General features: G+C 66.5%; 50 protein-coding genes (2 of these 50 only partly in view). 23 read left to right on the top strand and 27 right to left on the bottom strand.

Features of this window, described 5'->3' with window-relative positions; all coding sequences use genetic code 11:
* A protein-coding gene (locus AL3_RS13565; protein ID WP_066301911.1) for an antitoxin Xre/MbcA/ParS toxin-binding domain-containing protein crosses the window boundary here: on the bottom strand, positions 1–91 show its start. The gene continues 359 nt to the left of window position 1, outside the view; the window shows 91 of its 450 coding nt (coding positions 1–91); its start codon is at positions 89–91; its stop codon lies beyond the left edge, outside the window.
* A 139-nt stretch (positions 92–230) separates the two neighbouring features.
* Here AL3_RS13565 and AL3_RS13560 point away from each other — a divergent pair, with 139 nt between their 5' ends.
* The 5 genes from AL3_RS13560 (at position 231) to AL3_RS13540 (ending at position 6,320) form a co-directional block, all read left to right on the top strand.
* Complete coding sequence (locus tag AL3_RS13560; protein ID WP_066301910.1) at positions 231–833, top strand: TetR/AcrR family transcriptional regulator; 603 nt, start codon at positions 231–233, stop codon at positions 831–833.
* 258 nt (positions 834–1,091) lie between these two features.
* On the top strand, positions 1,092–2,615 hold the full coding sequence (locus AL3_RS13555) for an ABC transporter substrate-binding protein (protein ID WP_066301908.1): 1,524 nt from the start codon (positions 1,092–1,094) through the stop codon (positions 2,613–2,615).
* 65 nt (positions 2,616–2,680) lie between these two features.
* Entirely contained in the window at positions 2,681–3,622 is a 942-nt protein-coding gene (locus AL3_RS13550; RefSeq protein ID WP_066301905.1) for an ABC transporter permease, read from the top strand.
* A complete protein-coding gene (locus AL3_RS13545) occupies positions 3,619–5,445 on the top strand; it encodes a dipeptide/oligopeptide/nickel ABC transporter permease/ATP-binding protein (protein WP_083521736.1) in 1,827 nt (608 codons plus the stop codon). Before AL3_RS13550 ends, AL3_RS13545 begins: the two co-directional genes overlap by 4 nt.
* Positions 5,442–6,320, top strand: a complete 879-nt coding sequence (locus tag AL3_RS13540) for an ABC transporter ATP-binding protein (RefSeq protein WP_066301903.1) — start codon at positions 5,442–5,444, stop codon at positions 6,318–6,320. Before AL3_RS13545 ends, AL3_RS13540 begins: the two co-directional genes overlap by 4 nt.
* A gap of 147 nt (positions 6,321–6,467) precedes the next feature.
* Here the strand turns inward: AL3_RS13540 and AL3_RS13535 are convergent, their stop codons facing one another.
* The 4 genes from AL3_RS13535 to AL3_RS13520 form a co-directional block, all read right to left on the bottom strand.
* Positions 6,468–7,694, bottom strand: a complete 1,227-nt coding sequence (locus AL3_RS13535; protein ID WP_246168694.1) for a multidrug effflux MFS transporter — start codon at positions 7,692–7,694, stop codon at positions 6,468–6,470.
* Positions 7,695–7,752: 58 nt separating this feature from the next.
* Positions 7,753–8,739, bottom strand: coding sequence for an alpha/beta hydrolase (locus AL3_RS13530; RefSeq protein ID WP_066301901.1), 987 nt, complete (start codon positions 8,737–8,739; stop codon positions 7,753–7,755).
* Positions 8,740–8,777: 38 nt separating this feature from the next.
* Positions 8,778–9,785: an alpha/beta hydrolase gene (locus AL3_RS13525; RefSeq protein ID WP_066301896.1), complete on the bottom strand. Its 1,008-nt coding sequence runs from the start codon at positions 9,783–9,785 to the stop codon at positions 8,778–8,780.
* Between the two features lie 64 nt (positions 9,786–9,849).
* Positions 9,850–10,584, bottom strand: a complete 735-nt coding sequence (locus AL3_RS13520; protein WP_066301893.1) for an SDR family NAD(P)-dependent oxidoreductase — start codon at positions 10,582–10,584, stop codon at positions 9,850–9,852.
* 205 nt (positions 10,585–10,789) lie between these two features.
* Between AL3_RS13520 and AL3_RS13515 the strand changes: the two genes are divergently transcribed.
* On the top strand, positions 10,790–11,794 hold the full coding sequence (locus AL3_RS13515; protein ID WP_083521735.1) for a methyltransferase: 1,005 nt from the start codon (positions 10,790–10,792) through the stop codon (positions 11,792–11,794).
* A 33-nt stretch (positions 11,795–11,827) separates the two neighbouring features.
* A complete protein-coding gene (locus tag AL3_RS13510) occupies positions 11,828–12,577 on the top strand; it encodes an alpha/beta fold hydrolase (protein ID WP_246168693.1) in 750 nt (249 codons plus the stop codon).
* A 27-nt stretch (positions 12,578–12,604) separates the two neighbouring features.
* On the opposite strand, the gene AL3_RS13505 is transcribed toward AL3_RS13510, so the two are convergent.
* The 5 genes from AL3_RS13505 to AL3_RS13485 form a co-directional block, all read right to left on the bottom strand.
* Positions 12,605–13,678, bottom strand: coding sequence for a phosphotriesterase family protein (locus AL3_RS13505; protein ID WP_066301891.1), 1,074 nt, complete (start codon positions 13,676–13,678; stop codon positions 12,605–12,607).
* On the bottom strand, positions 13,675–14,745 hold the full coding sequence (locus AL3_RS13500; protein WP_066301888.1) for a phosphotriesterase family protein: 1,071 nt from the start codon (positions 14,743–14,745) through the stop codon (positions 13,675–13,677). The genes AL3_RS13505 and AL3_RS13500 overlap by 4 nt, the downstream gene beginning before the upstream one ends.
* A gap of 3 nt (positions 14,746–14,748) precedes the next feature.
* Entirely contained in the window at positions 14,749–15,573 is an 825-nt protein-coding gene (locus tag AL3_RS13495; protein ID WP_066301885.1) for a molybdenum cofactor biosynthesis F family protein, read from the bottom strand.
* Positions 15,574–15,597: 24 nt separating this feature from the next.
* Complete coding sequence (locus AL3_RS13490; RefSeq protein WP_066302032.1) at positions 15,598–16,551, bottom strand: aldo/keto reductase; 954 nt, start codon at positions 16,549–16,551, stop codon at positions 15,598–15,600.
* A 67-nt stretch (positions 16,552–16,618) separates the two neighbouring features.
* Positions 16,619–18,025, bottom strand: a complete 1,407-nt coding sequence (locus AL3_RS13485) for an amidohydrolase (RefSeq protein ID WP_066301882.1) — start codon at positions 18,023–18,025, stop codon at positions 16,619–16,621.
* A gap of 92 nt (positions 18,026–18,117) precedes the next feature.
* On the opposite strand from AL3_RS13485, the gene AL3_RS13480 reads away from it, so the two are divergent.
* The 3 genes from AL3_RS13480 to AL3_RS13470 are packed head-to-tail and all read left to right on the top strand — an operon-like array spanning position 18,118 to position 21,959.
* Positions 18,118–19,227: a zinc-binding dehydrogenase gene (locus tag AL3_RS13480; RefSeq protein WP_066301880.1), complete on the top strand. Its 1,110-nt coding sequence runs from the start codon at positions 18,118–18,120 to the stop codon at positions 19,225–19,227.
* A 17-nt stretch (positions 19,228–19,244) separates the two neighbouring features.
* Positions 19,245–20,222, top strand: coding sequence for an aldo/keto reductase (locus AL3_RS13475; protein ID WP_066301877.1), 978 nt, complete (start codon positions 19,245–19,247; stop codon positions 20,220–20,222).
* Positions 20,223–20,270: 48 nt separating this feature from the next.
* Positions 20,271–21,959 (top strand): amidohydrolase, encoded by a 1,689-nt coding sequence (locus AL3_RS13470; RefSeq protein WP_066301875.1) that lies wholly within the window; start codon positions 20,271–20,273, stop codon positions 21,957–21,959.
* 52 nt (positions 21,960–22,011) lie between these two features.
* Here the strand turns inward: AL3_RS13470 and AL3_RS13465 are convergent, their stop codons facing one another.
* Positions 22,012–22,740 carry a hypothetical protein gene (locus AL3_RS13465; protein ID WP_157075268.1) on the bottom strand — a complete coding sequence of 243 codons (729 nt, stop codon included), beginning with the start codon at positions 22,738–22,740 and terminating at the stop codon, positions 22,012–22,014.
* A gap of 251 nt (positions 22,741–22,991) precedes the next feature.
* Between AL3_RS13465 and AL3_RS13460 the strand changes: the two genes are divergently transcribed.
* A complete protein-coding gene (locus tag AL3_RS13460; RefSeq protein ID WP_066301872.1) occupies positions 22,992–23,261 on the top strand; it encodes a hypothetical protein in 270 nt (89 codons plus the stop codon).
* A gap of 20 nt (positions 23,262–23,281) precedes the next feature.
* Here AL3_RS13460 and nhaA read toward each other — a convergent pair whose 3' ends face one another.
* From nhaA to AL3_RS19060, 5 genes are all read right to left on the bottom strand, one after another.
* Complete coding sequence (gene nhaA, locus AL3_RS13455) at positions 23,282–25,108, bottom strand: Na+/H+ antiporter NhaA (protein ID WP_066301870.1); 1,827 nt, start codon at positions 25,106–25,108, stop codon at positions 23,282–23,284.
* Positions 25,109–25,147: 39 nt separating this feature from the next.
* Complete coding sequence (locus AL3_RS13450; RefSeq protein WP_169795755.1) at positions 25,148–25,531, bottom strand: RNA-binding S4 domain-containing protein; 384 nt, start codon at positions 25,529–25,531, stop codon at positions 25,148–25,150.
* A 13-nt stretch (positions 25,532–25,544) separates the two neighbouring features.
* Positions 25,545–26,435 (bottom strand): HNH endonuclease, encoded by an 891-nt coding sequence (locus tag AL3_RS13445; RefSeq protein ID WP_066301867.1) that lies wholly within the window; start codon positions 26,433–26,435, stop codon positions 25,545–25,547.
* 47 nt (positions 26,436–26,482) lie between these two features.
* Positions 26,483–26,773, bottom strand: coding sequence for a DUF1540 domain-containing protein (locus AL3_RS13440; RefSeq protein WP_066301866.1), 291 nt, complete (start codon positions 26,771–26,773; stop codon positions 26,483–26,485).
* Between the two features lie 117 nt (positions 26,774–26,890).
* Complete coding sequence (locus AL3_RS19060; protein WP_151724047.1) at positions 26,891–27,748, bottom strand: hypothetical protein; 858 nt, start codon at positions 27,746–27,748, stop codon at positions 26,891–26,893.
* Positions 27,749–27,836: 88 nt separating this feature from the next.
* On the opposite strand from AL3_RS19060, the gene zapE reads away from it, so the two are divergent.
* Entirely contained in the window at positions 27,837–28,901 is a 1,065-nt protein-coding gene (gene zapE / locus AL3_RS13430) for a cell division protein ZapE (RefSeq protein WP_066301861.1), read from the top strand.
* Positions 28,902–28,920: 19 nt separating this feature from the next.
* On the opposite strand, the gene AL3_RS13425 is transcribed toward zapE, so the two are convergent.
* From AL3_RS13425 to AL3_RS13415, 3 genes are read right to left on the bottom strand one after another with little or no spacing between them, the layout of a single operon-like run.
* On the bottom strand, positions 28,921–30,462 hold the full coding sequence (locus AL3_RS13425) for a tripartite tricarboxylate transporter permease (protein ID WP_066301856.1): 1,542 nt from the start codon (positions 30,460–30,462) through the stop codon (positions 28,921–28,923).
* Positions 30,462–31,091 carry a tripartite tricarboxylate transporter TctB family protein gene (locus AL3_RS13420; protein WP_083521732.1) on the bottom strand — a complete coding sequence of 210 codons (630 nt, stop codon included), beginning with the start codon at positions 31,089–31,091 and terminating at the stop codon, positions 30,462–30,464. The genes AL3_RS13425 and AL3_RS13420 overlap by 1 nt, the downstream gene beginning before the upstream one ends.
* Positions 31,088–32,068 carry a Bug family tripartite tricarboxylate transporter substrate binding protein gene (locus AL3_RS13415; protein ID WP_066302030.1) on the bottom strand — a complete coding sequence of 327 codons (981 nt, stop codon included), beginning with the start codon at positions 32,066–32,068 and terminating at the stop codon, positions 31,088–31,090. Before AL3_RS13415 ends, AL3_RS13420 begins: the two co-directional genes overlap by 4 nt.
* Before the next feature lie 250 nt (positions 32,069–32,318).
* Here AL3_RS13415 and tcuA point away from each other — a divergent pair, with 250 nt between their 5' ends.
* Positions 32,319–33,794: an FAD-dependent tricarballylate dehydrogenase TcuA gene (gene tcuA / locus AL3_RS13410; protein WP_066301849.1), complete on the top strand. Its 1,476-nt coding sequence runs from the start codon at positions 32,319–32,321 to the stop codon at positions 33,792–33,794.
* Positions 33,795–33,848: 54 nt separating this feature from the next.
* Complete coding sequence (locus AL3_RS13405; protein ID WP_083521731.1) at positions 33,849–34,532, top strand: GntR family transcriptional regulator; 684 nt, start codon at positions 33,849–33,851, stop codon at positions 34,530–34,532.
* A gap of 13 nt (positions 34,533–34,545) precedes the next feature.
* On the opposite strand, the gene AL3_RS13400 is transcribed toward AL3_RS13405, so the two are convergent.
* Together AL3_RS13400 and AL3_RS13395 are read right to left on the bottom strand one after the other, a co-directional pair.
* Complete coding sequence (locus AL3_RS13400; protein WP_151724046.1) at positions 34,546–35,490, bottom strand: hypothetical protein; 945 nt, start codon at positions 35,488–35,490, stop codon at positions 34,546–34,548.
* On the bottom strand, positions 35,487–35,858 hold the full coding sequence (locus tag AL3_RS13395; RefSeq protein ID WP_066301838.1) for a DoxX family protein: 372 nt from the start codon (positions 35,856–35,858) through the stop codon (positions 35,487–35,489). The genes AL3_RS13400 and AL3_RS13395 overlap by 4 nt, the downstream gene beginning before the upstream one ends.
* A 292-nt stretch (positions 35,859–36,150) precedes the next feature.
* Here AL3_RS13395 and AL3_RS13390 point away from each other — a divergent pair, with 292 nt between their 5' ends.
* Entirely contained in the window at positions 36,151–40,185 is a 4,035-nt protein-coding gene (locus AL3_RS13390; protein WP_066301835.1) for a lamin tail domain-containing metallophosphoesterase family protein, read from the top strand.
* Between the two features lie 168 nt (positions 40,186–40,353).
* Here AL3_RS13390 and AL3_RS13385 read toward each other — a convergent pair whose 3' ends face one another.
* Entirely contained in the window at positions 40,354–41,397 is a 1,044-nt protein-coding gene (locus AL3_RS13385) for a LacI family DNA-binding transcriptional regulator (RefSeq protein ID WP_066302024.1), read from the bottom strand.
* Positions 41,398–41,402: 5 nt separating this feature from the next.
* Positions 41,403–43,127, bottom strand: coding sequence for a glycoside hydrolase family 13 protein (locus AL3_RS13380; protein ID WP_174522147.1), 1,725 nt, complete (start codon positions 43,125–43,127; stop codon positions 41,403–41,405).
* Between the two features lie 280 nt (positions 43,128–43,407).
* On the opposite strand from AL3_RS13380, the gene AL3_RS13375 reads away from it, so the two are divergent.
* The 3 genes from AL3_RS13375 to AL3_RS13365 all read left to right on the top strand — a co-directional run bounded on the left by AL3_RS13375 (position 43,408) and on the right by AL3_RS13365 (position 47,311).
* The gene (locus tag AL3_RS13375; RefSeq protein WP_066301830.1) at positions 43,408–44,694 is read left to right on the top strand and encodes a sugar ABC transporter substrate-binding protein; all 1,287 of its coding nucleotides are present in this window, start codon (positions 43,408–43,410) and stop codon (positions 44,692–44,694) included.
* A gap of 77 nt (positions 44,695–44,771) precedes the next feature.
* Positions 44,772–46,379 carry an ABC transporter permease subunit gene (locus AL3_RS13370; protein ID WP_066302021.1) on the top strand — a complete coding sequence of 536 codons (1,608 nt, stop codon included), beginning with the start codon at positions 44,772–44,774 and terminating at the stop codon, positions 46,377–46,379.
* The gene (locus tag AL3_RS13365; protein WP_066301827.1) at positions 46,376–47,311 is read left to right on the top strand and encodes a sugar ABC transporter permease; all 936 of its coding nucleotides are present in this window, start codon (positions 46,376–46,378) and stop codon (positions 47,309–47,311) included. Before AL3_RS13370 ends, AL3_RS13365 begins: the two co-directional genes overlap by 4 nt.
* A gap of 24 nt (positions 47,312–47,335) precedes the next feature.
* Here AL3_RS13365 and AL3_RS13360 read toward each other — a convergent pair whose 3' ends face one another.
* On the bottom strand, positions 47,336–48,313 hold the full coding sequence (locus AL3_RS13360; RefSeq protein WP_066302018.1) for an aldo/keto reductase: 978 nt from the start codon (positions 48,311–48,313) through the stop codon (positions 47,336–47,338).
* A 205-nt stretch (positions 48,314–48,518) separates the two neighbouring features.
* On the opposite strand from AL3_RS13360, the gene AL3_RS13355 reads away from it, so the two are divergent.
* Positions 48,519–49,487 (top strand): CHAD domain-containing protein, encoded by a 969-nt coding sequence (locus tag AL3_RS13355; RefSeq protein WP_083521729.1) that lies wholly within the window; start codon positions 48,519–48,521, stop codon positions 49,485–49,487.
* Between the two features lie 134 nt (positions 49,488–49,621).
* The gene (locus AL3_RS13350) at positions 49,622–51,187 is read left to right on the top strand and encodes an MFS transporter (RefSeq protein WP_066301822.1); all 1,566 of its coding nucleotides are present in this window, start codon (positions 49,622–49,624) and stop codon (positions 51,185–51,187) included.
* Here the strand turns inward: AL3_RS13350 and AL3_RS13345 are convergent.
* Positions 51,184–52,227 carry an LLM class flavin-dependent oxidoreductase gene (locus AL3_RS13345; RefSeq protein ID WP_066301820.1) on the bottom strand — a complete coding sequence of 348 codons (1,044 nt, stop codon included), beginning with the start codon at positions 52,225–52,227 and terminating at the stop codon, positions 51,184–51,186. The two genes, AL3_RS13350 and AL3_RS13345, sit on opposite strands and share 4 nt — an antisense overlap.
* A gap of 247 nt (positions 52,228–52,474) precedes the next feature.
* On the opposite strand from AL3_RS13345, the gene AL3_RS13340 reads away from it, so the two are divergent.
* Positions 52,475–53,548 (top strand): lipid II:glycine glycyltransferase FemX, encoded by a 1,074-nt coding sequence (locus tag AL3_RS13340; RefSeq protein ID WP_066301818.1) that lies wholly within the window; start codon positions 52,475–52,477, stop codon positions 53,546–53,548.
* A 35-nt stretch (positions 53,549–53,583) separates the two neighbouring features.
* Positions 53,584–55,392 (top strand): threonine/serine exporter family protein, encoded by a 1,809-nt coding sequence (locus tag AL3_RS13335; protein ID WP_370665428.1) that lies wholly within the window; start codon positions 53,584–53,586, stop codon positions 55,390–55,392.
* Positions 55,393–55,443: 51 nt separating this feature from the next.
* On the opposite strand, the gene AL3_RS13330 is transcribed toward AL3_RS13335, so the two are convergent.
* Both AL3_RS13330 and AL3_RS13325 read right to left on the bottom strand, forming a co-directional pair.
* A complete protein-coding gene (locus tag AL3_RS13330) occupies positions 55,444–56,286 on the bottom strand; it encodes a siderophore-interacting protein (protein WP_066301813.1) in 843 nt (280 codons plus the stop codon).
* Between the two features lie 29 nt (positions 56,287–56,315).
* Positions 56,316–57,128, bottom strand: coding sequence for a uracil-DNA glycosylase (locus tag AL3_RS13325; protein WP_370665427.1), 813 nt, complete (start codon positions 57,126–57,128; stop codon positions 56,316–56,318).
* A gap of 172 nt (positions 57,129–57,300) precedes the next feature.
* On the opposite strand from AL3_RS13325, the gene AL3_RS13320 reads away from it, so the two are divergent.
* Positions 57,301–57,428, top strand: the 5' end (the start) of a protein-coding gene (locus tag AL3_RS13320) for a DUF3263 domain-containing protein (protein ID WP_066302012.1). Its footprint extends 181 nt past the window's final position; the window shows 128 of its 309 coding nt (coding positions 1–128); its start codon is at positions 57,301–57,303; its stop codon lies beyond the right edge, outside the window.

Below are 57,428 nucleotides of genomic sequence, written 5' to 3'. Positions count from 1 at the left end.
CGAACTCCCGGCCAATAGACCGCCACCGGTCATCCGCGGGGAGCTGGCGTCCTCCGCGGGGACGGGGTTTTTTCGGTCCCTGTGCAGTCATGGGGGTTACCGTACGCGCCCGGCCGCGGAGAGGGCAGACCCGGAGCGGAGATCACCGCATCCGGGATCGTCTTTGTCTGTAGACGCGTGGCATAAACTGAGGGGCACCAGCCTCCGGAGACCAGGTAAGGAAGTCCCTCATGCCCAAGGTGATTGACCGCGATCAGCGCCGCCAGGACATTCTCGATGTCACCTGGAACCTCATCGTCAAGGGCGGACTGGAAGCAGCCACCATGCGGGAAATTGCCAAGGAGGCAGGCTTCGCCAACGGAGCTCTCAAGCGGTATTTCGACAGCAAAGACGTGATTGTGGAGGCCACCTACCAGCGGGCCCTGAAGATCATGGAGTCCCATGTGGCTGCGGCGCTCGGCGACAAGACCGGGCTGGACGCGCTGCGGCAGTTCACGCTGGCAGCCATGCCCCTGGATGAGGAGCGGATTACCGCCGGCCGGGTCCTGCTGGCGTTCTGGGAACTGTCCCTGTCGAAGGAAGCGCTGTTCGAGGTGTACCAGGCGCACCTGATGCGGTGGCGGAATTCCCTGCGTGAGTACATCCGCCAGGGCCGCGAGGACGGCGACATTGTGTCCCCCGAATCCGACGAACAGCTGGTTGACGAACTGGTTCTGCTCAACGCTGGTGCAAACATCATGAGCCTTGTGGGGCCGGACTTTTCCACGGTTGAACTGCAGCACCGGCACCTTGATTCCTTCTTTGACCGCATCACGCGGTCCCCGGCCGCCTAGCCTCCCAAGGCCCGCACAGCCCGCCTTTCACCCCGGCTGAGGGCGGTTTTCTGCTGCCCGTTTAGCCCCTGCCAGCACCCCGAAAACAGTGCTTGATTTTCTAGTCAACAACTGTAGACTTACCCCACAACGAGTCGCAAAGTGATCCACAGCACACGGACACTGCGGCCGTGGGGCCCCGTTCGGACAATGGACCATGCGGGCTGGTCGACGGGCCGGCCTGCAGGCGTCACTCCACTGGCAATGAGAGAAGAACGCATGAAAAAGGCAACGACAGCAGCACTCCTGACTGTCTCAGCACTCGCGCTGTCCGCTTGCTCCAGCGGTGGCGACAACAACGGCAATGCCGAAGCGGCTGGCGGCAACGTACCCCTGAATATCGGCGAGTTTGCCGACGTCACGTCCTGGGACCCGTCCCTCGCCGACATCGGCTTCGACGGCCCGTACCTGTCCGCTGTCTATGATCCCCTGCTGGGCGTGGACACGGACGGAAACCCCACCCCCGCCCTCGCCACTGAATGGGAGGTCTCCGAGGATTTCCTGACCGTCACAATGGAGCTGCGAACGGATGCGGTCTTCAGCGACGGGGAGCCCTTCAATGCAGACGCTGCAGTGGCGAGCCTTGAATACCTCAAAGAAGGTGCGCGCTCCCAGGAGGCCTACCTGTCGGTTGATTCTTTCGAAGCTGTCGATGAAGACACCATCGAAATCAACCTCGCCGAGCGGGATGACACCCTGCTGTACTTCATGGGACTCGGCCGCAGCTACATGATGTCTCCCAAGGCCATTGAATCCGGCACACTTGCCGAGGCACCCGTCGGATCCGGCCCTTACACCATGGCATCGTCCAGTGTCGCCGGCGCCGAATACCACTTCGACAAGGTCGCCGATCACTGGGCTGCCGATCAGTTCAAGTTCGAACCGCTGGCGATTTATCCGATCCAGGATGCCACGGCACGCAATAACGCCATGCTTTCCGGGCAGGTTAATCTCAATTACGCCGACCAGGCCGCCCTCGACCAGGCAGAAGCGAACAGCTGGAACGTAGCCAAGAAGGTCTCCGGATGGGTGGGCCTGCAGTTCACCGACCGGGCCGGAGACTCCTTCGAACCGCTGGGTGACGAGCGGGTCCGCCAGGCCCTGAACTACGCGTTCAACGGCGCTGAAATCCTCGGCACCCTTGGCAGTGGCGCCGGCGAACCGACCAACCAGGTCTTCCCGTTCGGTATGCCCGGCCACGTCGCGGAGATCGATGAGCAGTACGCCGTGAACCTGGACAAGGCCAAAAAACTGCTGGCCGACGCCGGCTACGCGGACGGCTTCGACATCACCATGCCGATGTCGCAGGTCTTCCAGGTCTGGCAGCCCTCGGTCGACCAGGTCTTCGGAGAGCTGGGTATCAAGGTGACTTGGGAAGACATGCAGTACATGGACTACCAGACCAAGGCCGCCACCTACCCGATGTTCGTCTCCTTCCTGTCGATGGATTCCCACCCCGTGGCCAACGTCCTTCGCCAGATCTCCACCCCGCAGTGGTACAACCCGAACCCGCAGATGGACAAGTTCCCCGAGGTTCAGGCCCAGGTGGAGAAGGTCCTGACGGCGGCGCCGGCGGACCAGCTGGCAGAGGTCGAGACGCTCAACCGGCTGGTGACCGACAAGGCCTGGTTCTCCGTCTTCTACCAGGCAAACAACAGCTATGTCAGTGCGGAAAACATTGAGGTGACCCCGGTTACCGGAATGATGTTCCCGACGCTGCGCCAGATCAGCGTCAAGGGCTAGAACCCCTTGGTGGCGGGAGGGCCGCTGCGGCCGCCCTCCCGCCGCCGTACTTTGAAGGACACTACATGCTCAGATTTACACTCAAGCGGCTTGCCTCGGGCATCATCCTGCTCGTGGTGGTGGCTACCGGAACCTTCTTCCTGGCCCACCTCGCCATCGGCGACCCGACGGCCGGGCTGCTCGGCAACTCGGCCACCCCCGCCCAGCAGGCCGCACTGGCCGAGAAGATCGGCATCGACCGCCCGGTGCTGGTGCAGTTCGCCGACTGGGCCCGGCACGCCGTCCTCGGAGACTTCGGCGACTCCTGGCGCAACTTCCAGCCGGTGACGGCCCAGATCGCCACGAAACTGCCGGTGACCCTGTCCGTGGTTGCCGCCGCGATTCTGCTTTCAGCAGTTTTCGGCGGCCTGCTGGGGGTCCTGGCGGGACTCAACCCCGGAACCATCATCGACAAGCTGGTCAAAGCGGCAGCGGTTGTCCTGTTCGCACTGCCCGGCTTCTGGGTCAGCCTGGTGCTGGTGATCTGGTTCGGAGTGAACCTGAAGTGGTTCCCCGCCGTCGGCTACGTCCAGCCCACGATGTCCATCGAGGGCTGGCTGCGGTCGATCACGCTGCCCGCGGTGTCCCTGGCCCTCGGCGCGGTCGTGATGATTGCGGAGCAGCTGCGCAACGCCTTTATCTCGGTCAACGGACAGGACTTCGTCCGAACCCTGCGCAGCCGGGGGCTCTCCCAGACACGCGTGGTGGTCCACCTGCTGCGCAACGCTGCGCCGGCGTCGATCACCATCCTGGCCCTGATGTTCGTTGCACTGCTCAGCGGAGCCATCGTCGTCGAGCAGGTCTTTGCCCTGCCCGGCATCGGGGCCATGACCAATGGTTCCTCCCAGAACGGCGACATTCCCATCCTGCTTGGCATCACCGTTATCTCCGTGGCCTTCGTGGTGATCGTCAACTTCCTGCTCGACGTCGTCCTCGGCTGGATCAACCCGAAAGCGCGCGTGAAATGACAGCTCCCATCGTTAACCCGCTGGATGCCCGCGGACCCCGCCGGGGCTCCCTGTTCGCCCGGTTCATCCGCCGTCCGTCGGGCGCGGCCTCCGCCGCCGTCTTCGCCGTCATTGTCCTGGTCGCGGTTTTTGCCCCCTGGCTGGCGCCGCATGATCCCAACTTCGTAGACCTGTCGATCGCCAAGGCGCCGCCGGGTCCGGAACACTGGCTGGGCGGTGACGCCAACGGCCGCGACATTCTCAGCCGGCTGATCTACGGAGCCCGGCTCACGCTGATCGGAGCCGCGATCTCGATCCTGGTGTCCCTGGGCATCGGTGTTCCGGCCGGACTGGCTGCGGGCTACTTCGGCGGGACCTTCGACCGGATTGCCACCTGGATCAGTGACGCGCTGCAGGCAGTGCCCGGCATGATCATCCTGCTCATCGTCGCCGCCGCCACCCGGAACGACTTCAACCTCATCATGGTTACGGTGGGCGTATTTATGGCGCCGGGCTATTTCCGGCTCACCAGGTCCACCACGATGACGGTCCGGAACGAACCGTATATCGACGCCGCCCTGGTTGCCGGGCTGTCCAACGGCCGGATCATTGCCCGGCACGTGGTCCAGGCCGTGTACGCACCGATCATCATCCAGACGGCCCTGACGGCCGGGATGGCGATGGGGATGCAGGCCGGCCTGCAGTTCCTGGGCATCGGGGGAGCCAAGGACCCGGGCTGGGGCGCCATGATGAACGAGGGCTTCCGTGTAATGCTGACCGATCCGCTGCTGCTGCTGTGGCCCTCACTCGCCCTGGGTATTTCCATTGCCGCGCTGGCGGTTATGGGCTCGACCCTTGGCGACGTCGTGAGCGTGCGCACTCCGGTGGCAAAGCGCGTCCGGCGTCCGCGCCGCGCCAACGCACCCGCTGCGGAAGCAGCGCCGTCACCGGCGTCGGCCGCAGCCGCAGTGTCCCTGGAGAACCTCAGGGTGAGCTACCCGGGTGCGGAAACCGACATTGAAGTAGTCCACGGGATTTCCGTGCAGGTAGCGCCCGGGGAGGTCCTCGGTATTGTCGGGGAATCCGGTTCCGGAAAGTCCCAGACGGTCTTCTCCATCCTGGACCTGCTGCCGGCCGGCGGCGCCGCCACCATGGACGCGCTGTGGATCGGCGGAGCGGACATCAGTTCCAAGAGCCGCAAGGAACGGCACAGGCTGCTGGGCGGTGTGCTGGGCTATATTCCGCAGGAACCCATGACCAACCTGGACCCGTCCTACACCATTGGTTATCAGCTGATGGAACCGCTGCGCACCGTGCACAGGCTCAGCCGGGCGGACGCCCGGCAGCGGGCGGTGCTGATGCTGGAAAAGGTCGGCATCGCGGATCCTGCGCGGGTTATGCGGTCCTACCCCCACCAGCTCTCCGGCGGTATGGCCCAGCGGGTCCTGATCGCCGGCGCCATCGCGGCCAAGCCCTCGGTGCTGGTGGCGGACGAGCCGACGACGGCGTTGGACGTCACCGTCCAGGCCGAAGTGCTGGAACTGCTGCGTGAACTGCAGCAGGAGTACGGGATGGCACTGATCATCGTGACGCACAACTTTGGGGTTGTTGCGGACATCTGCGACCGCGTTGTGGTGATGAAAGACGGCCGGATCGTGGAAGCGGGAGACGTTTCGACAATCTTCAGTGCCCCGGAAAGTGACTACACCCGCGAACTCATCGCCGCCTCCCTGGACGATGCGGCCACCCGCAGCGAGCTCGACGATGACTACCGCCTGACGGACCCGGCAACCAGACTGGATCCGGACGGCACCCCTGACCAGCGAAAGGCGGCACGCGCATGACCCCGAAGCCCGACCCAGCGGCGGACGCAGCCGGCCCGCTGCTGTCCGTCGACAACCTGGCCATCGACTATTCCCTGTCCGGGCGCAGAAACTTCCGTGCGCTGGATGACGTTTCACTGGAGATCAAGCCCGGTGAATGCCTTGGCCTGGTGGGTGAATCCGGGTCCGGAAAATCCACGCTGGGCAAGGCGGTCCTGGGGCTGGTCCCGGTCACGGACGGCCGGATCTCCTTCGACGGACGCGACATCACGCACCTTCGGAGGCCGGAACGGCGCAAGCTGTCCTCAAGCATCCAGGTGGTGTTCCAGGACCCGTACGGATCCCTCGACCCGAGCATGACGATCGGGCAGATCCTGGCTGAGCCGCTCACGAGTTCCGGGTTGGAGCGCCGCGGCGCGGATGCCGCGGTGAAGGAGATGCTGGACCGGGTCAAACTGCCCGCCGGCGTGGTCGACCGGTATCCGCGCGAGTTTTCCGGCGGGCAGCGCCAGCGCATTGCGATCGCGCGCGCACTGGTCCGGAAACCGCGCCTGATTATTTGTGATGAACCGGTCAGCGCGCTGGACCTGACCACCCAGGCGTCCATACTTGACCTGTTCATTGAACTGCAGCGCGATACCGGTGTTTCCTACCTGTTCATCACCCATGACCTCGGTGTTGTGCGCCGCGTCTGCCACCGGGTCGCGGTGATGTACCGGGGCAAGCTGGTTGAGACCGGCAGCGGACACCAGGTCACCACGGATCCGCAGCATCCCTATACGCGGCGGCTGCTGATGGCCTCGCCCATCGCCAACCCGGAGGCCCAGCGACGACGCCGGCAGGAGTGGCTTGCGCTCCGGAAGGAGCCGGAGGCGCTGGCTGTGGCCGGAAACTGAAAGCCACCAGTCAGCGGAAGGAAAAGCACCGGGAACCTCAGGTTCCCGGTGCTTTTCGGTTTAACATTCCCTCAGACAAACATTCCCTCAGACAAACGTCCGCTCAGACCATCGTCGGCTGGGGCGGCGGCGGGTCCTGCCCGGGGCCTACCCGGAGACGGAGCTCCGCAGGAGGGGACGAACCCACAGGAACGCCAGCAGAGCCGCGCAGGCGACGGCGCCGGCAATCATCGCACCCATGGCCGCCGCCGTCGCACCGCTGAGCGCGGCAAGCGGCGCTATGACCGGACCCACCACAAAGGATGCCGTCCCAAAGAGCGCAGCGGCCGTACCGGCCCGCTCGCGGTGGCGGTCCATCGCCAGTGTGGTCGTATTCGGCGAAACCATGCCACTGGTCATGAGGTAGCCGGCAAGGAATATCAGCAGGAGACCCGGAGGCGCGGCGAGCACCGCGCCGGTGAACAGGGCGGCGGCTGCCAGCAGGGTGAGCCCGTACCCCAGCAGATACATTCTGGCCGGACCGAGCCGCGCCACCAGGAACCTGCTGATCTGCGCGCCGGCCATGCTGGACAGCGCATTTGCGGCAAACACGAAGCTGAACAGCTGTGGAGTCAGCCCGAATTCGTTCTGCAGCACAAAGCTGGACATCGACAGGTAGGTGAAGAAGCCGACGCCGCCAGCGGCCGACGTCACAAGCAGCAGGACAAACAACCGGTCATGGAACAGCAGGCCGAACTGCCGCACGGTCACCCGGATGCCCTCTGTGGTGCGCCGGTGTGCGGGGTGTGTCTCCTGCAGCGAGACGGCAGCCAGGAGCAGAATGAGGGCTCCGATCAGCGCCAGGATCCCGAACATTCCGCGCCAGTCCATCACCCGGGCCAGCTGGCCGCCGAGGACGGGAGCGATGATCGGGGCGGAGGAGCCGACGAGGGCGAGCAGCGACAGCATCCGGGACAGTTCAATGCCGCTGAACAGGTCGCGGGCCACGGCCAGGGCGATGACGACGCCGGCGGCCCCGGCGAGGCCCTGCAGGAACCGTGCCAGCAGGAGCAGCTCGATGGTTGGTGCAAAGGCGCAGGCAAGCGAGAAGACGGTAAACAGCGCGATGCCCGCCAGAAGCGGACGCCGGCGCCCCAACCGGTCACTCAGCGGTCCGGCGATGAGCTGGCCGGCACCCAGCCCGATCATGCATACGGACATGGTGGTTTGGGCCAGGGTGTCGGTCGTCTGCAGTGACTCAGCCAGATGGGGCAGCGCCGGCATGTACAGGTCCATGGAGAGCGGGCCGAAAGCTTCAAGGGCGCCCAGGACCAGGACGATTCGGCGTTTGCTCATGCCGTGGGCCGGGACAGTAGTGACGGAAGGGGAAGACATGGGTTCCTGTTTCTGACGGCCTGGCCGAGGACCCGGACGGGCGGCGGAAAGGGGGAGGCTAAGCGGACGGGCCGAGGCGCAGGGTCCGGCAAAGCCAGCTCTCCCGCGCCTCCTGAGCCGCGAGGGACACTCTCGCTGCCGGGGATGAGCCGGAGAAACCGTGATAGGCACCGGACCAGACGTGCAGCTCGGCCGTGCCGCCGGCTGCCCAGAGCCGGGTGGCGTACGCCGTCGCTTCGTCGCGGAAGACCTCAGCGGCTCCGACCTCGATAAACGCCGGAGGCAGGCCCGACAGGTCCTCCGCCCGCGCCGCGGCGCTGTACGGATGTACGTCCGCAGTGCCCCGCGCCTGGCCGAGAACAGCGGTCCAGGCAGCTTCGTTGTTGCCGCGGTCCCAGATGCCCACCCCGCTGTACTGCCGGCTGGAGACTGTTCCGTTGCGGTCGTCGAGCATTGGGGTGTTCAGCAGCTGCCCGGCCAGCCGCGGACCGCCCCGGTCACGGGCCATCAGCGCCACCGAGGCACTGAGCCCGCCGCCCGCGCTGGCACCCGAGACAATAATCCGTTCCGGATCGACCCCCAGTCCGGGGGCATGGGCAGCCAGCCAGGCCAACGCCGCGTAGCAGTCCTCAGCCGCGGCCGGGCCGGGATGCTCCGGCGCCAGCCGGTATTCCACCGCCACGCCGACAACACCGTGCCGGTGGGCCAGGTCAATGAGTTCGCCGGTGCCGAAGAACCTGGTGCCCAGCACCATCCCGCCGCCATGGATACCCAGGACCGCCGGTGCCGGCCCGCTTCGGGCGGCCGCCGGGCGGATGACTGTCACCTCAATGTCCGGCGCCCCGGCCGGTCCGGGTATCAGCAGGTCCGTCCCGGTCACGGGCAGGGAGCCAATCTGCTCTGCCAGCGGCGGGATCAGACCGGCGACGTGCCGGCGGCTGGGGAGGATGGTGTCTGCCCGCAGGGGATAGGGCTCGAACAGGGACTGGAAGGCGGCCAGACCGGCCACCAGCTCCGGATCGTACGGGACCGGGGTTGTAGACACTGCTGCCTCCTTGAACGTGGGCCGGTTGTCCGGGTCCGCTATTCGGGCTGGGGAAAGAGGAGCCGCTGGAGCCAGGAATCACGGGAAGCCAGTGCCGCCCGGGTCAGTTCACTCTCCGGCGCGTAGATATCGAAGCCGTGGAATCCGCCTGACCAGACATGCAGCTCAGCTTCCCCTCCGGTGGCCCAGATGCGGGTGGCGTATTCGACGTCCTCGTCGCGGAAGGGTTCTGCGGAGCCGACTTCGATGAATGCCGGGGGCAGTCCGGCCAGATCGGCGGCGCGGGTGGGGGCGGCAAAAGCGGGTGCCTCGGGGCTGAACGCCAGGTCCGGGCCGAGGACGCACTCCCAGGCGAGCAGGTTGGCTTCCCGCGTCCAGGTTCCCAATCCGGCGTACTGCCGGCTTGAGATGCTGGTGTTGGTGTTATCGATCATGGGGCAGAGCAGCAGCTGGCCGGCGATGGCCGGGCCGCGGCGGTCGCGGGCCATCAGGGTCAATGCAGCCGAGAACCCGCCGCCGGCGCTGCCTCCCATCACAACGATCCGGTCCGGGTCGATGCCGAGTTCCGCCGCGTTTTCGGACATCCAGACGAGTCCGGCATAGCAGTCTTCGACGCCGGCGGGGTAGGGGTCCTCCGGGGCCAGACGGTACTCAACGTTGACTGCGACCACACCGTGCTTCTCCACGAGCTCCACCAGACGGCCGGTCTCCCAGTCCCGGTGTCCTACGACCATTCCGCCGCCATGGATGTTGAACAGGCCGGGAACAGCCTGCCCGCCGGGTGCTGGAGTGCTGGGGCGCAGGACCGTGATCTCGAGGTCGGGAGCACCGGAGGGGCCCGGGATGATGCGTTCAATGGCTTCGACCGGGCGGCTGCCGATGACTTCTGTGGGACTGGGGAACATTCCCTGGCTGCCGCCGCGGGATGCTGCGATGGTTTCCCTGGACATGGGCGGCTGCGGGCTGGCAGCCATGGCTTGGATAACCGGTGCGAGTTCGGGTGCGAACGGGACCGGGGTGATTCCAACGGCAGGGGCCTGCGGCATCGGATCTTGCCTTTCTCTACGTCTTTGTTTTTTCGGAGGACGGCTGGCTGTGGACGGTGGTGGCTCAGGTGAGCAGCTGGCCGCCGTCGACAGGCAGGCTGATCCCGGTGATGTGCCCGGCGCCGGCCAGGAACAGGACCGCGGCAGCGACGTCGGAGGTGGATGCCAGTGCGTTCAGGGGGATCCGGGATTCCCAGGCGCGGCGCGCCTCGGATCCTTCCGGCAGGCCGGCGCTCAGCATCGGGGTGAGGACCGGGCCCGGAGCCACCGCATTGACCCGGATTCCGTGGGCGGCCAGTTCGATTGCCGCCCAGCGGGTCAGCGAATCCACGGCGGCCTTGCTGGACTCATATCCGCCCATGCCGGGTGTTGGCTGGCGGGCGCCGATGGAGGAAATGTTGACGATGCTGCCCTGCCGTCCCGCGGCTATCATCTGCCGGGCGACCGTCTGCGTCACCAGGTAGGTCCCCAGGACGTTGACCCGCAGGATCGACTCGTAGTCCGTGACACTGAGTTCAGTCAGGGCCCCGTGGACAGACAGCAGGCCGGCGTTGTTGACGAGGACATCGAAGCCGCCGCAGGCACGGGCCGCTTCATCGAGCGCGGCCGGGGCAGAAGCGGTATCCGTGATGTCGACGGCGAGGGCGGTGCCGCCGAGGGACCGCGCCGCTTCGGCTGCTGCCTCCCCATCCCGGTCGGCGATGACAACATGGTCGCCCAGGGCTGCGAATGCTTCGGAAACCGTGCGGCCGATGCCGCCTGCCCCGCCTGTCACGAGGATATTTCGGGCCTTGCTCATCTGCGGTTATTCCCCCTTCCAGCGCGGCCGCGTGCAGCGCATGGGGTTTAGAGTATACGCACGTAGACGCAAAAACCAGCACCCTCACTTCCCGGCTGGATCTCTGGACATCAGGAGTCTACGACCGTAGACTCCTGCCACGGCCGCGCCCGTTTCCGGGCCTTCAGAACCAGGCGGCACCGCATTAACGAAAGGTCTAGGACCCGTGACATCTGCAACCCACCCGGCCGCACGGACGGCCACCCCGGAAGCAATCGTGGACATCGCCATCGGCTTTATGGGAGCGAAACAGCTCTTCGCCGCCAGCCGCATTGGTCTCTTCACCGCCATTGCCGACGGCGCGTCAACGGTCGAGGAACTCGCCAGCACAACAGGCGTGCCTCACCGCCAGGTACGCGTCCTGGCCGACAGCATGGCTGCGCAGGGCCTGCTCGGGCGCGCCGGGGGCCACTACAGCCTGACCCCCGACGCCGCCGCCTACCTCACCGGCGGACACGCCGAGCTGGACCTGGCACCGTTCCTCGCGTTCCTGGGTTCCACCAGCTACGACCAGTGGCGGGGCTACGACAAGACTGTTGACACGGATGCTGCCGGAACCCTGGAACTCGACGAGGCCGGCTGGGCTGACTTCATGCAGGGTGTGATGACCTACAACGCCCTGCACGCAGAGATGCTGGCGCGCCACTTCGACTTCACCGGTTTTGGATCGGCCCTCGACCTGGGCGGTCTGAGCCCGGACTTCGCCATCAAGGCGATGCAGGCCAACCCCGACCTCAAGACCCGCTTTGTGGTGGCACCGGACTTCGCCGACGGTGTCCGCCAGGCAGTCGAAGCAGCCGGCCTGAGCGGACGTGCCGTTGTTGAAGGCGCGGAGACCGAGGATGCCCAGCCCGGCGGCGCGCATGACCTCGTGATGGTCAACCATGTTGCCCACCGCTTCGGTGCCGCGGAGAACGCGCGCATCCTGGCAAATGCACGGGCGGCAGCCGCCCCCGGCGCAACCCTGCTGATGCTCGATTTCTACCTTGACGATGACCCGGTCCAGCGCCGGATCGATGCACTGCACGCCGGGGAGTACTACAACATCGACGGGACCGTGGTGTATCCCGAATCAGTGGTCCGGGAATGGCTGGAAGCAGCCGGCTGGGCCTTCCGGGAGATGATTTCCCTTCCCGGCAGCCCCCGGGTGATTGTGGCTGATGCAGTTTGACGCCGGCGGATGTTCTCAGCGAAAGGCCAGGCCGTGACTGCTGATTCCCCCGTGGCTTCCCTGCCCTGCCGGGTGCTTACCCCGGAAAACGGAGCCGGCGGGGTTCCGGTGCTGCTGCTGCACACCTTTTCCTCCAACGGTGCGGACGACTGGCCGGATGCCGGGCTTCCGGCGGCGCTGACCGCTGCCGGCCGGCCGGTCTATATCCCGGACCTGCCCGGGCACGGCGCAAGCGCGCGGCCCGGGACGGCGGACTCGCTCAGCACCAGCAGCCAGAGCGCGGCCCTGGCAGCTGTGATCGCCGGTATGCCCGGCGACAGTGTGGACATCGTGGGCTATTCGCTGGGCGCACGGCTCGCGTGGAGCCTGGCCCGGATCAGCCCGCGGCGCGTGGGGCACCTGGTGCTCGGCGGCCTCAGCCCGTTCGAGCCTTTCGGTGCCCTGGACATGGGCAGCCTGACGGCACTGGTCCGTGACGGTGCCGCGCCGCAGGATCCCCTGACCGCGATGATCGGCGGGATGATCACTGCGCCGGGACGCGACCCCGAATCGCTGCTGGCTGTGATCGAAGGGCTCCGGGCCGAGCCGTTCCAGCCGGACGCCGGGGCTCCGGAGGCCCCCGTGCTGTTCGTTCGGGGCAGCGGGGACCAGATCGCTGCGGGTATGGAAACTCTGGCTGAGGCAGTCAAGGGTGCCCGCATGCTGACCGTGCCCGGCGACCATCTGCAGGTGCTCCACGGCAGTGCGTTCCAACAGGCGGCCCTGGACTTCATCAACAGCTGATGTCCGTTCGCCGGACCGTTCCCTCTGTCAGGGGCGCGGTTCGGCGAACGTCAGCGCCCGCCGTGGATTGTCGACCATAAAAGCCCGCAGAACGGCGTCGTCGATGCCCAGGGCGCCGAGGGCCGGAAGGAAATGCTCGGAGATGTAGCTGTACCCGTGGCCCCCGTAGCGCTTGAGCTGGATCTTGGTGCAGACGTCCTGGCCGAGCACGATCTGCCCGGCGTATCCATCCTCGACGAGCGCCGCGATGCCCTGCCCCACCTTGTAGTCGGTGGTCGGCCACAGCGTGCCCCAGGGGCTTCCGGTGGTTCCGAGGAAATCGAACTCCGCGAACACACCCCGGCTCAGGAGCCGCCGCGCAAACGGCAGATCTTCCCCCAGGGCTCCGCTGTGGCCCATCACAACCTGGGAGAGGTCCGCTCCTTCGTCTTCCAGGATGTCCAGGACCTGGAATTTCTCTTCCCCGAAACCTCCGAAATGGAAGGTAATGGGTGCGCCCGTCAGCCGGCTGGCCCGCCCGCTGGCCCTGATGCTTTTGAGTTCATTGGGGGAGAGCGGGTTGCCTTCCACTCCCACCTCGCCGATGATTCCTGCCCGGATGCCCGTGCCGCCGGCCCCGCACACGATGTCCCGCACGATGACTTCGGTGAGGTCCTCGACGCTGCGGGAATCCATGTCCACCGGGTGGAAGGCTTCCGTGTACCAGCCCGCCCCCATCACGATGTGCAGGCCGCTGGCGCGCGAAACCCGCAGCAGGGATTTGGGGTCCCGGCCCAGGCCGAGGTTGGACACCTCCACCATGCTCCCGCCTCCGGCGTACTTGAACGCAAGGATTTCCTCCAGCATCTCATCGAAGTCGCCCAGGAGGTCATTGTCGTTGTTGACGGCGCCCCGCCGGGTTTCAGCAAGGTTGGCCAGGGTCAGGGGCCGCGCTGCCCCGGCGGAGTCTTCGCCGGGGCGCAGGGCATGCCCCGGCCGGCGGATGTTGAGGAAGATGTGTTCATGCATCAGCGTTTCGCCCAGGACAGCGGGATCGACCGGACCGGCGACGGTCAGGGCCCTGCCGGCCAGGTTCGGAATGCTCAGGTCATGGAGGCTCATGCCGGCTCCTGGGAAGAGAAGGTAAGGAACCGCTGCGGGTTCCCGGTGGTCAGGAGCCGCAGCTCCGCCTCGCCGGCACCGAGCCCGGCAAGGTAGCCCGTGAACTGCTCCAGGAGAAAGCCGTACCCGTTACCGCCATACGCCTTAAGCCCGGTGTTGCGTGAGATGGAATGGGATACCAGGAGTCGTTCGGCATACCCGCGGCGTGCCAGTTCAAGGATGGCGGCAGCTACGTCGTGATCCGCGGTCCGGGTCTGGACCGAGGGGATCCTGCCCAGCTCGTCAAACTGAAGGCAGACACCGTAGCCAAGAACCTGCTCGGCGTCGTTGATGTCCAGTGCCAACCCTCCGCAGCGGCCGAGGCCCATGCGCCACGGAGGCACGCCCTCAGCGACCAGCAGCTTCAGCGCTGCATTCCGTTTCGCGGGATCTGCCGACCGGTCCAGGACCAGGGGTGCGCCGGTCTCACAGGCTGCGGCAGCCGCGGCGAGGAGGAGAACCCGTTCTTCAGGCACAGCAGGATCCAGCGGACCCAGCGGCCCGATCAGTCCCGCCTGGACGCCGTCAACTCCGTCGCTGAGCTCCCTGATAATTTCCGCAGCCAGGCTCCCGGCACTGCGGCCGGAGATTTCCGGGCTCCAATCCGGATGGTGCCAGCCGGCGGCCATCACGATGTTCACGCCAGTGCTCCGGGACAGCTGCGCCAGTGCAGAGGCGTTCCGCCGGTGGGAGCGCGTGGTGGCGTCCACGATGCTGCGGCCCCCTGCCCTGGTGAAACCAAGCAGCTCAGCTTCCGCCACCCCCATGTCGCCGAGGGACTCGTTGTCCCGGTTCGCGGCCCCAAGCGCGGCGGCGCCGAGCATGCCGATGCACAGCGGGGTCTCGTAGAACCTGCGGTCCGCCGCGGCAACAGGCTGCCGCCGGCCGGCAGCCTGCCAGCCGGCGGGAGTGTCAGACGGCGGTGCGAAGCTGGCGGCGAGGTGTTCGCGGACCAGCGTCTGGCCGAGCGTCCCGGGCTCGACCGGACCCAGGACGGTGACGGCCGAACCGCTGTGGATCAGCGCCACGGGCTACCAGCTACGCGCGGGATCGAAGGCTGCCGGGTGGGTTGTCCGGCTGAGCAGCCGCCCGTGGGCACCAAAGGTGAAATGCACCGGTTGGCTGCCGTCCTGGTGAAGCCCGAACAGGCTGCCGTGGGAGCGGAGCGCCGCGGCGTCCCGGTGGTCCGCCACCGTGACTGCCGCACACGGCACCACTTTCTCCCGCCACGCGAAGACGAAGATGCCTGGGCGCAGCTGATAGGTGGTTTGCTGATCGGTGTCCGCGAGGCCGCGCTCCGGCCCGGACAGGCACTGCCAGGTGTACCAGCGCGGGCTCAGATAGAGATGTTCGTAGGCATGTTCAGTGCTGTACTCCCACAGGACGCGGCCTCCGACCAGAGCCGTGGAAGGAGCCGGTTCGCTGCCTTCCACCTCAGCGCCGTCGATGGTTCCGGTGATGAACTGCTGGCCCACGGCCGTTTGGGCCGGGGAAGCTGTGCCGATGGTCGAGATGACAGAGAGAGCACGGCCGCTGTCCAGGTCCAGGAAGAGTGAAACCGCTTCCCCGGGCGACGAGACATGCTGGAACTGTGCGTAAAAGAGCCCAGGGGCAACCTCGAAGGCCTCATAGGGATCTTCGCCTTCCTGCACGGCATGCCCGGGAGGCTGGAAGCTCCAGGCGACGGACTCCGTGCCGAATTTGTGCGCGATCCGGGTTCCGTCGGCCATGGTCAGGTTGATCCAGCGTCCGGCGAGGGTACCGGACAGCGGCGCCTTGTTCGCATCGAATCCCGGGGCCAGGCCGTCCAGGGGCAGCCAGGTCGAGGTATCTGCGGGGTTCTGGGTTGTTCGCATGCTGAAGATCTCCTTAGTGCCGGCCTAGAGCCAGCTGCCGTCTGCCTGTACTTTGTCCCGATCAACCCACAGATGCTGAACGGCCTCTCGGAGGGCGCTGCCGTGCCGGTGGTAGAGCTCGAGCGCGGCCAGATTGTCCTCCAGCTGTTCGCGGCGGCTTACCCCGAACAGCACATTGGCAACGGCGGGGTTGGCGAGGCAAAAAGCGAGTGCCAGCTGCGGGGCCGAGGTGTTGAAGCTGCCGGCTATCTCCGCCAGCTCTGCTGCTGCCTCCCTGATTTCGCCGCGGATACCACCCGGGTCGGCGCCGATCTTCCGCTCGGGGTGCAGCTTTCCGGCCAGAATCCCGCCTTCGAGGATGTCCGAGGCCTGCATAGCGAAGCTGCCGGAGTCGAAGAGCTCCTGGTAAAAGGGCCCCTCGGCCATCGTTCGGCGGACCACGCTGTATTTGAGCTGCGCGAAGCAGGGTGCCGGCAGGCCTTCCGCACGGGCGAAGTCAATCGCCTGGTGGAGGTCGGCGGCAATCCAATTGTTGACCCCCCAGGCGTCAAACCGGCCGGCCCGGACCTGCTCGGCAACCTCGGTGACAATGGCCCGGACGTCTGGCCGTTCCATATAGTCGCCGACGACGACGAGGTCCGCCTTATCAACGCCGACCCGGTCCAGCGACTCGTTGAGCTGGGCCGCGAACCCCGCGGCGGGGTATTCCCAGAGCCAGAGCTTGCCGCAGAGCAGGTAGTCCTCCCGGGCAATGGCGGCTTCCCGGATGGCCTTACCGAAGATCAGATCGGTTGTGGACTGTTCCGCGTGCGGCCCCATGTTGTAGTGGGCGACGTCGAAGAAATTGACGCCTGCGTCCACGGAGCGCCGCAGGATTCCGACGGCGTCGTCAAACTCCATCCGGTCCCAGGTATTCCAGGAGCCCAGGCCATAGACCGGGACCAGCGGACCATCCGCTCCAAGTTTCCTTTGCGGCATTTTCGTTTCTGCGGACAAGATAGTTCCTCCTTGGGCTACCGGTGAATTTTGAGTCTACGGCCGTATACTAAAAATGCGCAACGGTTGAATCCGGCTCTCCGGCCGCGGACTCCCGGTCATAGACAATGCGGCCGTCGACCACGGTCAGGTCAACCCGGACCCCGGGAAGGTCGCCGGGGGAGACTTCCAGCGGGTTATGCTCCAGGACGCAGAGGTCTGCGGCCTTGCCGGGCTCCAGGGTGCCCTTCCAAGCCTCGGCTTTGTCCTGCCAGGCCGCATGGGAGGTGTAGGACTTCAGGAGTCCGGTCATCAGTTCCCGGTTCCCCATTCCGTGGCCGGTTCCGATCCATTCCCCCGCCGCGGCGATTCCCTGCCGCCAGTCAGGGGACAGGACGGGTGCGTCCGAACTCAGGCAGAGTTTCGCCGGCCCGCCCATGGCGGACAGGATGGGCCAGGAGGAGGCAGCAATCTGGTCGGATAGAACTCCGGCCAGCATTGGGGCGGTGGCCACGGCGATGCCGGGCTGGATGTTGATGCCCATGCCGAGCGAGCCCAGCCGTGCCAGTGCCGCCCCGCTGATCAGGTCTCCGTGGATGACATAGTGCCTGGCTGCCCGGGCGCTTTCCGGGCCGGCGGATTCGACCGCCTCCAGGAAGGTTTCAATGGACCGGTCGCCCGTGGCGTGCACACCGATCTGGTGACCGGCGGCGTGGGCACTGAGGATCATCCGGCGAAGATTGCCCTCCCGGGCAGCGGTGTCGGTTCCATCGACCAGGAGATCCCCGGAGGACCCGTCCGGATAGCAGTGGTGCGTCCAGGCGTTGTGCATCGGAGGAATTCCGTCCGCAAAAATCTTGACCCCGGCGAGATGCAGCCATTTCTGGTCCCCCTTGTAGGGCCGGAAGCCGCGAAGTCCGCGCTCGAATGACTCAATGTCGCTTGCTCCGTCCAGCTCGCCGAAGAGGTTCAGGACCGTGACCCGTGCGGTCAGATCGCCGGCGTCGGCCAGTTCCCGGTAGGCGTCGAGGACGCCGCTGCCGAAGCAGCCGGTGGGTCCGTTGTCCTCGCCGGGGCCGAGCCCCGGTTCGGTGTAGCTGGTGATACCCAGGGAGGCCAGCAGCCTGCCGGTGCGCAGGATGGCATTCCGGCGGTCTTCGCCGGTTTCGAGCCTGGCGGCCGGACTCTGGAAGCCGGCCCCGCCGATGATGGTGTCCGGCCAGAGGGCACCGAGCCAGGCCCCGTGCAGGTGCGAATCGTTAATGCCCGGGATAACGGCCCTCCCGTTCAGTTCAATGACCTGGGTATTGTTCCCCGCAAAACGCATCGCGTCCTGGCTGGAGCCGACGAAGACGATCTCGTTGGCGCTCACGGCTATGGCTTCGGCTTCGGAATTCCTGCCGTCCATCGTGATGACGGATCCACCGCGAAGGATGAGGTCCGCAGGGATTCCGGGTCCGGCCGGGGTCTGGCCCATTTTTGCCTCCAAGGCACTGGTGATTTCAGTCAACGTATGTAGACTAACTTCAAATTACGTGACCCACGCCATACCTTGGAGGAAAAAGGACCATGTCGCTTCCCGCAACAACCCGTGCTGCCGTCCTGACGGCTCACGGTTCCGCCTTGGCGGTTCAGGACATTCCGCTGCCGGACAAACTGGAACCAGGCGCCGCGCTGGTTGAAATTACGTGCACCACGCTGTGCGGCACGGACGTCCATCTTTGGGCCGGGGGAATGACTTTTCCAGGCATGCTGCCCATGGTCCTGGGACACGAGATGGTCGGAACCATCGTGGCTGTGGGTGACGGCGCAGCGGATACCCTGGGTCGTCCATTGTCCGCCGGCGACCGCATTGGCTGGTCGGAGTCCACCTGCGGGAACTGCTTTGGTTGCACGGTACTGCGCGAGCCGGTTGCCTGCAGCGACCGCGGTTATGGCTTTCGCCAGCGGGCAGATACCTGGCCGTACGCTACCGGCGGCCTGGTTGAGCACTGCTATGTCACGCCCGGCGCGGCCAAGCTTCTCCTGCCCGGCGACGTCAAGGACACCTGGGCGGCGATGGCCGGCTGCGCCGCCAAGACGGTGCTGCGGTCCTTTGACCGGGTCGGCGGGATCCGGCCCGCCTCAACGGTAGTGGTGCAGGGTGCCGGAGCGCTCGGGATCTTCGCCACGGCAGTCGCCCGGATTGCCGGCGCAGGAAAGGTCATCACCGTTGGAGCCCCCGATGAGCGGCTGCGGATGGCCGGGCGGTTTGGAGCCGACGCCACTGTGAGTGTTGCCCTCGGCTCTGACGCCTGTGTCCAGGAAGTCCTGCAGCTGACAGACGGGAAGGGAGCAGATCATGTCTTCGATTTCGCCGGTGCACCCTCCGTTGGCAAGGAAGCTGTCGCCATGGCAGCCCAGCGCGGCACGGTTGCGGTGGTGGGCAGCACCGGACCGGCGGACAACGAGGTGCCGCTGGGCATGGTGATGGGGAAGGAACTGAGCGTGGTTGGTTCGCTGAACGGCGATATTTCCGACTACTACCGGGCCATCCAGTTCTTCTCCACCTTCGCCGGCCGTATGCCCTGGGACGAGCTTTTCAGCGAACCGGTGGGCCTGCAGGGCGCCTCGGCAGCCCTGGCAGCCATGTCGGAACTCAACCAGATCAAGGCCGTCGTCGATCCGCGGCTGCCCTAGCGAGTGAGGAAACAACAATGACCATTTCATCTTCAACAACCCTCCTGCCAAAACGCCGGATCGGCACTAAGGGGCCGATGGCCTCAGTGCTTTCACTGGGCTCCTGGCATATTTACGACCGCATGGATTTTTCCGATTCGGTCGCCATGGTCCGTGAAGCCGCAGACCACGGCCTGAACATGTTCGACGTCGGTGTCTACGGCTTTCCGGGACACCAGCCGCCGGTCTTTACCGACGTCCTCTTTTCAGCCATCATCCGGGCGGCAGGTGTGGAGCGGGACCAGTATCTGCTCTCCTCCAAGCTTTGGCTGGAGGGATACCCGGAGCAGAGCCTGCGGGCGCAGCTGGAGAATGCCCTGTTCCGTGCCGGCACGGACCATGCGGACATCGCCGTGCTGGGGGACCTGCGGAAGGACGGCATCGACCTGCGCCGGCTGGTCCTGGATCTCGCGGAGCTCGAGGAATCCGGCCTGCTGGGGTGCTGGGGGGTTAACAACTGGTCCGCCGGCAACATCCAGGCGCTTTTGGACATCGCAGCGGAGGAAGGTGTCAACGGTCCCCAGATGGCGCAGCTGAAGTACAGCCTCTCCCGCCGTTCCATCGCCGACGGTGAACCGTTTGCGGCGCTCTTCCGGCAGGGCCTGACCATGCAGGCATCCGATGTGATGGAAGGCGGCATCCTGGCGGGCAAGCTGAACCCGGGGCGGGAAGTCGGCAGGGACCCGGGCAGCATCCGGGATCGGATTATTGACAGCTTTCCCGGCATCAAGGCGCTCAGCAGTGACCTCGGCACCACCCCGGCCCAGCTGTGCATCGCCTTCACCCTGACCCACCCCGCCAACGCCACCACCCTGTTCGGTGCGAGCAGCGTTGAACAGCTGCGCTCCAACCTTGCCGCAGTAGAGCTGGTGGAGCGGGTAGGTTCAGATGAACTGCGCCGCCTCGCCGAGCCGTTCTGGGCAGACAAAGGCGTGGTTTCGCCCGAAGGTCCCTGACCCGGACGGCGAAACCCGAACCGTTGAGGAATGCAAAGGGGAAGACACATGGTTTCACAGCAGGCTGATCTGCTCTTGGTCAACGGCGTCATCGACACCCTTGACGCCCGCATGCCACGGACACATGCCCTGGCGGTCAGCGGGGGGAAGGTCCTGGCGGCGGGGGAGGAGGCCCTGGACTCCCGGGGGCCGTCCACCGCGGTGCTGGACCTGGCAGGCGGATATGTGATGCCGGGTCTCCTGGACGTGCACAACCACCACCTGCTGGCCGGCCAGATGGACCTTTTCGAGCTCGATGTTCCTCCGACACTCGATCTCGACTCACTGCTGGCTGCCGTCGCGGAGTACGCGGCCGGTTTGGGACCGGACGAGTGGCTGCTTGGCGGCAGCTGGGGTGCCGGGCTGATGCAGGCCATCAGCACCCCCGAGGCCCTTGCCCGTTTTGATGCGGCAACGGGCGGACGCCCGGCGCTGCTGAAGGATGACAGCAAACACAACCGGTGGGCCAACTCGCCGGCACTGAAGCTGGCCGGAATTGATGCCCACACACCGGACCCGGACGGCGGGCAGATCCTGCGCAGCGCGGACGGACGGGCCACCGGGGTGCTGGTCGAAGCTGCCGGCGTACTGGCGGAAAAGACCCTGGCGCGGCTGCAGCCCGTCTCCACCGGGGACCTGGCCCGGGCAGCGGCCCGCGGCATTGAGATCCTGCATTCCTACGGCATCACCGGATTCCAGGACGCGGCCACCTCCCTGCAGCTGATGCAGGCGCTCAAGGAACTTGATGACGCCGGCACCCTGCAGGCCTGGGTGGTGACGTCCATGCAGGCGAACGATTTCATCTTCGGAACAGAGCCCCTGGGAGAGGGGATCATTGCTCACCGCGGGGACCTGCGCAGCCTCCACCACCGGCCGGATTTCATCAAGATCTTCCTTGACGGTGTTCCGCCGGCCGGAACAGCTGCCTTCATCGAGCCCTACCTGCCGTCCGCTGGTTTCCCCGCCTGCCACTGCGGGGAAACCACACTCGACGCGGACGCCCTTGAAATCTGGCTGCTGGGAACCGCTGCGCGCGGCATATCAGCGAAAATCCACTGCACCGGAGATGCCTCCGTGCGGTTGGTGCTGGATACCGTCGCGAAGGTCCGGGCCGCAGGCTGGGACAAGCCGAAGTACCACATTGCGCACGGCCAGTTCGTGCATCCGGAGGATATCGCCCGCTTTGCCGAGCTCAACGTCACGGCCGATATCTCGCCGTCGTTGTGGTTCCCCGGGGTGATTTCCGAAGCCATCGCCACGGTGCTGCCAGCCGAACGGGCTTCGCGGATGCAACCCAACCGTTCGCTGCTGGACGCCGGCGCCCGGATCGCCGGCGGATCCGACTGGCCGGTGAGTGTTTCCCCGAACGTTTGGGAGGGCGTCTACGGGCTGGTGACCCGGCAGAATCCCCTGGGCGGGTTCCCCGGTGCCTTGTGGCCCGAACAGGCGATCACGCTCGAAGAAGCCATCCGCGTCTACACCACCGCCTGCGCCGAGGCGATGGGAATTGAGGACGTGGCTGGATCGCTGGCGCCGGGTAAATCGGCAGACTTCGTCCTGCTGTCCGCGGATCCGTACACCATCCCCATCGACGAGGTCCGGAACATCACGGCGCAACAAACCTGGTTCGCCGGCAGCCTCGTCTTCGACACGGCAGCACAGACAGCGAGGCAGCCCGCCGGAGAACCGGCCGCCTGAGAACCGGCACCGCCTGAGAACCGGCCGCGCGGGGTTTCCGGCCGCGGCTGGTTCAGGAGCGGACGGGAGCAGTGCCCAGCATCCGGGCGTTGCGCGCACGGGCGTCCAGGTCCGCTGCTGCCGGGGCGGGCAGGTCGATGATCCCGCGCAGCGATCCGCGCAGGCTGCGGTAGGCGCCGTCGACCTCCGACGGCGAAGCCGCACCGTCGAGGATAAGGTTCAGGGCCGTCCGGGCGGTCGCGAGCCGGCTCCGTTCCTGGTCCGTCAGCTTGGACTGGCCGCAGCGGCGGGCATAGTTCTCCGCCGTCCGCAGCGCTACGTCGAAGCGGTCCACGGCCAGGTGCAGGCGGGCCGGATCGGAACCGCGCTCGGCTTCGCGGATACCCTGCATGGCCACGAGGACCTCCCGGATCACGGGATCGGAGTAGTCGGTCATCACCGGATAATCGATCAGCAGGGCAACATCGGTTTCATACCGGGACCAAGCCACCAGTGAGGCATCCCGCCGGCGGCAGGCCGCGTCCCAGGAACCGGTCCGGGCCTGGGCCTCAACGCGGGTTCTGCGCCGGCGCCCGAGGGCCTTGGACGTTTTTTGGGCCGCAATCAGCAATCCGGTGAGCGCACCGATCCCCAGCGGGGGCACAGCGAACGCGAGGGCGAACGTATATGCCGGCGGCACTGCGCCCCAGATGGCCCAGGCTGCGAAACTGATCAGTGCATAGACCCCCAGGACCACCATCCCCGCCGTAAACGCGAAAAGAACCAGCGCGGCGGCAGCCACTTTCCGGGCAATTCTCTTCAGCATCACCACAGGATAGCCGCCCAAGCTGGATCACGGCAGGGAGTTTCCTGTCCCGGCGGGGCCAATGGCGGGGAGCATACTGTTCCGTCCCGGAAGTTTCGGGGATTCCAGAAAAGGACACGCCGCGATTTGTGCCAAGATTGCGGATTTCCACAGCGAACCTTGAGCAGCGCGTAGCTATGGTCAGGTGCATGGGGACATATAACGTACTTTCACGGAAGACCCGGACAGTGGACTCTCTCGTTTCACCGTCCGGGATGGTCACCTCCGGAAGCCGGTGGCTGCCGGCCTGCGAACCGCAGCCGCGGCCGGTGCTGCCGCGGCTTGAACCGGGACAGGTGTACATCACCCGGCGGGGCACCGCGTACCACCCCGGCTGGTGCCAGGTGGTGCAGCGGACCTGGGAATTCAACAAGCCCGCCCTGCAGATCTGCGCCGGCAGGGACGTCGGCGGCCGGCGGCTGTGCAGGTCCTGCGAGGGAGACTCGAAGCAGCCCTGAACCGGGGGCAGGGCGGGAACTCAGGCAGTGTCCGTGCGGGTCGCGTTGAGTGCGCGGATGAGCGCGGCGGCGTCGTAAGGGCCGCGGTGCCGGACGCCGTTCACGAAGAACGTGGGGGTCGAATGCAGATCCATGGCCTCGGCGTCCAGGGCATCGTCCCGCACCCGGTTTACGACGTCGGCTGACCGCAGATCCGACTCGAACCGGTCCGGATCCAGCCCAAGGTTCTCCGCCAGGGACAGCAGGTCCGCCGGCTCCAGATGGTCCTGGTCCTCGAAGAGCCTGGACGCATACGGTCCGAAGCGGCCCTGCAGGGAGGCGGCTTCCGCCGCCTCCGCGGCCTGCACGGCATGGGGGTGGACCCGGGTGAGGGGCAGATGCCGCCACACCCAGCGAAGCTCCGCGCCGAAGTGCTCACGGACCTCGTCAACGACGCCGGTGGCCCGGCTGCAGAACGGGCACTCGAAGTCTCCGTACTCCACCAGAGTCAGCGGCGCTTCGGGATTGCCGAAAACGTGATCCCGGCCGGGGTCCACCGGCCTGGCCAGGTGCTTGCCGACCGGCTCGAGCGGAGCCCGTGCCTCCAGCACCTTGAAGATCACCGTGCCCAGCCCAAAGGCCAGCACCGACCCGGTCAGTACGCCGACGCGTGCCTCGTTCTGGGCGGCGTCGTCGTTGATGGCCAGACTGATGATGAACAGTGAGATGGTGAACCCGATGCCGGACAGGGCGGCGCCGCCGGCGATCCGGCCGAGCGTCAGGCCGGGCCCGAACTCGCCCAGCCCCAGCCGCCGCAGCAGCGCGGATACACCGAAGATGCCGGTGAACTTGCCCAGGGCCAGGCCGACTGCCACACCCCACGTGAGCGGGGACCTGGCTGCCGCTGACAGGGTGGCGCCGTCGAGCTCCACGCCGGCGTTGGCCAGTGCGAACAGCGGCAGGATCAGGTAGGAAACCCAGGGGCTGAGGGCGCTCTGGAGCCGGTCGTTGATGGAAATGGATTCCCGCAGGCTGCCGGCCGCTGCCCGCGCGTACTCCGAGTTGGGCGATTGCCGGAACGTCTGCGCCAGTTCCAGCGCCCGCTCCACCTCGTGCCGGCGCGGAGCGAAAACGGGAACAAAGAGGGCGACGGCGACACCCGCCAGGGTGGGGTGGACCCCGGCGTAGTAGAACGCCAGCCACGTCGCGGCGGCGAGCACGGCGTAGGCGGCACCCCGGCCGCGGGGCAGGTACCGGGAGGCAGCCACCGCGGCCAGCCCGGCGAACCCCGCCAGGAGCGGCATAAGCTGCAGGTGATCGGTGTAGACCAGGGCAATAATGCTCAGCGCAGCGACGTCATCCACCACGGCAAGGGTCAGCAGGAAGATCCGCAGCCGTCCGGGAAACTTCGGTCCCACGATTGCCAGCGCTCCGAGCAGGAAGGCGGTGTCCGTGGAGATCACAACACCCCAGGCGTGGGCGTACTCCGTCCGCCCGGCAATCAGCAGGAAAACCAGGGCGGGCAGGGCGATTCCCGCTGCGGCGCCGGCCACCGGCACAACGGCACGGGAGCGGTTGGTCAGCTCCCCGAGGGCAAACTCGCGCCGCACCTCCAGACCGACGGTAAAGAAAAAGACCGCCATCAGGAGGTCATTTACAACCTCCTGCAGGGTCAGCTCCAGGTCCCAGCTGCCGATCCGCAGCTCGACCGTGGTTTCCCAGAACTCTGCGTAACTGAGGGACACGGCGGAATTGGCCCAGAGCAGCGCCAGCACGGTAAAGAGCAGGAGCAGGGACGCAGCCCGTTTTTCCTGGCCCAAGGCACCCAATCGGCTGAGCAGCCCGGAAGCGCCTTGGCTGCTTGGCATGGGCTGGTCCTTCCTCCGGGCCGGATCCTGCGTCAGAGACTAGCGCTCACGCCGGAGGCGTTCCATCTCCCTGCGGTCTTTCTTGGTCGGGCGCCCGGTGCCGCGGTCCCGCTGCGGCAGGCCAAGAGCCGGGGCCGGGGGACGCTCCGGGGTGTGGTCGGTGAAGCAGTGGGAGGCGGCTTCGGCACCAACACGCTTGGAGATCAGGGCCCGGACCTCCAGGATCCGTTCGAACCCGGGCTGCCGGACACGGATGCTGTCCCCGGGCTGTACCGGCTGCGCGGCTTTCGCCGCGTGGCCATTGAGTTTGACATGCCCGGCACGGCACGCGGCAGTAGCGGCGGAACGGGTTTTGTAGGCGCGGATGGCCCACAGCCAGGCGTCGATCCGCACGCTTTTCGGGGTGCTCATTGGAATGCTCATGATGGTCCCGAGTTTAGTCCGGGCGCGGCGTCCGGACTCCGAGCAGCCGGGCCGCGTCCTTCTGGGCCTGCATTGCCTCCGGGGAGAGGATCATGCCGTTCACAGCCGCTGAGGGAACCTGATGGTGCTGCGCTTCGATCAGCCGGCGGAGCTCCGCGGGAGTGTAGGGATTGGGGGTGCCGGCATGCGCCATGGCATGGCAGTTGGGGCACAGGGGTACGAGGTCGGTTGCCGGATCCAGTTCGTAGTCCTCCAGCACCAGCTGCGGCGGCACAATGTGATGGACCTGCATGAGGTCCGCACCCTCACAGCCAAAAGCGGCAGCAAAATCGAAGCCGCAGGCCGAACACACCGGACCATGGTGGACCAGGCAGATCCGGACAGCGTCGGGGTCGTTCTCGTAGCGGCTCGCCAGGGACCAGCGCAGTGCCTGCTGGGGCAGTGTTCCCGGCACAGGGGAGATGGCCGGCCCTGGAACGCCGGCCACCTGCCGGGCCCACGCGGCGCGCAGCGCACTCCCTGCGCCGCGGTCCAGCACGGTGACGCCGGCGTCGTTACCGAAGTCCGCCGTGGTCAAGCCGGGTACCAGCTCGGCCAGGGGCACCTGCTCTCCAAGCGGCAGCAGCAGGTCAATATCAACGTCAGCCACGGTGAAGAGGGTGCCTTCGTCCGGGTCAGCGAGCTGGTACGGATAGGAGACGACGACGCCGTGGCCCGCCACGGCGGCTATCTCACCGGGGAGCACGAACCAGGCGTCAGAGCCGGGTTCAACTCCGGGGTTTCCCGAAATGTCCCAGACAGCCCGGAAAAAACCGGCGTCCTCAGCGCCGCCGGCCGCCTCGGAATAATCCGGCTGCCAGGCTTCCGGCCATACTGGATCCCAGCCCAGCAGAACAGCGGTCACCGGCAGTTCCGGGAAGAGTGTGGTCTCAAGGGTGTCTCAGTGCCGTCTCAACGCGGCTGGTAGGTGAGACAGTCAGCGAGCTCAGCCCCCGGGCCGACGCGCACGTCATGCGCATCGCACATCAGATGGTCATTGAAACGGCATTCGCCCCGCTGGCAGGCACCGACGGTCGCAAGGACCTTGGGAAGCCCGCCGGTGGCGGAAGTATCGATGAACGTCGCGCAGCTGGCGTGTTCCGGGGCTCCGCCGACGGTAATCGCGAATGCCGTGCAGCCGTCGTGGTTGAAGTCGCAGTTGTGGACAGAGCAGTCGGAAACGGGTGCAACGTGGTCAGTCATGGTTCCTCCTGTGCGGGATGCCGGAGTGCTTCTTGCCTGAAGTCCGAACGTACCACCGTTGGCAGCGAATAATTAGCACGAATTTTCGGGCCCTAATTCAGGCCGGACCCCGGTGAATTACCGGCGCAGGAGTGACACCGTGGCCAGCACCACCATGACGGTGAGCACCAGGCGCAGCAGGAACGAGGCTTCCGGGAAACCTGGCCGCAGCATGGCTGGCAGCCGTCCGTTGCGGGCCGGCCAGGAGCGGGCGTCGCAGCGGATCACCGTGATGGTAAAGATGATGGCACCGCCAACCCCGCAGACCGTGGTCAGCATGCCCACCAGCTGGCTTTCGGCGCTCAGGCCGCCGGAGACCAGCACCCCCACTGCCAGGCCGAGGGCGCTGCCCCGGCCCACGAAGTCCAGGTAGCGGCCCATGGCCGGGAGGAAGACTCCCAGGAACCGGCGGGCTGCGGGACCGCGCAGCAGGGTAGCGGCTGCCGTGGAGCGCAGCGGCCGCACGGCGGCCAGGTCAGCGAGGGTGTCCGCCTCCCGGACCGCGGATTCCAGGTCCGCCAGGGCCCGGCTGACCAGTGCCTCCTGCCCGGGAAGCAGATCGGGGCGTTTGAGCAGTGCCGCAAGGGACTCGGCGGCCTGGCGGCGCTGCCCGGCGCCGGGTCGTGACTGCCGTGACTGCTCAACCCGGCGGAGCCAGCCGCTGCTGTCCGTTCGCCGCAGAATCAGCCGTGGATCGGCCACCGAGCGGACCATCTGCCGGGTATAGGCGGCGGCGCCCTGCCGGCCGGCGGGATCCCCGCTGCGCAGTTCCGCGGCGCGTGCAGAGACCAGTTCAAGGTAGCGGTCCTGCAGTGCCGGCAGCCCCGTGTTGTCCCAGCAGGCCCTGGCTACCGTGAACACGCCAAAAACGGCGGACACCAGAGCCGTTGCCTGGGCAACTGTCCAAAAATCCAGGCCTTCGAATAACGCAGGCACCCTGCCCCCAAGCTCGTAGTACGTTCGCTGGAAATCTTGCCACAGGGGCGCATTTGGACCCGCCCCGGCGGCTGGGTATAACCGGTATATGACCTTTGTGCAGCAGGACCACACCACAGCGGAGCTGGTCCGGGAGGCAGCGGCACAGGGGTTGGAACTCGACGCGGGGCAGCTGGCCGTGCTGCCGGCGCTCGCGCGCGCGGCGGAGGCCGCGCTCCAGCCGCCGGCGGGATCTGCAGGCAGCGGTTCGATGTATCTGTGGGGTCCGCCGGGACGCGGAAAGACCTGGCTCCTGGACACATTTTTCCGGGCGGTGCCGATCCGGCAGAAACGCCGCCTGCACTTCCACGATTTCTTCCGCGAACTCCACGCCCGGACCTTCGCGGGGTACGGCACGAAGGGTTTCCGCCAGCAATCGGCCTTCGCCGACGGCCTGGACTCGCTCCTGGGGGATGCCCGGCTGCTCTGCTTTGACGAGTTCCATGTGAACGGGCCGGCAGACGCTGCTTTTGTCACCCGCTTCCTGGAGCAGGTCCTGGACCGCGGGATCGTCCTGGTGGCAACCTCCAACTACGCGCCTCAGGAGCTGCTTCCGGACCCGATGTTCCACCATCTCTTCGAGCCCGGCATCGAACTCATCCGCAGCAACCTGCACGTGGCCGCCCTGGATGGCTCGGTGGACTACCGTTCCCTGCCCGGTGCGCGCCGGCTCCGGTCCGGGTTCGCCGCCGGATACCACCTGCGCCACGCCGGGGCGGGCCTGCTGGCAGCTGCCGGCCTGCACCCTCCGGCACCGGAAGAATCCCGGGTCCTGAAACCCGGGAGCGTACCCCTCACCGCGGACCGGGCCGCTAACGGCGAGATCTGGTTCCGGTTCGCCGAGCTGTGCGAATCCCGGTCCGCGGCCTCCGATTATCTTGCGCTCGCCGGTGAATACCGGCACTGGGTCATATCCGAGGTTCCCGGAACGGCAGGTCCGGGCCCGAACGCCTGGCAGCGTTTCGGCAACCTGGTGGACGTTCTGTATGACTCCGGCTGCCGCCTCGATGTGATCGGCTTCAGTGACTACGACGGCGCGTTCCCCGGCCTGGCACACGAGGTTGACCTGGCGCGCGTCCGCAGCCGCTTTGGCGTGCTGGCAGTCCTGGAGTAGCTCCCGCCGCCACCTGCCGCTAGGTGCGGACCAGTTCCTGCGGCTCCTGGCTGCCTGCCTTCCGTGACCGGCGGTGGCGCAGGTGCTGGATGCCGGAAACTAGCAGGGCACCGGCAAGGACCAGGTAGAGCGTGACGGTGATCGGGCTGCCGACCAGGATCCCCAGGTTCCCCTCCGAGACTGCCAGCGCCCGGCGGAGTTCGGTTTCGGCCATGGGCCCGAGGATGACGGCGATCAGGACCGGTGCCAGCGGGATGCTGTACCGGCGCATCAGGAAGCCCAGCAGCCCGATGGCGATCAGCAGCCACAGGTCAAGGACCGAGGAACTGACGGCGTACACACCAAGCATGGAAAACACCGTGATGCCGGCATACAGGTAGTGCCGGGGAATGTTCAGCAGCTTCGCCCACACCGAAGCGAACGGCAGATTGATGATCAGCAGGATCACCAGGCCGATAAACAGGGAGGCCAGCAGGGCCCACACCAGGTCCCCGCTGCGGTCGAAAAGCAGCGGCCCGGGCTGCATGCCGTATTGCTGGAAGGCTGCCAGCATGATGGCAGCGGTGGCCGACGTCGGCAGGCCGAGCGCCAGCAGCGCGCCCATGGCGGTTCCCGCCGTCGCATTCGCGGCTGCCTCGGGTGCCGCGAGGCCCTTGATGGAGCCGGTGGTGCCGAACTCCGGGTCCTTCCGGCGGGCAGCGAGTTTCTTTTCGGTGCCGTAGGCCAGGAAGGTGGGAACCTCGGCGCCGCCGGCGGGAATCAGGCCAAAGGGTGCACCGAACGCGGTGCCGCGCAGCCAGGCCGGCAGGGCCCGGCGGATATCCCGCAGATTGATGCGCGCCTTGCCGCTGGTTTTGATCTGCGTCGCTGCCGGATCCCGGTGGATGCGGGAGGCCACATGGAATACTTCGCCGAGGGCCAGGAGTCCCACAGTGATCACGATGATGGAGATACCGTCGAACAGCTGCGGCAGATCCAGCGTGAAGCGTGCCGTGCCGGAGGGGCCGTCAATGCCCACCAGGGCCAGGGCCAAGCCGATGCCCAGCGCCGCGAGGCCGCGGACCACGGATTCGGAGACGACGGCGGAGATGGCGAGGAAGGCGAAGACCGCCAGCGCGAAATACTCCGCCGGACCGAAAACGGTGGCCAGCTTGACCAGAGTGGGCGCGAAGAAGACCACCAACGTGGTGGCTATGAGACCGCCGATGAAGGCCCCGATCGCCGCCGTCGCCAGTGCCTTGGCAGCGTGGCCGTTTTTTGCCATCCGGTGGCCCTCGAACGTTGAGGCAATGGCCGAGGAGTTGCCGGGAGTGTTGAGCAGGATTCCTGCCGTTGAGTCGCCGAAGAGCCCGCCGAAGTAAATTCCGGCAAACATAATGAATGCCGCCGTCGGCTCCAGTGAGAAGGTCACGGGCAGCAGCAGCGCAACGGCCATGGCGGAGCCCAGGCCGGGCAGGACCCCGACGGCGGTGCCGAGGATAGCGCCGATCAGGACCCAGAGCAGGTTGATGGGGGTCAGGGCGGCTCCGAAGCCGTCCAGGAGAAGGGATAGCTGGTCCATCAGAGAAGTCCTCCCAGGAAACCGGCGGGCAGATTCAGCCCGAGGCCGGCGTTAAAGGCGAGTTGGATGGCGGAGGCAAACAGCAGGGAGACACCGGCGTCGAAACCGGGACGCTTGCTGCCCAGCGCCCGGCAGATGATCCAGAAGAGGAACGCGGCGCTGAGGATCCAGCCCAGGATGTTCAGGGCGGCGGTGAACACCACCACACCGCCCACCACCATTCCCACGGTCTTCCAGTCCGAGTAGGTCCGCCAGGATTCCGGTGAGCCGGCCTTGGCCCTCTCTTCGGGGAGCCTGGCCAGGTCCCGGAGCATGTCCGGGGAGAAGTTGCCGCGTCCGGGGTGCTTCCGGGTATCGGGAATGCTCCGCGAGCGCAGGACCTGGATGGTCAGAGCCGTGGCCACACCGTAGAGCAGCACACACACAAGGACCGGGAAGAACTGCGGGCCCGGAGCCGCAGTGCCCTGGACATTCATGCTGACGGTGCCCACGGTGAGGAACACGGCAAGCGCATAGAGCACGACGGCGACGAGCAGCTCGCCGCGTCCGGTGCCGAACGAGGGTTTATCCTCCGGCCGCCCGGTGTTTCCGCGTTCGTCGGCGGCAGGTTTGCTTCCAGTGATGCTCATAGTCCAAGGTCCTTTACGATCCCGCGTGCAGTGGAGACTTCCTCGGCGATGAAGGCTTCGAACTCCTCACCGGTGGCAAAACTGTCGGTCCAGCTGTTGCGTGCCAGAGTGTCCTGCCAGTCCTCTGACTCCCGCATCTGCGTGATGATGGCGACGAACTCCTCCCGGGCAGCGTCGGAGATGCCCGGCGCGGCGACCACGCCCCGCCAGTTGGACATGGCGACGTCCACCCCCTGTTCCCTGAAGGTGGGGACGTCCACACCGTCAAGGCGTTCGTCGGAAGAGATGGCCAGGGCGCGCAGGGAGCCGGCTTCAATCTGGTCCGCTACCTCGTTGTAGCCGGACATACCTGCCGCTGTTGTGTGCGAAAGCAGGGAAGTCAGTGCCTCGCCGCCGCCGGAGTAGGCCACATAATTCACAAGTTTCGGGTCCAGGCCCACCTCTTTGGCCAGCAGACCGCTGAGCAGATGGTCGATGGATCCGAGGGAGCCGCCGCCGATCGAGGTGCCGCCGGGGTTCTGGATCCAGGCGGCCAGGAAATCGTCCAGGGTCTGGAACTCGCTGTCGGCCGGCACCACCAGGGCCGCGTAGTCGTCGGCCAGCCTGGCGATGGGGACCACATCCGCCATGGATTCCGGGTTGTCCGCAAGCTCGATCGCGCCGACCATCACGCCGCCGGTGACCAGCAGCGCATCTTCCCGCCCGGGGGTCTGGACGAACTGGCTCAGGCCGATGGTGCCGCCGGCGCCGGGGACGTTGACCACCTGGGGATTGTTGACGATGCCGTTGCCGCGCAGGGCCTGCTGGGATTCCCGGGCAAAACCATCCCAGCCGCCTCCGGGGGCGGCTGGGGCGATCAGTGTGAGCTTGCTGCGCGCGGTGGCTGTCCCTCCTGAGGAAGCAGCGTTGACGAACGCGAGCACCGTGACCAGGACTGCAATCAGGGTGAATGCGCCGGAGCGGAAGGTTAGCTTCATGGTTCCTGTTCCAAATGCCGTTGTTGTTTCCGGGCCGCCGGCACCGTTTCCCGGCAGCTTGTACACAATGAAGTACCTGTATATACCGTGATCCAGGTCACTGCAAACTTGCCAACACCCCCTAGCCATATGGGTCATGGGCTGTTATGGAGCGGTGTTCCATGAACGAAAATTGACAGCCGTGCAATCTGTGGATTTTTTTGCGGTAGCTTGTATACAGTCGAATACAAGGTCGCGAGAAAGAGTGAACATGGCACAGGAACATCTGGTGGACGCGGACGTTGTGGTTGTCGGCGGGGGTAACGCAGGCTTTTCCGCAGCCCACGCCGCCGCACAGCGCGGCAGGTCAGTCCTGCTGCTGGAGAAGGGCACCCCGGAGCTATCCGGGGGAAACAGCTTTTACACCGCCGGGGCCACCAGGATCGTCCATGGCGGACTCGGGGACCTGCAGGGACTGATTGAGGAAGACGACCGCCACCCGGTGACCGAGGTACCGGCCTACACTGCGGAGAACTACGCCTCGGACCTGGCCAAGGTCACCGAGGGGCGGAACGACCCAGCCATGACCGAGGTGCTGATCGCCGAAAGCCAGTCGACGCTCCGCTGGCTGCAGGGGCTGGGGCTCAGGTACCGCCTGATGTACGAACGCCAGGCCTACGAGCGCCCGGACGGAAGCTACCTCTTCTGGGGCGGCCTGCATGTCGGGAACGTCGGTGGCGGGGAGGGCATGATGGCCGACCATGCCCGGGTCGCCGCCGAACTGGGCGTCGACGTCCGCTACGGGCATGCTGCCACCGAACTGCTCGTCGAGCAGGGCGCCGTCGTGGGCGTGCGTGCCGAGACCCCGGACGGGGTCCGCACCTTCTCCGCCGGGTCAGTCATCCTGACCGCAGGGGGCTTCGAATCGGATCCAGCCAAACGGCGCGAGTTCCTGGGCGAGGGCTGGGAAAACGCCAAGGTCCGGGGAACCCCCTGCAACACCGGGGAGATGATCATGGCGGCGCTGGACATCGGGGCGGCCCGGGGCGGGGATTGGAACACCTGCCACAGCGTTCAGTGGGACGCGTTCACCGCGCTCAACGAATCCAACCGGGAACTGACCAACCGGCTGACCCGGCAGAGCTATCCGCTGGGCATCATCGTCAACCGCGACGGCGAACGCTTCCTCGACGAGGGCGCCGACTTCCGCAACTACACGTACGCCAAATACGGCCGTGAAATCCTGCGGCAGCCCGGTTCCGTCGCCTACCAGATCTTCGACGCCGGGCTCCGCCCGCTGCTGCGGCCGGAGGAATATGACATGCCCGGAGTTTCGGTCGAATCAGCCCAGACCCTCCCGGAGCTGGCCGCCAAAATCGGCATCGACCCGAAAGCCCTGGACAAGACGGTGACGGAGTTCAACAACTCCATAGACCGTTCGGTGCCGCTGGATCCGAATGTACTGGACGGACGTTCGGCACGCACCGAGCCGGCCAAGAGCAACTGGGCCAGTCCGCTGGAAACAGGTCCGTACTATGCCTTCGGCGTCACCTGCGGGATTACCTTCACGTTCGGGGGAGTCAAGGGGGACACCCATGGGCGGGTGCTTGATGCAGCCGGCAACCATATCCCCGGGTTGTATGCGGCCGGGGAAATGCTCGGGGGCCTGTTCAGCGTGAACTACCCCGGCGGCTCCGGGCTGGCAGCCGGCTGCGTCTTCGGCCGCCGGGCAGGGATGCTCGCGTAAAGTTGCCGTGGAACGAAGACACTTCCACCAACGGCTCTCTTGCAAGGAAATCCAGTGGCGCAACCGGCATCCTCCCGTATGGACGGCGAGTCGATCTTCCTGACCCTGCGGACGGAAATTCTCTCCGGCGTGCATCAGCCCGGAACCCCCATGCGCGAAGTGACGCTGGCTGAACGGTTTGGCGTCTCGCGGACCCCGGTCCGAGAGGCGCTCTCCCGCCTGCAGCAGGAACGCCTGCTGGAGCGGGTTGCGCGCGGACTGCATGTGCCCAAAGTGGACCCGCAGCAGGTGATCCAGGTTTATGACATGCGGATTCTGCTGGAGGAGGAAGCTGCCGGCCAAGCAGCCCGGGCGCGGCAGTTCACGGACCAGATGCGGCTTGAAGCGCTCCTCGAAAGGGACCGCGGCCTGAGCAGCCCTGATGACCAGACCCGGATTAACACGAATCTGGAGTTTCATGCGGCCGTTTGGGCCTGTGCCCACAATCCCGTGCTCCAGGACCTGCTGGAACGGCTCTCAACACATCTGATCCACGCGCCACGGTCCACCCTGTCGATCGGGCAGCGATGGGAAGACGCATTGGAAGAACACGCCGGGCTCGTGGCAGCGATCGACAGGCAGGACGCCGAGGCGGCCAGGCAGATTGCCCGGGCCCATATGGAGACTGCCCGCACGCTAAGGCTGCAGCTTCTCCGCGAAGGGGCGCTGCAGGAACAGCGGCGCAGCTATCAGCCCTAACGGCACCACGGAGTCAGCGCAGCTGATCCAGTTTGGTTTCGGACTTTTCCACGGCCCGCCGCGCGGACCGGGCTTCCCGGCGGGCGGAATCGCGGGACCGCTCCAGGGTTCCCCGCTGCCGGTCGACAGCCGTGACCCGGTGTTCAAGCTCGCGGATGCGTTCCCGGAGTTCGTCGATCTCATCCGTCAGCCGGTCACGGGCAGCGGTCTGTTCTTCCAGGTCCGCCAGGATGGCAGTGAGCCGGGATTCTGCCTGGCCGGCTGAGTCCCGCGCCGCTGCCAGCTCCTGTTCGGCGGCGTCCCGGGCCTTGGCCCGGTCAGCCTTCTGCTGACGGGCTGGTTGGCCGTCCCCGGCTTCGGCCGGTTCCGCCGGCCCGCGGGGCTGCCGTTTTTTACTGTTGCCCGCAGCCACCAGCGGGGAGGCCGTATCCGGGTCCGCCACCGCGCCGTCGAGGTCCACCGGTTCCCAGCCGTTGGCTTCCAAGCTGCGGACCAGTCTCCCGGTGGCCAGCGCCTCGGCTGCTTCCGCATCGGTCATCGCGGCCCACAGCGTCTGCTCCAGCTCAGCGGCCACCGCCGGGCTGACCGGGTTCCCTGCTTCCCTGGCCAGATCCTGCGCCTCGCGGACCAGGGTGCGGAGCATCCGGTGCCGTTCGGCATTGAGCCGGCGCAGTTCCTCACGGTCAAGGTCCTGCTGGGCCTCCCGCAGTGAAGCACCCAGGCCCAGGACATCCGCGATGGCACGGTCCCGCTTCCTGACCAGCAGGTTTGCCAGCCAAGCAGCGGCCGATGGTTTCGGCAGGCCCTTCAGCCGTTGGCCCAGGTCCTTGTCCCCGCCGCGGGCAGCCTCCGCCGAGGCGGCGTTGCGGGCCGCAGTGAATCCGGCGGGCAGCAGGCCATAGAGCCCGGTCACGGTCTCTGCCGCACCGTTTCCGGAAGAACTCCTGGCTGCGCTCATGCCGGATAAGGGCCGAACCGACCGATGGCCACGAAGACGTTCACCAGGCCCAGGATGGCCGGCAGTGCGACCCGGTGACGTTCGCCGCGGCGCAGGTGGACAGCGACGGCCAAGGCCATCATGACTGCCAGGGCGGATGCCGCGATCGGTGTGAGGACAGGCGCAACATCGGTGGCGGCCGGGAGCAGGAGACCTACGGCTCCGAGAATTTCAGCGACGCCGATGAGCTTGACTGCCCAGGCCGGAAAATCGGCGGGCCAGCGCAGCACCCGGACGAGCTTCGGATACGGCTGGACCAGGCGCATCACCCCCAGGCCAAAGTAGAGCAGCGCCATAACGATCTCTGCCACCCATAGAAACACCAGCATCGATGATCCTTCATCCCCCCTGAGTTGCCGGAAGCCCGGCACCGCCATCCTATCCAGCCGGGCTGACGTGCGTAACACTTTCCGCTCCGTTCACCCGGCGTCCATTTGGGATGGGGACACTCGGCCTGTCTACCTCCCCAGCCGGGCACGCCGAGGCGCCGCGCCGGGCTCCAGCGAAAGGCCACACAACGTGTTACCCCAAAGAAAAGCGAGCACCCGGGCTGCAGGATCATCCCGCCACCGCTCCCAGCGATTAGCCGCACGCGCTGCGGGTGCCGCGCTCCTGGCGTCAGTGCTCGGCCTCGGATCCGTCCTGCCGGCCCACTCGGCGCTGCCCCTGCGCTTCGACGTCCAGCCGGGCTCGGACGTGCTGATCAGCGAAGTGGCCAACGGCGGCGCCGGCGCAAACTCCCAGGCCAACCGGGCCGCGGCCAGGAACTTCATTGAGATCACCAACTACGGCAGCGGCCCGATGGACATCTCCGGCTGGAAGATCTTCCGCTGCGGGCAGACCGGCGGCGGTTACGGTCCGCAGGCCGTGGTCCCGGAGGGCACCGTGCTCTCGCCCGGGGACCAATTCACCGCTGCCAGGGACACCTCCGGGTACGCCGCCGACGCCTTCTACGACACCAGCCTGCACGACTTCGGATTCGGCGCCTTCCTGGAGGACGCCAGCGGCCAGCGCGTGGACGCCGTGGGTTTTTACCACCCCGACGTCGCCACCGACTGCGAACTGGACGGAAAGTGGCTGCAGCGTTCCCTGCAGCACCGCCTCGACGAGTCCCATCAGCGGGTTTCAAACACCGGCGACCTGGAGCAGGACTGGGTCATCGCCACCCGTACCGTGGACGCTCCGAACGCCACGTCCTCCACGGTCAAAAGTGCCGGCAACGGCCTGCGCGTCACGGAGCTGACCAACAGCGGCTCCGCCTCCACTTCTGACCAGTACGTCGAGGTCACCAACCTTGGCGGCACACCCGTGGATATGTCCGGCTACCAGCTATTCCGCTGCGGCGAGAACGGTACGCAGTACCTGCAGATCGGCGCTGTGGCATCCAGGTCCGTTGTCCAGCCCGGGGCGAGCTTCCTCTTTGCGCATGCAGCCGGCGCCTACCGGGACCAGGCGGACGCCACGTATTCCACCGGCATGCACTGGCGGGACTTCGGCGTGATGCTGCTGACCGCCGACGACGAGATCGTGGACGGTGTGGGTGCCTACGACAACCGCAACAGCTCCTGCACCACTGGTGCGCCGTTGGAGCAGAAACTGAATGCCTTCGACAACGAGGTCTACCACCGGGTCTCTGACACCGGAAACAACGCCGTGGACTTTGCCGTCACCACCACGCGGACGCCGGGAACGCATGATTCCGGTGCCGTGCTGGAGACGGCCTCGGCCTCGGCGTACACCGATGTGGCGTTCAGTGAACTGACGGCCGCAGGTCCGCAGGGCGGCAACGACGAATTCGTTGAGATTGCCAACTACGGTTCAGCTCCGGTCAACCTCTCGGGTTTCTCCGCCTACCGCTGCTACGGCACCGGCCAGCCGGGCCTCGGGGCTGAGGCACAGGTGGCGGATCTCGGCGACGTGGTGCTGCACCCGGGCCAGACCTATCTGATGGCACCCGCCAGCGCCCCGGCGGAGCTGCGCGCAGCGGCCCAGGCAACCTACGCCACCGGCTTGAACCAGGCCGAGGGCTACGGCATGTACCTCACCGATCCCGGCGGGGCACGGGTCGACGCCGTCGCCGTCTACGATCTGGGGGTTAACGCCTCCACCCCGTGCCGCCAGGGCGAAGAAGTGCGCAACTACACAAAATTTGAGGAAGGGGAGAGCGTTACCCGCACCCGGCACACCGGGGACAACGAAAACGACTACGGCATGGCTGCCCGAACGCCGGGTGTCCTGCAGGACGCCGTATACGTCGACCCCGCCCTTCCGCTGCCGGGCGAACTGGATCCTGTTTCCCTGCCCGCGAACTCTGTCCCAGGCACCCCCGCGGTTTCAGGCGGTGAGGGAAACAGCCTGGCCGCTGACGTCAGCGTCTTGGACGCCGACGGGGGCTTGCTGGACGTCAGCACCCGGGTGGCTCCGGTCCTCGGCACTGATAAAGCGGTGGTCCGTGCGGGCATCAGCAGCCTTCCCGTTCCGCTCTCCCTCCAGATCGACGGCGAACAGATCGTTCCCGACGCCCGTGGGCTGGAAACCCCCGGCACGGCAACGGGTTTCCCGTTCCAGCGCTTCGAAATCCCAGTGGACGACGCCGCGGCGGAGTTCGTGTGGAGCGGCACCACGGAGCCGCGTAACGAAATTCAGCTGCTCGCCTGGACGGGCACGGCATGGGAGACCCTGGACGCAGCCGTTCCGAGCGCCGACGGGAACATCACCCTGAGCGCCCCGCTGCCGGCTGCGGCCCTGGCCGCCGGAACGGCGGACGTCCTGGTGATCGACGGTCCCCGGACCAACGGGGGCCTCCTCGATGAAGGCGGGGTCACCGACCAGGCCTTCGCCGACCCGAGCCAGTATGACTTCGCCGTGAACCACATGACCGACACCCAGTTCTACTCCGAGGGCTTCCGCGACGTTTTCCGCCGGATGACCAGCTGGGTGGTAGCCAACGCCGATGCCCGCAAGATCGAGTACAACTCGCTCACCGGGGACATCATCGAAAACTGGATCAACGGCAACAACTCCGCCGAACGCGCCAACCGCGAGTTCCAGTCCGCCCAGGACATCATGGGCCTGCTCAACGATGCCAACGTGCCCAACGGTGTGCTGCCGGGAAACCACGACAATATGTGGGGGCACAACAACGACAAGTACAACGAGTACTTCCCGGTCAGTATGTATGAGGGCAAGGACTGGTACGGCGAGGCCTGGGCGGCGGGAGACAACTCTGCCCACACAGACTACTTCTCGGCCGGCGGCGTCGACTTCCTGGTGATCAATCTGCCCTACCGTTCTTCGGACGAGCAGATGGCCTGGGCCGCGCAGCAGGCAGCAGCCCATCCGGACCGCAACGTCATCCTGGCCACGCACGCCTACATCCACACCAGCGCTGTCCGGGACAACGTTGACCTTCGGTATACAGCTACCGGAGAGGAACTCTGGAATACCGTGGTTGCCCCCAACGACAACGTGTTCCTGGTGCTCGGCGGCCACTTCCACGGCACCGTGACCAACTACGCCGATCCGGTGACCGGCGGGCAGGTGGATGCCACCGACCTTGCGAACCAGACCTACGCGATCTCGAACGTTGGTGCCACAGGTCGCACAGTCGTGGAGATGCTGGCCGACTACCAGGGGTACCGCTCAACCCTGCTCCAGGACCCGGCCGCCACCCGCAGCGACCTCCTGGACCGGGACACCGGTTTCCAGCGCCTGCTGCAGTTCGACCTCGACGCCGGGCTGATGGCCGTCAACGCGTACTCACCGACGCTGGATTCCTTCGAGGCCTGGAAGTATGACGAACCTGCCTTCCGGGGGGATGCCGCCCGCTACGACGCTTCGGACGACGAGTTCGTGGCTGCCGTGTCGCTGCTGCGCAGCACCACCCTTTCCACCGGAACCTGGGCGCTCACGGGTGCCGGGTCCGTGCTGGAAACAGTGCAGGTCGAATCCGGCAAGCAGCACTCGGTAAGGTTTGAGCCTGCCGCGGGGGACCGCCTGTGGTTTGCTGAGGCTGCCGACACGAGCGGCAACATGGTCCGCTCAGTTCCCCGGGTGCTGACTGGAACGGGAGATGCCGGTCAGGAACCGGATCCCACGCCGACCCCGGAACCTACTCCGACCCCGGATCCCACTCCGGATCCTTCTCCGACCCCGGTTCCGACGCCGACCCCGGTTCCGACGCCGACCCCGAATCCCACCCGGGATCCGGAACCTACGCCGGCCCCGTCCGCTCCCGCGGTTCCGGGTCCCACCGGACCGGGAGCGGGAGTGATCCTGCCCGGCGCCGCTGCGCCCCAGCCGGCGCCGAGCCAGCGCAGCTATCCTGTGTGGCCGGCCGGTACGCTCCTTCCCAACCTCTTGGCACCGGCGGGTGGGAACAGCGGCGAAGAAACCGGGACCGAGGACGAATCTGCCGGGGAACCCGAGGAGGAGACATCCGCAGGGGAGCCTTCCGCAGCGCCCCGGGACCCGGCCAACGCGGACTCCCGTGCCGGCAGTTTGCTCTCCGGAGAGGCGCCGGCTGATCAGGAGCGGGCCGACAGCACCGGCGGGCTGAATCTCGGTGCCCTGGCCCTTGGTGCGGCGGCGGTCGTCCTGCTCGCCGGGGCGGGGCTCCTCATCGCCCGCCGGAGAGGATTCCCCTCCGGACTGTAGCGACCGCGCCGCAGCGGACTGAACCCGCGATGTGAACGATTGGCTGCGGCCCTGCCGTCCTGGCGGGGCCGCAGCCAGTCTTTCTGTGCCGGGAGGGGTAGACACTCCGGCCGGGCTTCGCGGTCATACCGCCTGCCGGGCCCGGGTTTCCACATCGATTGGTGGTTTTCAGGCCCGGAGGGTTGAAGGCACCGCGGTGCTGGAGCGCACCACGAATTCCGTGGGGTAGAACCCATGCAGCAGATCCTCCGGAACCGGGTGGTTCTGCAGCAGGGACAGGACAGCGCCGACGGCGGCGGCGCCCTGGCCGGCCGGATCCTGGCTGATGGTGGTCAGCCCAAAGACCGCGGAGAGTTCATGTCCGTCGATGCCGATCACCGAGACGTCTTCCGGAACCCGAAGGCCAAGCTCGCGTGCGGCCAGGATGGCGCCAACGGCAATCTCGTCTGCGGCACAGAAGATTCCGGTTATCCGGCTGGCAGGATCGGCCAGCAGGCGCTTCGCTGCGGCGAATCCTCCGGCGACGCTGAATTCGGAACTGCTGAGCCAGCGCGGATCCACTGCCAGCCCGGCTTCGGACATGGCCTGCAGATAGCCGTCCTGCCTGGTGCTGCCCAGCCCGAAGTCGCGTTCGAGTTCTTCGCCGCCGCCAATGTGCGCGATCCGGGTGTGGCCAAGTGAAATGAGGTGCCGTGTCGCCAGCGCCGAGATGCTGAACTCATCGACCCGGATGGTTGGTGTCTCTGGCAGCGGCCCGCCGATGGCCACGATTGGTTTGCCGACCTCCCGCAGCTGCCCAAGTTCCTCATCGGTCAGGCGCAGGGCCACCGTAATAACGGCATCGAGCCGTTTGCGGCGCAGCATCTCCTTCAGGACGCTCTCACGGTGACCAGGTCCGTCACTGGTGTTGTAGAGCGTGAGGTCATAGCCGGCCTCGATCAGCGCTGACGCTGCACCTTCAAGGACCTGCGAGAAATACCAGCGCCCGACCGTGGGGATGACAATGCCGATGTTCCGGCTGCGCCCTGACGCGAGGGAAGAAGCGTTATAGGAAATGACAAATCCAAGCTCATCTGCCGCTTCCTGAACCTTGCGGCGCGTGGCCTCCGAAACCCTCCCGTTTCCGCTGAGCGCCCGCGAAACAGTCGCCGCCGAGACCCCTGCCAGGGCAGCCACTTCCTTGATACCTGCCCCGCGGGCGTTCCGTTCCACGCTGTTCAGGCTAACCGAAGCCACACGGCGGTGTCCGGAGCCAGGAAACCATCCCTGCCTGCTTCCGGCGCGCTGCTCACCAGCAGTTCTCCGGACGGGAGTTCCACGGATGAGGTACCCATGTTCATCGCCACCAGCACCCCGTTGTTCAGGAAGGCGACAACGCCTTCGGCGTCGTATTCCGGCCACCACGCGAGCGAGCCGTGACCGAGGGAGAGCTCCCGCCGCAGCCGCAGGGCCGTCCGGTACAGGCTAAGGGTCGACGCCGGGTCCAGGGCCTGCAGGTTGCGCGCGAGTCCGCGCCACTCGTCGGGCTGGGGGAGCCAGGCTTTTCCGGTGCTGCTGAACCCGAACGACGGCGCATCCGCCACCCAGGGCAGCGGCACCCGGCAGCCGTCCCGGCCTAACCGCTCGCCGTTGGTCCGGTGGAACGTCGGGTCCTGCCGGTGGCCGTGGTCCAGTGCAGTGTGGTCGGGCAGGCCGAGTTCCTCGCCCTGGTAGAGGTAGACGCCGCCGGGCAGGCCGAGCATCAGCAGGCTTGCTGCCCGGGCCCGGGCCTGGCCGAGCACATGGTCGGGCTGGTTGTCCTCCGGACCGAGGCCGTCGCCGGAGCGGGCATGGCCGCCGGTAAGCCCGAAGCGGGAGACGTGGCGGACGACGTCGTGGTTGGAGAGTACCCAGGTGGTGGGGGCTCCGACTTTGTCGAATGCCTGGAGGGAGGTTTCGATGGTGCTGCGCAGGTCGGCGGCGTCCCAGGGGTGGTGGAGGTAGGCGAAGTTGAAGGCCTGGTGCATTTCGTCGGACCGGACCCAGTCGGTGAGCCGGTCCAGCGGGTCGATGGTCGCTTCGGCGCAGAGCACCCGGTCGCCGTCGTAGTCCTCCAGGATTTTCCGCCAGGACCGGTAAATGTCATGGATGCCGGCTTGCCCGAACATGGGTGCCTCGTGGCCGGGGAATCCTTCGGTCGAGGCGCCGTCGGCGCGGCCGCCCCAGTCCGGGAGCCCGGACTTTTTGATCAGGGCGTGTGCGACGTCGACGCGGAAGCCGCCGACGCCGCGGTCGAGCCAGAACCGCAGGATGCGTTCGAACTCGTCGTGGACGGCGGGGTTGTCCCAGTTGAAGTCGGGCTGGGTGGAGTCGAAGAGGTGCAGGTACCACTGGCCGGGGGTGCCGTCGGGGTTGGTGATGCGGGTCCAGGCGGGGCCGCCGAAGTGTGACTGCCAGTTGTTCGGCGGGTTTTCGCCGTTTTTGCCGGTGCCGTCGCGGAAGATGAACATGTCGCGGGCGGGGGAGTTCTCCGGTGCGGCGAGGGCGGCCTGGAAGAGGGCGTGCTGGTCGGAGCAGTGGTTGGGGACCAGGTCAACGATCACGCGGATTCCGTGGTTCTTGGCGGTGGCGACCAGGGCGTCGAAGTCTTCGAGGGTGCCGAAGATGGGGTCCACGGAGCAGTAGTCCGCGACGTCGTAGCCGGCGTCTTTCTGCGGGGATTTGTAGAAGGGGGAGAGCCAGATCGCGTCGATGTCCAGTTCGGCGAGGGCGGGGATTTCGGCGGTGATGCCGGGCAGGTCGCCGATGCCGTCGCCGCGGAGGTCGCGGAAGGAGCGGGGGTAGATCTGGTAGATCACCGAGGAACGCCACCATTGGCGGTCACGTTCAGCGGAAGCCTCATGGACCGGAACAGGGGAGGCTCCCGGCAGCAGTGCGGACGGGGCAGCGACGGAGCTAAGCATGCCTTGCATCCTAAGGGACACCCCGAGCCAGATTGCAAACGCTTGCGCAAAGTTTTGTGGTGTGTCGGGACTCGGCATTTCCGGTCCTGTCTGCAAAGTTGCTTCGAGAGTCGCCTGGCAAGCGGTTCATCAACATCGATTTGGGCTGTGACTAGACGCACAGTGTGCACGCGCTTACACTTTCTCCCATGCCGACGTCCGGGCCCCGGGCAGGCAAACAGCATTTCCCCGGCCCGCAAGGGCTTTCATCCCAGACCTAAACCACAGAAGAGGTACACCAATGAAGGTGCGCACAACGGGTACGCCGGCGTTTGGCCGGCGTACCTTTACTCTCGGTGCCGCGTCGGTCGCCGCAGCCCTGGTCCTCAGCGCCTGCGGCGGTTCCGACGCCGGTGAGTCCGCGGAACCCAGCGACCAGGCCTCCAGCGGAGCCACCACCCTGACCATGTGGGTAGATGCCGAACGCTCGCCCGCACTGACCGACGTCGCTGCCAAGTTCAAGGAAGACACCGGCATCGAAGTCAAACTGGTCACCAAGGACTTCCAGCAGGTATCCGACGACTTCATCACCCAGGTTCCCAGCGGCAAGGGCCCGGACCTGATCGTCGGCCCGCACGACTGGCTGGGCAAGTTCGTCCAGAACGGCGTGGTCGCACCCGTCGAACTGGGCGATAAAGCCGGGCAGTTCCAGGAGGCCGCCGTGCAGGCCATGACCTATGAGGGTAATACCTACGGCGTGCCGTACTCCATCGAGAACATAGGCCTGCTGCGCAACACCGACCTGGCACCTGTTCCGGCCGCGACCATGGACGAGGTCATCGCCAACGGCAAGGCAGCCGTGGCGGCGGGCGCCGAATTCCCCTTCCTTGTGGGGCTCGATCCCAAGCAGGGCGATCCGTACCATCTCTACCCGCTGCAGACATCGATGGGTGCCCCGGTCTTCGGCACCGATGAGACCGGCAGCTACGACGCATCCAAGCTGGAGCTGGGCAACCCCGGCGGTGCCGAGTTCGCAGCGAAGCTGCTTGCCTGGGGCGAAGCAGGAGAAGGCATCCTGAACTCCAACATCACCCCGGACATCGCCAAGGAGAAGTTCAACGCCGGCGCCTCGCCGTACTTCCTCACCGGGCCGTGGAACGTCCCGGACGCCGAAGCCGCGGGCATTAACCTTGCGGTGGATCCGCTGCCCACTGCCGGAGACCTGCCCGCCCAGCCATTCGTCGGCGTCAACGGCTTCTTCATCAGCTCCAAGAGCCAGAATGCCCTGGCCGCGAACGAGTTTGCGCTGAACTACCTCACCACCGAGGCCGTGCAGGACGCGATGTTCGAAGCCGGCGGACGTCCGCCGGCGCTGACCGCCTCGTTCGACAAGGCAGCCTCGGATCCGATCGTGGCCGCCTTCGGCGCGATTGGCGCCGAAGGCGTGCCGATGCCCGCCATTCCGGAAATGGAAGCTGTCTGGGCTGACTGGGGCGGTACGGAACTTGCCCTGATCAAGGGCGAGGGCGATCCCGCTGCAGCGTGGGCCGCCATGGTCTCCAACATCCAGTCCAAGATCAGCAAGTAGCGGCGCACAACACGCCGCAGGCATCAGCAGGGACCGGGCGGGTGCATCCCGCCCGGACCCTGCTGGAGGAGAACCCCATGGTCGTATCCCTGGACACCGCTGTCCGCCCCACCGAACCCGCACCCGTCCGCAAGCCGAAGCGCGGCCCGGACTCGCTGGCCGGCACGCTGGCCAAGATCCTGCTGCTCGGGCTCGTGGACGCGTTTGCGGTCTACGTCCTGATTGTCCTGTTCCTGGCGGAGGAATGGGTTGTCCTGGCTGTCGCCGCAGCCGTGACGCTGGCAATCAACTGGATCTACCTGCGCCGCGGCGGCCTTCCGGCCAAGTACCTGGCTCCCGGGGTGCTGTTCCTGCTGATCTTCCAGGTCTTCGTGGTGGTGTACAGCGGATACGTCGCCTTCACCAACTACGGGGACGGCCACAACAGCACCAAGGACGACGCCGTCGCCGCCATCTCGCTGACAGCCCAGCAGCGGGTGCCGGATTCGGCGGCCTACCAGGTGTCCGTGCTGGAGAAGGGGAACGAGCTCTTCCTGCTGGTGACCGACCCGGACGGGCGGGTCCAGCTCGGCGGCGCCGAACAGCCCCTCGAAGAAGTCCAGGACGCGCAGCTGGGCAGCACCGGCAAGGCGGCCGGCGTCGAGGGCTACGAAACTCTCGCCTTCAATGACCTCCTCAACCGTCAGTCGGAGATCCTGGAGCTCACTGTTCCCTTCTCCGAGGACCTCGACGACGGCACGCTCAAGACCGCCGACGGGTCCAACGCGTACGTCTACAAACCGGTGCTGGTCTATGACGAAGCCGCGGATACCTTTACCAACACCGAGACAGGTGCGGTCTACCGTGACAGCGGGGAGGGCACCTTCGTCTCCGACAGCGGAGAAGCCCTGGCCACGGGCTGGAAGATCGACGTCGGCTTCGAAAACTTCCAGCGTGCCGTCACCGACCCTGAACTGCGCGGACCGCTGCTCAGCGTGATCGGCTGGACCTTCACCTTCGCCGTCGCCTCGGTGGCGCTCTGCTTCGGACTGGGACTGTTCCTGGCCATTACGTTCAACCACCCGACCCTCAAGGGCAAGCGGACCTACCGGATCCTCATGATCATGCCCTATGCCTTCCCGGCCTTCCTGGCAGGCCTGGTCTGGTCCGGCATGCTGAACCAGGAGTTCGGGTTCATCAATAACTCCCTGCTCGGCGGTGCGTCCATCCCCTGGCTGAATGACCCGTGGCTGGCCAAGGTGAGCGTGCTGCTGGTCAACACGTGGCTTGGGTTCCCGTACATGTTCCTGGTCTGCACCGGGGCGCTGCAGTCACTGCCGGAAGAGGTCAACGAGGCGGCCAGGATGGACGGAGCCACGGCCTGGCGGATCTTCCGCTCGATCAAGCTTCCGCTGCTGCTGGTCTCCACGGCGCCCCTGCTGATCTCCACGTTCGCGTTCAATTTCAACAACTTCAACGTGATCTTTATGCTCACCGGCGGCGGTCCCCGGTTCCCCGGCACCAGCCAGGACATCGGCGCCACGGACCTGCTGATCACCGTGGTCTACAAGGTTGCCTTTGGGCAGGGAACCGGCCGTGACTACGGCCTCGCCAGTGCCCTGGCCATCCTGATCTTCATCATTGTGGCAGTCATTTCCGCCGTCAGCTTCAGGCAGACCAAGTCGCTGGAAGAAGTGAATTCATGAGTACCACCACCACTGTTCCGCCCCGCTCCACTTCGCCCGCGCCACGTCCCGGGCCGGCCGTCCGCCCGCCGCGCCGACGTTTCGGTGCCTGGTTCCGGGACACCGGCTGGCGGCATCTGGTGGGCCTGGTCATGACGGCCTTCGCGCTGCTGCCGCTGGCCTATGTCCTCTCGGCCGCGCTGAGTCCCACCGGCACCCTGGTCGCCTCCAGCGGACTATTCCGCGATATTGGCTTCGAGAACTTCCAGGCCCTGTTCACCGATCCGCAGAAACCGTTCGGCCGCTGGTTCCTCAACACGGTGGTCATCGGACTGGTCACCAGCGCGGCCACGGTGTTCCTCGGCGCACTTGCCGCGTACAGCTTCTCCCGGATGCGGTTCACGGGACGCCGCGTTGGACTGCTGAGTCTGCTCCTGCTGCAGATGTTCCCGCAGATGCTGGGTGTCGTGGCCATCTTCCTGCTGCTCTCGGAGATTTCCGACGTTGTGCCCTGGCTGGGACTGGGCAGCCAGCTGGGCCTGATCATGGTCTACCTCGGCGGCGCTCTCGGCGTGAACACCTACCTGATGTACGGCTTCTTCAACACCGTGCCGAAAACCCTGGACGAGGCCGCCCGCATTGACGGTGCCGGGCATTTCCAGATCTTCTTCACGATCATCCTGCGCCTGGTCACCCCGATCCTGGCCATCGTGGGGCTGCTGACCTTCATCACCACCACGGGGGAGTTTATGATCGCCTCGATCGTGCTGAATGATCCGGACTCCCAGACCCTCGCCGTCGGGCTCTATTCCTTCGTGGGGGATAACCAGTCCCGGACCTGGGGCGTCTTCTCGGCCGGCGCTGTGCTGGCGGCGCTGCCGGTGATGGCGCTGTTCCTCTTCCTGCAGCGCTTCATTGCCTCCGGTCTGGTCGCGGGAGCAGTCAAGGGCTAGTTCTACTCAGGTCCTGGACCCGGACTAGAAACCGACGACGCCGTGCGGCACGTAGTGCTCCTCCAGCAGCTCCAGATCCTCCGCGGTGAGCTCCAGGTCCAGGGCGCCGACGTCGTCCTCCAGATGACTCACGCTGGTGGCCCCGATGAGCGGCGCGGACACTACCGGATGCGCCAGCACCCAGGCGAGGCCCACCCGCGCCCGCGAGACACCGTGGGCTTCGGCGACCTGGCCAACGGCCTCGGTGATCCTGCGGTCGGTGGCCTCCTGCGCCCCGTACAGTGCATCGCCCAGCGTGTCCTGCACCCGCCGGCGGCTCACCTCATCCCAGCTCCGCGCCAGCCGGCCCCGGGCCAGCGGTGAATACGCCAGGACGCCGATGCCCTGGTCCAGGCAGAGCGGGTACATTTCCCGTTCCTCTTCGCGGTAAATCAGGTTGTAGTGGTCCTGCATGGTGATAAACGGCGCCCAGCCGTGTTCGCGCTGCAGGCAAAGGGCGCGGGAGAACTGCCAGGCGTACATGCTGGAAGCGCCAAGGTAGCGGACCTTCCCGTCCCGGACCAGCTGGTCGAGGGCAGCGAGGGTTTCCTCCAGAGGGGTGGACGCGTCCCAGCGGTGCACCTGGTACAGATCGATGTAGTCGGTGCCAAGCCGCCGCAGGCTCTCCTCCACCTGCCACAGGATGTGTTTGCGGGACAGCCCCCAGCCATTGGGGCCGGGCCCCATTTCCCCGTGCACCTTCGAAGCAATCACCACTTCCTCACGGCGGGCATATTCACCCAGCGCCAGGCCCAGGATCCGTTCGCTGTCTCCGTTGGAGTAGACATTGGCGGTGTCGAAGAAATTGATGCCCAGTTCGACGGCCCGGCGGATGAGCAGCCGTGCCTCTTCCTCCCGGAGCGTCCAGCCGTGGGGCCCGCGGTGCGGGTCGCCAAAGCTGAGGCACCCCAGGCCGACGGCGGAGATGGTTGCCCCGGAATGGCCGAGTTTGACGTAGCGCATGGAGTTCATGGACCTTGCCTCCAGGAAGCCTTGGACAGCAGGTGCACCGGCGCCTGCATCGGTACTGCCGATGCTACGGGGACGGCCCCGCAGGGTACAGGGTTGGCGGCGGGATGCGCCTGCACCGGGCTGATGGGAGCCGGTCTGAGCTGGTCTGTACCGCGGGGGGCTGCCAGCCGGGCAGCCCACCGACCTATACTGAGCCATGGCTTCCCCAGACCTTTCCGCCGCGCGTGCGCAGTGGCGGGACGATCCAGTGCCTGCCGCTGATGTCCCCGTGCAGGGCGGCCCGGGAATCCGTCCAGCCGCAGAGGTTCCGGCCCGGGAGCTGCTGCTGGACTACCTGCAGGAACAGCTGGGAGAACTGCTCAGGGAACAGGAACGGGTCCAGGCCGGGGAAACTGACGCAATCCACAAAATGCGGGTGAGCACCCGCCGGCTGCGCTCAGCCCTGGCCAGCTACCGCAAGCTTCTTTCCCCCGAGCCGGCCCGGTTCCTTCGCGCTGAACTCAAGTGGCTGGCACAGGTGCTGGGAGCCGCCCGCGACGCCCAGGTCATGCGGCACAGGCTGCAGGACCTGGTGGCTTCCCAACCGCCGGAGCTGGTCCTGGGCTCCGTTTCGGCCCGGATCGATGAAGAACTGCTGGCTGACTACAACGCAGCGCTGCGCATTATCAGCGAAGAGCTGGCAGGTGAGCGCTACCACCGGGCGGTGGAAGGGCTCAAGGCCCTCGTCGCGGAGCCGGCCTGGACGGCCGAAGGAGCGGGCCAGGACCGCTCCGCCGCCAGCAGAATGATCCGGAAGGATCGTGCACGCCTGCGCTCACGGGTCCGCCTCGCCCGGCGGGAGGAGGACCGGGAAGCGCGTGCGGAGATTCTCCATGAAGCACGGAAAGACGCGAAGCGGCTGCGGTATGCCGCTGAGATCTGGAGACCTGCCGGCGGACAAGCGGCGGAGTCAATGGTGGATGCAGCCGAAGGGCTGCAGAAAGTGCTTGGCGAGCACCAGGACAGCGTGGTGGCCCGCGCGCTGCTGCGCCGTCTGGGCAGCGCCGCCGGTGCCGGAGAGACCGGATTCACCTACGGCCGGCTGCACGCCATCGAGGAACACCGGGCGGACGCCGCGGAAAAGCAGTTCCGCCGCCTCTGGAAGGACTTTCCGGACGTCCCCTGAATCACCGGGTCCCGGCCGGGAGGCGCGCAGGCTCTGGACGCCGCGGGCTGGACGGACTTAACCTTCAGGAAGCGGGTGCTGGTTCTTCCGGCAACGACCGGGCAGCGGAGCGCAGCCGCTGACGGAGGGATCCAATGGAATCTCCTTGGGCGCCCCTGCGGAACCGGATGTTCTTCATCCTCTGGCTGGCCCAGCTCGGGTCCAACATCGGCGCCTGGATGCAGACGGTCGGGGCACAGTGGTACCTGGTGGAAACGGGGGCCAACCCGGCCCTGGTCTCCCTGGTGCAGACGGCGTCGCTGGCGCCGACCCTGCTGCTGGGATTGATCGCCGGTGTCCTGGCAGATGCGTTCAACCGCCGCCGGCTGATTTTAGGGAGCAACCTGTTCGCGGCCGGGGCCGGGATCCTCCTGACCGTGATTGCGGCCCTTGGACTCCTGACGCCGGACGCCCTGCTGCTTTATACCTTCCTGATCGGATGCGGCGTGGCACTAAGCGCACCGGCATGGCAGGCCGTCACCCCGGCACTGGTGCCGCGGACGCAGATCCGGTCAGCAACTGCGCTGGGCTCAGTGGCGGCCAACGCCGCCCGCGCCATAGGCCCCGCGGTCGGCGGGCTGCTGGTTTCCCTGGCCGGACCGGCGTTCGTCTTCGGGATCAACGCGGTGTCCTTCCTGGGCACAGCGCTCGCGGTGTTCATCTGGCGCAACGCTCCGGATGACCCGGAAGACCGCGAGCAGATCAAAGAAGCGCTCGCGGCAGGCATCCGATACATCCGGGCAGCACCGCGGATCCGGCGGATCCTGCTGCGCTGCGTGCTGTTCATGGTCCCCGCCAGCGCCCTGTATGCGCTGCTCCCGGTGGCGGTCAATGGCCACCTGCAGCTGGGCTCCAGCGGATACGGACTGCTGCTGGCCGCACTGGGAGCCGGTGCGATCCTCGGCGTGGTGTTCCTCTCCCGGACCCGGAAACTCCTGCATGACAATGCCCTGCTGGGGCTTTCCGCAGGTGTTTTCGCCGCAGGTGTTTTTGCAGCCGGCTTCCTGCCGGTTCTGCCGCTGGCTATTCTGCTGGTCTTGTCCGGTGCCGCGTGGATTAACACGTTCTCCACGCTGAACAGCGCCATGCAGCTGACCCTGCCCGAGTGGGTCAGGGCACGCGGCCTGTCCGTTTACCTGATGGTGCTCACCGGGACACAGGCGCTGGGTTCACTGCTGTGGGGATCCCTGGCCACCGCCTATGGTTACGCTCCCGTGCTGGCAGCCTCCGGCGTCGTGCTGGTGCTGGTGGGCCTGAGTGTCCTGGTGCTTCCCCTGCTGCCGCGCACCGGGAAGCTGGACCGCAGCGTCCCGGAGCCGGACCTGGGGCTGGAAGTGGAAACCGAGCCCAAGCCAAACGAGGGACCGGTGACTGTCCTGGTGGCCTACGAACTCGAGCCGGACGCCGTGCCGGACTTCCTGGAAGCCATGCACGAAGTCCGGCTTTCCCGGATGCGGACCGGAGCGAGCGTGTGGGAGCTGGTGCATTCCGTAACCGATGCCAGGGAGTTCCGGGAGATTTACGACGTGCCCACCTGGCGGGAGTACATGCGGCAGGAGCATGACCGGCTTACCGGTGAGGACCGGGCGAACATTGACCGGGCTGCCTCGATGGCAGTGGAGGAACCACGCACCCGGTGGTTCCTCCCTGCCTCGGCCTAGGCCTCCGCTGCCAGGGCTTCGCGGACCCTCGGAGCGACTTCGGTGCCGTACAGCTCGATGGCCGTCATCAGCTTCTCGTGCGGCAGGGTGCCCAGGCTGTACTTGAGATCGAACCGGGACAGTTCCAAGGTCCGGGCCGTGCGCACGATCTTGGCCGCCACGGTTTCCGGGGACCCGATGAACAGGGCTCCGCCGGGGCCTGCCATGGCCTCATAGTCCCGGCGCGTTGCCGGCGGCCAGCCGCGCTCGCGGCCGATCCGGTTCTGCATCCGTTCGTAGTGTGGCCAGGCTTCTTCCAGCGCCTGCTCATCCGTCTCGGCGATGTAGCCGGGGGAGTGCGCACCGATAGGCAGCGCGGGCTTGCCGAACTCCTTCAGCGCCCGCTTGTAGAGCGACACAAACGGCGTGAAGCGCGCCGGTTCCCCGCCGATGATGGCCAGCATCAGGGGCAGCCCGTAATGCGCGGCCCGCACGACTGACTGGGGTGTGCCGCCGACGGCGATCCAGGCCGGGATGGAACCGCCCTCGGTGGGCGGGTAGACCAGCTGGTTTTCCAGCGGGGGACGGGTGGAACCCTGCCAGGTCACCGGTTCCTCGCGGAGCAGCCGGGTGAAGAGTTCCAGTTTCTCCTCAAACAGGACCTCATAGTCCGCCAGCTCGAAGCCGAACAGGGGGAAGGATTCCGTGAAGGACCCGCGGCCGAGGATGACCTCGGCCCGGCCGTTCGACACCGCATCCACGGTCGCGAACCGCTCAAAGACCCGAATCGGATCATCGGAGGAGAGCACCGTAACGGCGGAACCCAGCCGGATCCGGCTGGTCTGCCCTGCGATCGCCGCCAGCACCGTTTCCGGTGAGGAGACGGCGAAATCGTCACGGTGGTGCTCACCGATTCCGATGAAATCGATTCCCACCGAATCGGCCAGGACGGCCTCCGCCACCACGTTGCGGATTACCTGCGCCATGGGAAGCTTGTCCCCGGCGGCGTCGAAGGTCACGTCCCCGAAAGTATCCAGTCCAAGTTCAATGTGCTGTGCCACTCACTCCACCAACCCGTCGTCGTATGCTTATGCATCTATTATTGCGGACAACCCTTGCGGCGCCTGACCTATTCCCGGTGGCAGCTCTCCGGACCGCGCCTGCGGGCGGCCGGGCGGCGCCGGACCCGCCGCAGCCTGCCGTACTGGTGCCGGGCGGCCTGCGGATAGACTGGGAAACGGCCCGGAGCCGGAGCTCCGTGCGGGGGCAAAAGGATTGATCCACCAACCGAGGACTAGTTGAGGAACTTTGCGAGACTTTAGTGCACGCCTGGCCACTGCCGAGGAGATAGCGGACTGGGACAGCCACGTACAGGCGAATCCCAACGGCGGCAACGTCCTGCAATCCGCAGCCTACGCCGAGGTTAAATCGCACCACGGCTGGAATCCAGTTTATTTGGTCATCACGTGCGCGGACTACACCTCCTACAATCTGGCGATCGAAAAGAAGGTTCCCGTCCTGGGCAGCCTCTGGTACCTGATTAAGGGGCCCGACGCCGCCGCGGCTGAGGACGTGCCGGCCATGGCCGAGGCAGTGGCCAGCTTCATCAAGCAGACCGGACGCAGGGTCTTTGCCCTCAAGGTGGAGCCCGATGTGGTGGACGGCGAGGACGTGCAGAAGCTGTTCACCGGTGCGGGCCTGGTCAAGACCTTCAACCTCCAGCCCAACGATTCCACCGCCCTGCTGGACACCACTCCGGACACGGAACAGATCCTCAAGAACATCTCCTCCCGCGCGCGCAATGCCGTCCGCCGTGCCATCCGTGAAGGTGCCGATGTGCGCCGGGTGGAGCCCACCGAGGAAAACATGCAGGCGATGTACAAACTCATGAGCCACATCGAGGACCGGTCCTCCGCGCGGATGCGCTCCTATGAGTATTACCGCCGCTTCTGGTCCAACTTCGTGGCTGCGGGCCAGGGCCGCTTCTACTTCGCCTTCGAAGACGGTGAGCCGAGCGTCGGTGCCTTCGTGATTGCCTACGGGAAAAAGGGCACCTACAAGGACGGCGGATCCAAACCCCGGCGCAAGCAGTACGGAGACTCCCATCTGGTGCAGTGGACCGCGCTGACCGAGCTCAAGGAGGACTTCGGGATCGAGGAATACGATTTCTGCGGGACTCCGCCGAGCAGTGAATTGAAGAACAAGGAACATCCCCACCACGGCCTGGGCCTGTTCAAGACCAGTTTCTCCAAAACCGTCACCGACTTCGCCGGGTGTTATGACCTGGTCCTGGATCCGCTCCGATACCGGATCTGGAACACCATTGGCGAGCGTGTGACGCGCCAGGTCTACTGGCGCCGTCACCACCAGCCGTTCTACTAAACCGCACGCACGAAGGGACCCTTGGGGTGGACACCGTGGATAACGACGACGACCGCCGCAAGCCTGCCTCCAACCCGGAGCCTGTGGCGGGCCTGATTCCGGTCATCAAGGTCCCGGAACGCACCGGCAAGGAGCCCGGGCGCCGGCCCGGGACTGCGCCGGGCGTCCGCCGGGAACGGCCGGAGGAAACCGCTCCGCTTTCCATGCCGGGGACAGGCGGGCTCCGGAGCACCAAACCCAAGCCGCCGCCGGCCACCACCTCAGTTCCCCGGCTGGCGAAGGCTGCTGCGCGGAAGTCCGCCCTCTCGCAGGCTGCCGGGGCACCCGCCGGTCCGCGGCCCGGAGCTCCGGCCCGGCCCGGCAAACCGCGTGCCCGCAAAACCACTCCGCGCCAGCACAGCCAGAGCGCAGCGCAGCGCGCTGACTCCTCCTCGGCCGCAGCGCGCAGGATGCTGCGCCGGCTGGTCCAGGGTGAGACTCCTCCGACCCAGGCCATGTCGATCGTCGAACGCCTGGCCGGCAGCCCCTACGCGAACCCGCGGGTGCGTTCGGGCGGGCCGGATGCCAGCGCCCGGAAGACACTGGACCTGGCACTGAGCATGGCGGAAACGATGTTCCGCTACGGTGCGGGTGCCCTTGAGGTGGAGACAGCGATGATTGCTGTCACCGCCGCCTACGGCCTGGACAACATCGAGGTGGACATCACCAACCAGTCCGTCCTGCTTAACTACTCGCCCAAGGACCAGACCCCCATCACGGTGATGCGGGTTGTGCGCTCCTGGACGAACAACTACGCCGGACTCGCCCTGGTCCACCGACTGGTCACTGACATTGTGGACGGCAACGTGTCCCGCGCCGAAGCCGCGCAGCAGCTGAACACCATAGTTCACCAGCCCAAACCCTTCCCGCGGTGGGCGGTAACGTTCTCCGCCGGACTGTTCGCCGCGGCCATTGTGGCCTTCATCGGCAGCGGGCCGCTGGGCTCCGCCGTGGCATTCTTCAGCACCATCCTGGTCAGTCTGCTGCAGCGGCTGCTGGGCCGCTGGCGCGTGCCGGACTTCTTCACCACGGCTGCCAGCGGATTCCTGGTCACGGCCCTGGCCATGCTGTTCTGGGCGCTGGACGCCACCGATTCCCTGGAGCTGGATATCGCGCCGGGAATTGTGGTGGCCGGCGGTATCCTGCTGCTGCTGCCGACCGGCCGTCTCGTGTCGGCGGTGCAGGATGCGATCAACGGGTTCCCGGTCACGGCAGCCGGGCGTTTCCTGTCCGCTTTCCTGACCTTCGGCGCCATCGTCGCGGGAATCGCCGTCGCCCTGGTGGTGGGGGCGTTGATGGGTATGCCCCGCCTGGAAGTCACAGAAGTTGCATCATCGCCGTACCCCTTCGCGGTGACGGTGCTGCTGCTGGCCGTGGCCCTGGCCACGATCAGCGTCACGGAGCAGTCCCCGGTGAACCTCGTGCTGCCCACGGTGCTGATTGGCCTGGGCGGGTTCCTGGTGGGGAGTCTCTCCGAAGCCGTCGGTGTGGGGCCCAGGCTGACCCCGGCGATTGCTGCCATCGTGATCGGCATGGCCGCGCGCATCGTGGCACTGCGAATGGGTGCCCCGCAGCTGGTGATCGCGGTGCCCGCGGTTCTCTTCCTCTTCCCCGGGCTGAGCATTTTCCGTTCCATGTACGGCTTGAGCATCGGCCTGGAGGATGTGTCGGCCGGCGTGATAGGTCTCTTCAACGCGCTGACCGTGATCCTGGCGATCGCGGGAGGGGTGGTCTTCGGCGACAATCTGGCCCGTCCCCTGACCCGGAACCTGAACGGAAACGACAGGCGCAACCGCCGCCGCTGACCCGGGACCTGCGTCCCGGGCCGCCGGTCCAGCGCGGACGTGGGTCCGGCGCTACAGGACCTTTCCGGCCGGGGTCTTCTTCTCGGCCTGGAAAGCGTCCTCGGTTCGTCCCGCCGCCCAGTAACCGGACAGGGATACCTGGCTGCGTTCGAGTCCATGCCGGGTGAAGAATATTTCCCGCAGGACCTTCATCGACTCACGCTCACCGTGTGCGAAGACCTGAACCCTGCCGGCACGCCAGGCCAAAGCGTCGACGGCGTCCGCGAGCGGTGTGCCGTGTGCGGCTTCGCCCCGGTGCACCCACGTAACACTTACGCCGGACGGGGCCGTCAGCGGCAGCTCATCGGCAGGACCGCCCACCTCGATCAGCGCGTGCCCGGCCGCGTCGGCATCCAGCGCTTCAAGGGCTGCTGCCGTGGCGGGCAGGGCTGACTCGTCGGCGGCGAAGAGGTACCAGTCGGCGTCGGGATCGGGGGAGAAGGCGCCGCCGGGGCCGCCAAAGGTGAGCAGGTCTCCGGGCTGGGCTGATTCAGCCCACGGACCGGCGATGCCCTCGGCGCCGTGCACCACAAAATCCATCGCCAGTTCGCGGTTCACGGTATCGACCCAGCGCACGGTGTAGGTCCGGGAGACCGGCCAGTTTTCGCGGTCGGTCTGCTCCCGGAGGGCTTCCAGGCTCAGGGAGCCGTCGAGCGGACGGCCATCCGGCCCGAACCAGATTTTGCAGTAGGCGTCGGTGCGTCCGTTCGGTACGAAGGAATCGAAGCCGTCTCCGCCGGCCACGATGCGCACCATGTGCGGGGAAAGCTGCTCACGGCGCAGCACCTCCATGGTGTGGACCGGGCGCGGACGCCTCGCCGGGGCCTCGACACGGGTGGCAGGGACATCAGGCATAGCGGGTGTTCTCCTTGGTGGGTTTGCCTCTACCGTACCCCGGGCAGCCGCCAGTCCACCGGGGCTGCACCCTGGGCCAGTAACATCTCGTTTGCGCGGCTGAAGGGCCGGGAGCCGAAGAATCCCCGGGATGCCGAAAGGGGGCTCGGGTGAGCCGATTCAATCCGCGGGACACCCTCTAGCAGTGGAGTCAGGGCCTGTGCCTGGCGGCCCCACAGGATGGCAACCAGGGGAAGACGGGTGCCGTCCGGCCGGCGCCGGGCAGCAAGCGCGCGCACTGCGAGGTCGGTGATGGCTTCCCAGCCGAGCCCCCGGTGCGAGTTGGCCGCACCGGCCTCCACCGTCAGGGCCCGGTTGAGCAGCAGCACACCCTGGTCCGTCCAGGCGCTGAGGTCTCCGTGCGGTGCAGGAGGGATGCCCAGATCTGCGGCGAGCTCCTTGTAGATGTTCGCCAGGGAGCGCGGCAGCGGCCGCACCCCGGGATCGACGGAGAAGGAGAGGCCGACGGCGTGCCCTGGGGTGGGGTACGGGTCCTGGCCGGTGATCAGGACCCTGACCTCGGCCATCGGGCGTTGGAAGGCACGCAGGATGTTGCCCGGGGCGGGCAGGATGTGGGCTCCCGCGAGGCGCTGCTGTTCCAATGTGCCGCCGAGGGCATACAGCCGGGACGCCTCAGGCTCCAGCGCCCGGGCCCAATCCTCGGCCATCACATCAGTCAGCGGTGTGCCGCTGGTGAACGGGATGGCTGTCTCCGCGGAGCCTGTCCGGTCCGGTCCGGGCTCCCCACGGCGGCCAGCGGACTGGGGATCGTAGGAAAAAAGGGCCGGTTCATCGCTGCTGATCACCCTCCCAGTCTTGGCTATTCATGGAAAAGATCCCAGCCGGTGCCGGAGTCAGCTAAATGACAACACTGTTATTCCGGTTTACGATTGCTGCAGGAAGCAGACTCTTTTCCCAGGACCCCGCGCCATGCGGCCGTGCCCAGGGAACGGAACGGGAAACGGGGACAACGCAGTGGCAGGATCAGCCGACACCGGGGAATTTACGCTGGACGGTGCCGTCGATCCCGACAGTCCCCTGAGCGAACGCGAGCAGCAGATGCTCTCCCTGGAGCGGTCCTGGTGGAAGTATGCCGGCGCCAA

It is taken from the genome of Arthrobacter luteolus NBRC 107841 (genome assembly GCF_001552075.1).
GTDB classification, from domain to species: Bacteria; Actinomycetota; Actinomycetes; order Actinomycetales; family Micrococcaceae; genus Arthrobacter_B; species Arthrobacter_B luteolus.
The sequence above is the reverse complement of the archived record's forward strand: the minus strand, read 5'-3'. Positions and strand labels throughout refer to the sequence as shown.

Excerpts from the sequence above, each read along its gene's own strand:
- AL3_RS13560 (WP_066301910.1), top strand. The coding sequence starts at position 231 with ATGCCCAAGGTGATTGACCGCGATCAGCGCCGCCAGGACATTCTCGAT.
- AL3_RS13555 (WP_066301908.1), top strand. The coding sequence starts at position 1,092 with ATGAAAAAGGCAACGACAGCAGCACTCCTGACTGTCTCAGCACTCGCG.
- AL3_RS13550 (WP_066301905.1), top strand. The coding sequence starts at position 2,681 with ATGCTCAGATTTACACTCAAGCGGCTTGCCTCGGGCATCATCCTGCTC.
- AL3_RS13545 (WP_083521736.1), top strand. The coding sequence starts at position 3,619 with ATGACAGCTCCCATCGTTAACCCGCTGGATGCCCGCGGACCCCGCCGG.
- AL3_RS13540 (WP_066301903.1), top strand. The coding sequence starts at position 5,442 with ATGACCCCGAAGCCCGACCCAGCGGCGGACGCAGCCGGCCCGCTGCTG.
- AL3_RS13535 (WP_246168694.1), bottom strand. The coding sequence starts at position 7,694 with ATGTCTTCCCCTTCCGTCACTACTGTCCCGGCCCACGGCATGAGCAAA.
- AL3_RS13525 (WP_066301896.1), bottom strand. The coding sequence starts at position 9,785 with ATGCCGCAGGCCCCTGCCGTTGGAATCACCCCGGTCCCGTTCGCACCC.
- AL3_RS13520 (WP_066301893.1), bottom strand. The coding sequence starts at position 10,584 with ATGAGCAAGGCCCGAAATATCCTCGTGACAGGCGGGGCAGGCGGCATC.
- AL3_RS13505 (WP_066301891.1), bottom strand. The coding sequence starts at position 13,678 with ATGAGCCTCCATGACCTGAGCATTCCGAACCTGGCCGGCAGGGCCCTG.
- AL3_RS13495 (WP_066301885.1), bottom strand. The coding sequence starts at position 15,573 with ATGCGAACAACCCAGAACCCCGCAGATACCTCGACCTGGCTGCCCCTG.
- AL3_RS13490 (WP_066302032.1), bottom strand. The coding sequence starts at position 16,551 with ATGCCGCAAAGGAAACTTGGAGCGGATGGTCCGCTGGTCCCGGTCTAT.
- AL3_RS13485 (WP_066301882.1), bottom strand. The coding sequence starts at position 18,025 with ATGGGCCAGACCCCGGCCGGACCCGGAATCCCTGCGGACCTCATCCTT.
- AL3_RS13480 (WP_066301880.1), top strand. The coding sequence starts at position 18,118 with ATGTCGCTTCCCGCAACAACCCGTGCTGCCGTCCTGACGGCTCACGGT.
- AL3_RS13475 (WP_066301877.1), top strand. The coding sequence starts at position 19,245 with ATGACCATTTCATCTTCAACAACCCTCCTGCCAAAACGCCGGATCGGC.
- AL3_RS13470 (WP_066301875.1), top strand. The coding sequence starts at position 20,271 with ATGGTTTCACAGCAGGCTGATCTGCTCTTGGTCAACGGCGTCATCGAC.
- nhaA (WP_066301870.1), bottom strand. The coding sequence starts at position 25,108 with ATGCCAAGCAGCCAAGGCGCTTCCGGGCTGCTCAGCCGATTGGGTGCC.
- AL3_RS13450 (WP_169795755.1), bottom strand. The coding sequence starts at position 25,531 with ATGAGCATTCCAATGAGCACCCCGAAAAGCGTGCGGATCGACGCCTGG.
- AL3_RS13440 (WP_066301866.1), bottom strand. The coding sequence starts at position 26,773 with ATGACTGACCACGTTGCACCCGTTTCCGACTGCTCTGTCCACAACTGC.
- zapE (WP_066301861.1), top strand. The coding sequence starts at position 27,837 with ATGACCTTTGTGCAGCAGGACCACACCACAGCGGAGCTGGTCCGGGAG.
- AL3_RS13425 (WP_066301856.1), bottom strand. The coding sequence starts at position 30,462 with ATGGACCAGCTATCCCTTCTCCTGGACGGCTTCGGAGCCGCCCTGACC.
- AL3_RS13420 (WP_083521732.1), bottom strand. The coding sequence starts at position 31,091 with ATGAGCATCACTGGAAGCAAACCTGCCGCCGACGAACGCGGAAACACC.
- AL3_RS13415 (WP_066302030.1), bottom strand. The coding sequence starts at position 32,068 with ATGAAGCTAACCTTCCGCTCCGGCGCATTCACCCTGATTGCAGTCCTG.
- tcuA (WP_066301849.1), top strand. The coding sequence starts at position 32,319 with ATGGCACAGGAACATCTGGTGGACGCGGACGTTGTGGTTGTCGGCGGG.
- AL3_RS13400 (WP_151724046.1), bottom strand. The coding sequence starts at position 35,490 with ATGAGCGCAGCCAGGAGTTCTTCCGGAAACGGTGCGGCAGAGACCGTG.
- AL3_RS13395 (WP_066301838.1), bottom strand. The coding sequence starts at position 35,858 with ATGCTGGTGTTTCTATGGGTGGCAGAGATCGTTATGGCGCTGCTCTAC.
- AL3_RS13380 (WP_174522147.1), bottom strand. The coding sequence starts at position 43,127 with ATGCTTAGCTCCGTCGCTGCCCCGTCCGCACTGCTGCCGGGAGCCTCC.
- AL3_RS13375 (WP_066301830.1), top strand. The coding sequence starts at position 43,408 with ATGAAGGTGCGCACAACGGGTACGCCGGCGTTTGGCCGGCGTACCTTT.
- AL3_RS13370 (WP_066302021.1), top strand. The coding sequence starts at position 44,772 with ATGGTCGTATCCCTGGACACCGCTGTCCGCCCCACCGAACCCGCACCC.
- AL3_RS13365 (WP_066301827.1), top strand. The coding sequence starts at position 46,376 with ATGAGTACCACCACCACTGTTCCGCCCCGCTCCACTTCGCCCGCGCCA.
- AL3_RS13360 (WP_066302018.1), bottom strand. The coding sequence starts at position 48,313 with ATGCGCTACGTCAAACTCGGCCATTCCGGGGCAACCATCTCCGCCGTC.
- AL3_RS13355 (WP_083521729.1), top strand. The coding sequence starts at position 48,519 with ATGGCTTCCCCAGACCTTTCCGCCGCGCGTGCGCAGTGGCGGGACGAT.
- AL3_RS13350 (WP_066301822.1), top strand. The coding sequence starts at position 49,622 with ATGGAATCTCCTTGGGCGCCCCTGCGGAACCGGATGTTCTTCATCCTC.
- AL3_RS13330 (WP_066301813.1), bottom strand. The coding sequence starts at position 56,286 with ATGCCTGATGTCCCTGCCACCCGTGTCGAGGCCCCGGCGAGGCGTCCG.